The 57,671-nt window shown below is 68.2% G+C and carries 30 protein-coding genes, 1 tRNA gene and 3 pseudogenes; 12 read left to right on the forward strand and 22 right to left on the reverse strand.

The genetic code is table 11. The features are described 5' to 3' along the window. Positions 1 to 144: 144 nt before the first annotated feature. Together ACIRYZ_RS14320 and ACIRYZ_RS14325 are read right to left on the reverse strand one after the other, a co-directional pair. Positions 145 to 2,445 carry a heavy metal translocating P-type ATPase gene (locus ACIRYZ_RS14320; protein WP_402943530.1) on the reverse strand — a complete coding sequence of 767 codons (2,301 nt, stop codon included), beginning with the start codon at positions 2,443 to 2,445 and terminating at the stop codon, positions 145 to 147. A gap of 117 nt (positions 2,446 to 2,562) precedes the next feature. After that, positions 2,563 to 2,778 carry a hypothetical protein gene (locus ACIRYZ_RS14325; protein WP_402943533.1) on the reverse strand — a complete coding sequence of 72 codons (216 nt, stop codon included), beginning with the start codon at positions 2,776 to 2,778 and terminating at the stop codon, positions 2,563 to 2,565. A 177-nt stretch (positions 2,779 to 2,955) separates the two neighbouring features. Between ACIRYZ_RS14325 and ACIRYZ_RS14330 the strand changes: the two are divergent. Next, positions 2,956 to 3,051, forward strand: a pseudogene (locus ACIRYZ_RS14330) (multicopper oxidase domain-containing protein); the annotation flags it as partial. Between the two features lie 194 nt (positions 3,052 to 3,245). Here ACIRYZ_RS14330 and ACIRYZ_RS14335 read toward each other — a convergent pair. After that, a complete protein-coding gene (locus ACIRYZ_RS14335) occupies positions 3,246 to 3,842 on the reverse strand; it encodes a sulfocyanin-like copper-binding protein (RefSeq protein ID WP_402943535.1) in 597 nt (198 codons plus the stop codon). Next, positions 3,839 to 4,120: an SHOCT domain-containing protein gene (locus tag ACIRYZ_RS14340; RefSeq protein ID WP_402943537.1), complete on the reverse strand. Its 282-nt coding sequence runs from the start codon at positions 4,118 to 4,120 to the stop codon at positions 3,839 to 3,841. The genes ACIRYZ_RS14335 and ACIRYZ_RS14340 overlap by 4 nt, the downstream gene beginning before the upstream one ends. 678 nt (positions 4,121 to 4,798) lie before the next feature. Here ACIRYZ_RS14340 and ACIRYZ_RS14345 point away from each other — a divergent pair. From ACIRYZ_RS14345 to ACIRYZ_RS14360, 4 genes and pseudogenes are all read left to right on the forward strand, one after another. Further along, on the forward strand, positions 4,799 to 5,041 hold the full coding sequence (locus tag ACIRYZ_RS14345) for a DUF305 domain-containing protein (RefSeq protein ID WP_402943540.1): 243 nt from the start codon (positions 4,799 to 4,801) through the stop codon (positions 5,039 to 5,041). 311 nt (positions 5,042 to 5,352) lie between these two features. Further along, positions 5,353 to 6,492: a hypothetical protein gene (locus ACIRYZ_RS14350; RefSeq protein WP_402943542.1), complete on the forward strand. Its 1,140-nt coding sequence runs from the start codon at positions 5,353 to 5,355 to the stop codon at positions 6,490 to 6,492. 941 nt (positions 6,493 to 7,433) lie between these two features. Beyond that, a pseudogene (gene xerC / locus ACIRYZ_RS14355) lies at positions 7,434 to 8,057 on the forward strand (tyrosine recombinase XerC); the annotation flags it as partial. Between the two features lie 43 nt (positions 8,058 to 8,100). Then, on the forward strand, positions 8,101 to 8,403 hold the full coding sequence (locus ACIRYZ_RS14360) for a tyrosine-type recombinase/integrase (RefSeq protein WP_402943544.1): 303 nt from the start codon (positions 8,101 to 8,103) through the stop codon (positions 8,401 to 8,403). Between the two features lie 223 nt (positions 8,404 to 8,626). Here the strand turns inward: ACIRYZ_RS14360 and ACIRYZ_RS14365 are convergent, their stop codons facing one another. Together ACIRYZ_RS14365 and ACIRYZ_RS14370 are read right to left on the reverse strand one after the other, a co-directional pair. Continuing rightward, positions 8,627 to 8,944, reverse strand: coding sequence for a hypothetical protein (locus ACIRYZ_RS14365; RefSeq protein WP_402943546.1), 318 nt, complete (start codon positions 8,942 to 8,944; stop codon positions 8,627 to 8,629). A 3-nt stretch (positions 8,945 to 8,947) separates the two neighbouring features. Continuing rightward, positions 8,948 to 16,081 carry a polymorphic toxin-type HINT domain-containing protein gene (locus tag ACIRYZ_RS14370; protein ID WP_402943549.1) on the reverse strand — a complete coding sequence of 2,378 codons (7,134 nt, stop codon included), beginning with the start codon at positions 16,079 to 16,081 and terminating at the stop codon, positions 8,948 to 8,950. A 452-nt stretch (positions 16,082 to 16,533) separates the two neighbouring features. On the opposite strand from ACIRYZ_RS14370, the gene ACIRYZ_RS14375 reads away from it, so the two are divergent. Continuing rightward, positions 16,534 to 20,223 (forward strand): ricin-type beta-trefoil lectin domain protein, encoded by a 3,690-nt coding sequence (locus ACIRYZ_RS14375; protein WP_402943552.1) that lies wholly within the window; start codon positions 16,534 to 16,536, stop codon positions 20,221 to 20,223. Between the two features lie 305 nt (positions 20,224 to 20,528). Next, the gene (locus tag ACIRYZ_RS14380; protein ID WP_402943554.1) at positions 20,529 to 20,849 is read left to right on the forward strand and encodes a hypothetical protein; all 321 of its coding nucleotides are present in this window, start codon (positions 20,529 to 20,531) and stop codon (positions 20,847 to 20,849) included. Positions 20,850 to 21,075: 226 nt separating this feature from the next. Here the strand turns inward: ACIRYZ_RS14380 and ACIRYZ_RS14385 are convergent. Further along, a tRNA-Pro gene (locus ACIRYZ_RS14385) sits at positions 21,076 to 21,185 on the reverse strand. A 556-nt stretch (positions 21,186 to 21,741) separates the two neighbouring features. Between ACIRYZ_RS14385 and ACIRYZ_RS14390 the strand changes: the two genes are divergently transcribed. Continuing rightward, positions 21,742 to 22,893 (forward strand): tyrosine-type recombinase/integrase, encoded by a 1,152-nt coding sequence (locus ACIRYZ_RS14390; RefSeq protein WP_402944038.1) that lies wholly within the window; start codon positions 21,742 to 21,744, stop codon positions 22,891 to 22,893. Between the two features lie 130 nt (positions 22,894 to 23,023). On the opposite strand, the gene ACIRYZ_RS14395 is transcribed toward ACIRYZ_RS14390, so the two are convergent. Continuing rightward, positions 23,024 to 24,478 (reverse strand): hypothetical protein, encoded by a 1,455-nt coding sequence (locus ACIRYZ_RS14395; protein ID WP_402943557.1) that lies wholly within the window; start codon positions 24,476 to 24,478, stop codon positions 23,024 to 23,026. Positions 24,479 to 24,780: 302 nt separating this feature from the next. On the opposite strand from ACIRYZ_RS14395, the gene ACIRYZ_RS14400 reads away from it, so the two are divergent. Next, positions 24,781 to 26,724, forward strand: coding sequence for a hypothetical protein (locus ACIRYZ_RS14400; protein ID WP_402943559.1), 1,944 nt, complete (start codon positions 24,781 to 24,783; stop codon positions 26,722 to 26,724). A gap of 101 nt (positions 26,725 to 26,825) precedes the next feature. Here ACIRYZ_RS14400 and ACIRYZ_RS14405 read toward each other — a convergent pair whose 3' ends face one another. The 10 genes from ACIRYZ_RS14405 to ACIRYZ_RS14450 all read right to left on the reverse strand — a co-directional run bounded on the left by ACIRYZ_RS14405 (position 26,826) and on the right by ACIRYZ_RS14450 (position 50,362). Then, positions 26,826 to 27,152 carry a hypothetical protein gene (locus tag ACIRYZ_RS14405; protein WP_402943563.1) on the reverse strand — a complete coding sequence of 109 codons (327 nt, stop codon included), beginning with the start codon at positions 27,150 to 27,152 and terminating at the stop codon, positions 26,826 to 26,828. Positions 27,153 to 27,357: 205 nt separating this feature from the next. Continuing rightward, positions 27,358 to 29,598 (reverse strand): hypothetical protein, encoded by a 2,241-nt coding sequence (locus ACIRYZ_RS14410; protein ID WP_402943566.1) that lies wholly within the window; start codon positions 29,596 to 29,598, stop codon positions 27,358 to 27,360. Positions 29,599 to 29,897: 299 nt separating this feature from the next. Continuing rightward, the gene (locus tag ACIRYZ_RS14415; protein WP_402943569.1) at positions 29,898 to 30,842 is read right to left on the reverse strand and encodes a GIY-YIG nuclease family protein; all 945 of its coding nucleotides are present in this window, start codon (positions 30,840 to 30,842) and stop codon (positions 29,898 to 29,900) included. Between the two features lie 270 nt (positions 30,843 to 31,112). Further along, on the reverse strand, positions 31,113 to 33,272 hold the full coding sequence (locus tag ACIRYZ_RS14420; RefSeq protein ID WP_402943572.1) for a UvrD-helicase domain-containing protein: 2,160 nt from the start codon (positions 33,270 to 33,272) through the stop codon (positions 31,113 to 31,115). Continuing rightward, complete coding sequence (locus ACIRYZ_RS14425) at positions 33,272 to 39,868, reverse strand: DEAD/DEAH box helicase (RefSeq protein ID WP_402943575.1); 6,597 nt, start codon at positions 39,866 to 39,868, stop codon at positions 33,272 to 33,274. Before ACIRYZ_RS14425 ends, ACIRYZ_RS14420 begins: the two co-directional genes overlap by 1 nt. 21 nt (positions 39,869 to 39,889) lie before the next feature. After that, positions 39,890 to 44,746: a type II restriction endonuclease subunit M gene (locus ACIRYZ_RS14430; RefSeq protein WP_402943578.1), complete on the reverse strand. Its 4,857-nt coding sequence runs from the start codon at positions 44,744 to 44,746 to the stop codon at positions 39,890 to 39,892. A gap of 4 nt (positions 44,747 to 44,750) precedes the next feature. Continuing rightward, positions 44,751 to 47,699: a DEAD/DEAH box helicase gene (locus tag ACIRYZ_RS14435; protein ID WP_402943581.1), complete on the reverse strand. Its 2,949-nt coding sequence runs from the start codon at positions 47,697 to 47,699 to the stop codon at positions 44,751 to 44,753. Between the two features lie 51 nt (positions 47,700 to 47,750). Then, positions 47,751 to 48,887: a protein kinase gene (locus ACIRYZ_RS14440; RefSeq protein ID WP_402943583.1), complete on the reverse strand. Its 1,137-nt coding sequence runs from the start codon at positions 48,885 to 48,887 to the stop codon at positions 47,751 to 47,753. Positions 48,888 to 49,351: 464 nt separating this feature from the next. After that, a complete protein-coding gene (locus tag ACIRYZ_RS14445; RefSeq protein WP_402943586.1) occupies positions 49,352 to 49,717 on the reverse strand; it encodes a hypothetical protein in 366 nt (121 codons plus the stop codon). Between the two features lie 99 nt (positions 49,718 to 49,816). Further along, the gene (locus tag ACIRYZ_RS14450; RefSeq protein ID WP_402943588.1) at positions 49,817 to 50,362 is read right to left on the reverse strand and encodes a hypothetical protein; all 546 of its coding nucleotides are present in this window, start codon (positions 50,360 to 50,362) and stop codon (positions 49,817 to 49,819) included. 139 nt (positions 50,363 to 50,501) lie between these two features. On the opposite strand from ACIRYZ_RS14450, the gene ACIRYZ_RS14455 reads away from it, so the two are divergent. Both ACIRYZ_RS14455 and ACIRYZ_RS14460 read left to right on the forward strand, forming a co-directional pair. Further along, positions 50,502 to 51,059 (forward strand): hypothetical protein, encoded by a 558-nt coding sequence (locus ACIRYZ_RS14455; RefSeq protein ID WP_402943590.1) that lies wholly within the window; start codon positions 50,502 to 50,504, stop codon positions 51,057 to 51,059. Between the two features lie 32 nt (positions 51,060 to 51,091). Next, positions 51,092 to 51,949, forward strand: a complete 858-nt coding sequence (locus ACIRYZ_RS14460) for a hypothetical protein (protein WP_402944041.1) — start codon at positions 51,092 to 51,094, stop codon at positions 51,947 to 51,949. A gap of 16 nt (positions 51,950 to 51,965) precedes the next feature. Here the strand turns inward: ACIRYZ_RS14460 and ACIRYZ_RS14465 are convergent, their stop codons facing one another. The 4 genes and pseudogenes from ACIRYZ_RS14465 to ACIRYZ_RS14480 form a co-directional block, all read right to left on the reverse strand. Beyond that, positions 51,966 to 52,763: a hypothetical protein gene (locus tag ACIRYZ_RS14465; protein WP_402943593.1), complete on the reverse strand. Its 798-nt coding sequence runs from the start codon at positions 52,761 to 52,763 to the stop codon at positions 51,966 to 51,968. Between the two features lie 496 nt (positions 52,764 to 53,259). Next, complete coding sequence (locus ACIRYZ_RS14470) at positions 53,260 to 53,493, reverse strand: hypothetical protein (protein WP_402944068.1); 234 nt, start codon at positions 53,491 to 53,493, stop codon at positions 53,260 to 53,262. 166 nt (positions 53,494 to 53,659) lie between these two features. After that, positions 53,660 to 53,956, reverse strand: a pseudogene (locus tag ACIRYZ_RS14475) (transposase family protein); the annotation flags it as partial. Positions 53,957 to 54,248: 292 nt separating this feature from the next. Beyond that, the gene (locus tag ACIRYZ_RS14480) at positions 54,249 to 55,385 is read right to left on the reverse strand and encodes a Fic family protein (RefSeq protein ID WP_402943596.1); all 1,137 of its coding nucleotides are present in this window, start codon (positions 55,383 to 55,385) and stop codon (positions 54,249 to 54,251) included. A 190-nt stretch (positions 55,386 to 55,575) separates the two neighbouring features. Between ACIRYZ_RS14480 and ACIRYZ_RS14485 the strand changes: the two genes are divergently transcribed. Then, on the forward strand, positions 55,576 to 56,712 hold the full coding sequence (locus ACIRYZ_RS14485) for a tyrosine-type recombinase/integrase (RefSeq protein ID WP_402943599.1): 1,137 nt from the start codon (positions 55,576 to 55,578) through the stop codon (positions 56,710 to 56,712). Positions 56,713 to 57,671: the final 959 nt, after the last annotated feature.

Consider the following 57,671-nt stretch of genomic DNA (forward strand, 5'->3'; position numbering starts at 1 on the left):
CCCCGGCTCCCCCCCCCCCCCCCCCGCGCCCCCGCCCCCCCGCGGCCCCCCCCCGGGGCCCGCCCCCCCCCCCCCCCCCCCCCGGGGGGGGGGGGGTTTTGGGGGGGGGGGGCCCCCCCCCCCCCCCCCCACTTCTCTGTTCGATCAGTGTGCGAGAGAGAAGTAGTTCTCCTCCTCCTGGGCGAAGTGCAGGCGCAGCACGCTGTGGAGGCCGTAGAGACAGGCCCGCAGGTCGTCGAGCTGTTCGTCGCGCAGGTGGCCGTGGTTGGTGTCGGCGAGTTGCAGGTGGGTGGCGATCCGGCGGGCGAGGCGGTGGATCTCGGTGTGGGCGCGGCTCATGGTGGCCGTGGCCTCGCTCCCGCCGAGGGCGGGAGCGAGGGCCGGGTATAGCTGGTACTCCTCGGCGAGTTCGTGGGGCAGGAGCCGGTCGGTGAGAAGCCGGTCGACATGGCGGACGGCGTCCAGGGCGCGCGGGTCGGCTGCGTCGGTCAGGTGGTCGGCGGCTTCACGGACGGCCTCGATGACCTCACGCAGGTCGTCGTGCTCGGCCGCGAAACGTCGCAGGAGCTGCTCGGTGGCCGGTTCGATGGTGGGCAGGGCGGTCCGGTCGAGGCGCAGGGCACGCAGGGCGTTGAGAATGACCGCGACGTCGATGGCCTCCTGGAGCAGGGCGCCGACGGCGGGCGGCAGCAGGCCAAAGGCGGCGGCGGCCATCGCGGCGAGGGACATCAGCATCCCACCGAGCGCGCTCTGCACGGCGATGCGCCGGGCGCGTACCGCGATGGCGGCAGCGTCAGCGAGACGGTCGACCCGGTCGGTGGTGAGGACGATGTCGGCGGCCTCGGAGGAAGCGCTGGAGCCGCGGGCGCCCATGGCCACGCCGACGTCGGCGGCGGCCAGCGCGGGGGCGTCGTTGACGCCGTCGCCGACCATGACGGTGACCGCGCGCCCACGTTCGGCGCGCACCGCGGCGACCTTGTCGGCCGGGGTCTGCTGGGCGTGGACGTCGTCGAGGCCGAGGACGGCGGCGATCTCCCGAGCCGGCTCGGCGCGGTCGCCGGTGAGCATCAGCAGGCGCTCGATGCCGGCGTCGCGCAGGCGGCGCAGGGTGCGTGGGGCGTCGTGGCGCAGTGGATCACGCAGCAGTATCGCGCCGGTGAGCGTGCCGTCGGTGGTGAGCCAGGCGACGGCGGCGCCGTCCAGGGTGGCACGGTTGTCGGCCGCACGCGCCCAGCCGGGCAGCGGTGTGTCGTCGTGCCCGCGTCGGCCGACGCTCAGAACGGTGCCGTCGAGGCGTCCGGTGGCGCCGCGGCCGGGCACCTCCGCGATGTCGCGGACCGGCCGGAGGGTCAGGCTGCGGGCGCGGGCCTCGTCGGTGATGGCCTGGGCAAGGACGTGTGGGGAGAATTGGTCGACGGAGGCGGCCAGGGTGAGGACGTCGGCGGGCGTGTGGCCGGGGGCGGCGGCGATGTCGATGACGCAGGGGCGGCCTGCGGTGAGGGTGCCGGTCTTGTCCAGGACCAGGGTGCGGGCCCGGCCAAGAGTCTCCAGGGCAGCGCCGTCGCGGACCACCACGCCCTGCCGGGCGGCGCGCGACAGACCGGAGACGATCGCGACCGGAGCGGCCAGCAGCAGCGGGCACGGGGTGGCGACCACCAGCACCGCCACAGCCCGCACCGCATCGCCGCTGACCAACCACGCCAGGCCGGCCACCGCCAGCGACAAGGGCAGGAACCACGCGGCGTACCGGTCGGCCAGCCGGACCACCGGGGCGGCCTCGGCACCGGCCTGCTCGGCCAGGCGCACGATCTCCGCGTAGGTGCTGTCCCGCGCACTCGCCTCGCCCCGCAACTCGAAGGCGGTGCCCGCATTGACCCCGCCACTGCGCACCCGCTCGCCCACGGCGCGTTCGACCTGGGCCGACTCCCCGGTCAGGACGGACTCGTCCAGGACCGCGGCATGGCCCTCGATGCGCCCGTCGACCGGGACAACCTCTCCCGGCCCGACCACCAGCAGGTCACCCACCCGGACCTCGGCCAGGTCGATGGTGTGCACCTGGCCTCCGGTGCGGCGGCGGGCCGTGCGTGGAGCGTGTTCCAGCAGGTGGCGCAAGTCGTGGGAGGCGCGGCGTTCGGCCGCGGCGTCCAGCCAGCGGCCGGTAGCGAGCATGAGCGCGATCAGCGCACCGGCCAGATACTCGCCCGTGGCCAGCGTGCCCGCCAGGGCGAGGACCGCGATCAGGTCGACTCCGGCCTTGCCGCGTCGCAGCGCAGCAACCACCCAGGCCACGGACGGCACAATCGCCGCGACCGTGCCCACCGCCCAGCACGCGTCCGCCAGGATCCGTGCGTCGGCCAGCCACGCGCAACCGCCCGCGACCAGGGCGGCGGCGGTGAAGCCGAGCAGTACTGGCGCCAGCCACTGCCGGGCAGGGGCCGGTGCCACTGGCTCCCCTTGCCGTCCTGACTGCCGCCGGTTCACCGTCCGCTCCGCTCGCTCCGCGTGTCCTCCCTCCAGGAGACCGCACCGGCCGGTCTACGGCCAGGGGCCTTCAGGCCTAGATCAACGGGCCGTCCAGGCGCGTGCTGGCAGGGCGTCCCGATCCGCGAGTTGCCCCCCCGGCAGCGTGATGTGCAGGACGACGGGTCGGGGGTTCTGCTCGCGTGCGGCGCGCAGGCCGACAGGTCCGTCGGGTTCCTCGGTGACGGTGAATCCGTCGGCTTCCAGGCAGGCGCGCGCGATGTCGCGGATCTTGGGTTCGTCGTCGACGGCGAGCACATGAGGCTGATCGTGACCTGGTCTCCGGGGTCGCAGGCTGCGAGGGCGTTGGTGAGCAGGTTCATCAGGATCTGGGCGAGCCGGTCCTCGTCGGCGAGTACCTGGAGCGGGCCTTGGGATGTGAGGGTCTGGGTGACGTCGTGCTGACTCGAAGCCTCCCGCCCGGTCACCTGCGAGTTCGACACGGACAATCCCGGCCAGTGGGTCACCCACTGCCACAACGCGTATCACGAAGAGGCCGGGATGATCGGGGTCCTGGCGTACCAGGCCTGACCGGCAAGGCCGACGCCGACACCCTCGACAAGGCCGCTGCCCCGGAAACCCGCTGCGGCACTGTCGCTTGCTGCGCTCCCAGGAGCATGTGAACCGAGAGTCGCCATGGAGACGAGCCGACGAGGACGGCCCCGGCGGCCATGGGCGGGTCCGGTCGTTGCCTCGACAGGCTCCGTTCCCTCCTGAGCCGCCTCCTACGGGCTGGTGACGTCCAGCTCGGTGTACATGCCGGCGGCGTAATGGCCGGGGAAGTTGCAGACCAGCTCGTAGCGGCCGGGTTGCAGGGTCATCGTGGTCCAGGCCACCGCGCCGGAACGGATCCCGTCTCCAGTGCCCGAGCCGCAGGTGCGTAACGCCTCCGCGAGGCTACCGGTCTCGTCGACCCGCCCCTCAGAACCGACGGGGCGGTCGCCCACCCGTTGACCTGCGGACAAGGGCAGCACAATCACCTCGTGCGTGAGCGCGCCCGCGTTGAAGATCCGAAGCGACAACTGGCCCGTCGGGACCGTGTTCGCATCGGAGTGTAGGCGCATCATGCCCACCTGCGAGTGCGGGCCGCCGCCCGTCATGCCCGGCCCCATGTCGCTCGTGGTCACGTCGATGACGCGGCCCGGCAGGGCGGGCGCGTCGCACCGGGCTGCGGGAGCCTGCCAAGGCCCGGGCCCTGTGCCGTGGAAGGGCCCCATGGTGGCGAACAGTGCTGTTGTGGCGATGCCCAGCACGAGCGCGGCGACCGCCCCGACAAGGACCACCAGCCACCCTCCCCTCCGATTTGCGACGTGGATGTTCACCGGTGCTCCCGCAACACCGCGATCCGCCGCCTGTACTCGTCCTCGTCGATCTCCCCACGGGCGAACCGCTCGGCGAGCAGGTCCTCAGCCGCCCTGCTGTCTGAGCCCGGCTCGCCGGAAGGGGGAGTCGGGCCCGGCTGATGACCGTGGCGGGCGCCGGTGAGGTAGTGGACGAGCGCGACGACACCGGCGATCACCAGCGCCCAGAACACCACCATGAACACGGCCATGGCGAGCCACCCACCCCAGCCCCAGCCGCCGTCGTACCAGAACATCATGCGCGTCTCACCTCGTCACCCTGGGCAGCGCGGCACCGGACGACCTCGTTGCCGTGAGTCCAGCGTCCCTCCGAGCCGGTAGGCCGAGCGCGGGCCGAACGATCCCACCGGGAAGGCCGACCGGCCCTGACGGGTGGAGGTGCCGAGGAACCGGCCGCCCCCTCATTGACGGCTGGGGAGGCCGACGAGCCCCGACGGAGGTCAGGGCGCTGAACCGCCGGGTCACGCCACCACTGATGCGTGGTGCCACAGCCCGTGGCGTGCCCGCCGGAGTGCCGTCCGACCTCGGGGAGATCGGACGACGTCGCTGCGAGCCACCGCGTGACCCAGCCCGGGAAACCCTGCGGTCCGACAGCCGATGCCAGCGCCTGGCGCGCTCATATATCGCCTTCCGATATCGGATGCCGTTACACGTGCGGGCGCGCGGGCGAGGAGTCACCTGAATGACCAGCGAGGCGGGACGGGAAGCGCGCCCGTCAACCCTGCCCAGGGCCGGCCGGTACGGCGGCGTGTGTGGTGGCCGGCTGCCCTGGCCGTAGCCGTGGCGCTCGCGCTCGGTGTGCCGGCCCTAGTCGCAGGCGCGCCGAACGCGGCGGGCAGTACGGCCACGGCCCCGGCCAGCGACTCGCCGGAGGCCGGGTTCGCCCGCGACATGGCCACGGCTCCCTGATGCCCGGCATGGCCACCAACACCCAGCTCGACCAGCTGCGCGCCCTCTCCGACAAAGCCGCCGAAGTGCTCTACCTCCGACTGATGATCGAACACCACAAGGGCGGCGTCGCGATGGCCCAGGGCTACGTCGACCTGGCGAAGAACACCCCGGAGAAGCAACTGGCCCGGTCGATGGTGTCCTCCCAGAGCGCCGAGATCCTGATGATGACCCAGATGCTCGCCGCACGCGGAGCCACACCGCTGTCCTGACCCGTTGTGGTCCCGCAGGCCGCGCGTGACTACGGGGCCGGAGCCATCTGCCGCCCCGCGGCAGGCGTTCCCTCTTGGTGACCCCGGAGACCGGAACGCCCCTGTCGGCATCCCGGTCGAGCCCTGCGGCCCGCTTGAGCCAGCGAGCCGACCTATGGCCGACTCACCGTCAACGGCTACCGCGTGCACCGCTTCATCGTCGCAGTCGGCTGCCAACGGTGCCCGCCGGTTCAGCGACCTGCCGCTCCCATGTCTGCCAGAGCGGTTCGACCGTTGGTGATGTGACAGAACCGAGCCTGAGGAGTCCTGCCATGACCCGCTACAGCGTCGATTCCACCCGGCATGAACTGATCACGACCTGGGGCACCGGCGAAGGCGACCTCGCAGCCCGTATCACCGCCCTCCCCGCCGACGCAGACGCTGCCGCGCTCCTGCGCCTGGCCCGCGCCCTCACGCACCTGTCGGAAGCCGCCTGGCACACCTACACCCACCCTGCCAGTGCCACCGACTCCCTGGAGCCCGACAGCGAGGGCTGGCGGCGCGAACAGGAACGCCAAGCCTTCACCGAGGTCACCCAGGCGATCTCCCAGCCCAACCTCCCCCAGACCGGCATGATCGTCTGCTACAGCCCCCTGCTCGAATCCGCCCACCAGGTCGGCCGTGCCCTGCACGCCCTCGACAGCCCGGACCTCACCAAGGCCGTCCTCGCCGAGAGCGCCACCGAACTCGCCGCCGTGGAAAGCGCCGAACTCGGAAACCTCAGCGGACGTGCCCAGCAGGCCGTGTTGCTGAGCCGCGAGGACGCCTCCCCCGTCCAGGTCGCCGCCGCCGACCGGCTCCTCGAACAGGACCCCTTCGGACCGGCGGCCCTGTTCTCCGACGTCGACCCCACTGCCGCCTCGGTCGCCGCCGCCCACTGGCTGGCCGCCGCAGCCGAAGTCGCCGCCGAAGCCTCCGGCCAGAACCCCACCACGGTCCTCCTCGAAGCCGACGACGTCGAGGCCCTCCCCCACGAAACACCGACCCTCGTCCTCGAACTCCTCGACTCCGGGGCCTCCCCCAACGAGGCCGTCACCACCCTCGTCCGCCACGCCATGCACGTCGCCGACGGCCTCCTGCCCGACCCCACCGCCCTGCGCGAGCAACTCGACGACCTCGAGGAGACCCTCGCCAAGTACCCGGGCGGCGACGAGGACATCGAGGACCTCGCCCTGCGCCTGACCCCGCTCGACCCCAAGCACCCAGCCCGCGACCTCCTCGAAGACCTCCTCGCCAGCATCCACGGCTGCTGGCTCCTCCACAGCGAGTACGACGAACTCGACAACGAAGAAGAGGACGACGCCGAGGACGACGAGGAACGGGAGGCCGAAGCGCACCAGCACCACAGCCGCGCACGCTTCGCCCAGCTGGTACGCGCGACCGCCACACGCAACCGCGACCGGCTGATCTGAGGCGCTCGGTACCCGGACGGGCCCTGGTCACAGCCAACACACTCGGGTTCTCCCTCGCCTGCTCAAGGGAGAACCGCAGCTCATCCCGGCTTTCCGAGACTGGCGGTCGCACGGCGGTCGCCCGCGCAGACGCAGACTGGGAAGAGAACACCCCCGCACACGACCCTCCGTGGCAATCACCACACGCCCCCAACCGAGGCCGCAGCTACCAGCGCTGCGCCTGCCGCGCGGCCGACTGCCGACAACTCGGCGTCCGTTGCCCGCGCCTCGCCATCGACCCCCGGCGTAGCACCTGGGCCGTCGCCGTCGAGAGCCCCCAGAAGATCCCGGGGGCACTCTCGGTGATCGTGATCCGAATCGTGGCGTGCCGTATTCGACAACCCCAGTCGCCACTCCAGGCGTCATCCATCCGGCATACGGATGAAAATGAAACAGGGCTCCAGGGCGTCACTGCCCGATCCGTCGCCCTCATTCTTCGTCGCCCCGAAGCCGACTCTGCACACCTCCGATAATCGCCCACCGAATCGGCATTCCCTTCCCCTTGTGCGCTTTCCAAGGGGATCACCGCAGCTCACAGGCCAACGTGATCGCCAGATTCGCTTCCCCGACGCCATGATCCGCCCCCTGCCGCGCCAGGCCAGCCCGCCGTGAAGCTGGGCGCAGCCCGATCACACAAGGAGTCGATTCCCGTGAACTCGACCGATCCCACACGCGGACGCGTCTACCGGCGCTGCGGCTGCCGCGACATCGACGGCCGCCAGTACGGCGCCCGCTGCCCAAAACTGAACACCATTCCCAGTCATGGCAGTTGGGCCTACGCTGTGGACTTGCCCTCCCTGTCCGGCAAGCGTGAAACCCGCCGCCGCGGTGGCTTCCCCAACCAGAGCACAGCCCTCGCCGCACTGCAGAACTTCCTGCTGGCCGAGCGCACCGGCATAGCGGTGGACGAGACCCTGACCGTTGCCGACTACCTGAGGGAGTGGCTGCTCTCCAAGCGCGAGATCCTCAAGGCCACCACCTACGCCGGCTACCACCGCCATGTCCACCACGACCTCATACCGGCCTTCGGGCCGCTCCCCCTGACCGGCCTGCGAGACCGGCACGTCACCACCTGGTCCCGCCGGCAGCTGGCCGCCGGCCGCGGCCGGCCCACCGTCCACCGCTGCTGCGCCATCCTCTCCAGCGCCATGAACGCCGCCGTCAGTGCCGACCTACTGGCCCGTAACCCCGCCCGCAACGCGGCGTTGAAGCGGCCCGCCGCACCCGAGCGGCTCTGCTGGACACCTCAGCAGGCCTCCGCCTTCCTGCACCACAACGCCGAGACCTACAACGACGTCTACGCCGACATCTTCGAGGTCATCCTCGGCACCGGCATGCGCCGCGGCGAGGTCCTGGGCCTGCACTGGCCCGACATCCATCTCCAGCAGCGGGTCCTGTTCGTGCGCTGGACCCTGGCCTCGGTGAACAATGCCCGCCTGCACCTGCAGGCGCCCAAGACCCGCGCCAGCCGCAACTGGGTCAGCCTCTCCCCCCGCGTCACTGCCGCCCTGCGCCGACAAACCGTCCGCCACCGCAGCACCCACCCCGAGCAACCCCGCCTGCAGGGCCATGGTCTTCACCCGCCCCGACGGCAAGCCCATCAACCCCGAGCGTCTCCTGCACACTCTGCGCCGACGCTCAGCCGAGATCGGCCTGCCCCAGATCGGCCTGCACGACCTCAGGCACACCGCCGCCACCATCATGATCAGCTCTCAGGTACCGCTCGCCGTCGTCTCCAAGACCTTGCGGCACTCCACCCTGGCCACCACCGTCAACATCTACGGCCACCTGCTCCCCCAAGCCGCCCGCGAAGCCGTCACCGCCCTCGCCGACGCACTCGACCGGGCAGACCTCCCACGCGAGATCAACTGATGTCACGTCAGGGCTCGCGATCACCTTGGACTCACCCTGGCCACAAAGCACCAGGTCAGAGAGCCGGACGCGACCACCCTGCGACCACACGACCCCCCGGGAACGGCTGAGAGCGGGCACTTGGATTCCCAAGTACCCGCTCTCACAACCGACTTCACAGTCGGGACGACAGGATTTGAACCTGCGACCCCTTGACCCCCAGCGCGGTCAGGACGTCAACATCTCAGCCCAGAAAAGCCTCGATCAGGCCCGCCAGGTCATCGATGAGGAGGATCTCAACGTCAGCTGGAATCTGATCGATACCGATCTTGCCATCTAGAATTCCAGAAACCCGCTCTGAGGCCACAATATATGACCAGTGCACGGGGCAAGAGGAGCCAAGAATCCGATGGGAAGCCCACTCCTGAAATCCGGACAGAGGCTCACCATCGAGCGCCGCATTGAATCCCTCAAGGAACGCCACCACCGTTGAGTAACGGTCATCGAGCAAATACATGCGTCGACGATTCTTCAGGTGGAAACAGAGCTCTCGCAATTCCACGCCTTACTCACCACCCACGGGAGTAAAATTCAGGTATTCCCCGTACTGCCACTGCTTCCGATACTGGTCAAGTGGCATACCATTAGGGCCCGTGAATCCGTCATAGGCGATGCCGTCCTTGATTACCACAAAATGCTCGTCCCACTTCCCAAGCGGATCATGCGTAGATGGGCCGAGCACCGGGGCACCCATGGAATCCTTGACATGATTGATTACACCACCGATCTTTTTCTGAATTATCTCGGCACATTCCTTGCAGTTGCGCATATTGGGAATCGGCCAGCCATTCGCGCCAGCCTTACAGGCCGTCGAGTCGTTGTGCACTAGGACCGGCGTGTTCCCCGCGAGGACATAGTACGTGTGAAGGTCAGCGACAGTGAGGTCATAGGCCGCCTGGGGGACAGACTCGTAGTTCCTCACATCCATGACCGTGAAGGTTTCCCCGCCTGCAGTGCGGACTTCATCGCCGGAGTGCAGTTCCGAGGCATTGGTCCAGCGGCGGGTGGTTTCATCCCAGAACGGATGGTGCTGAGTGCTGGTGAGGTTCTCAACTTGCCTGGATGCGTTGCCAGAGTCGTTGGTTTGCAGGGTCAGGTCGGTGAACTGCTTGTCGTCCGGCGTGCGGATGGTGCGGGTGACGGGCTTGGGCTGGGTGTTCCCGGTCAGCGGGTCCGTTGCCTCGACCTGATCGCCGACCTGGAGGTTCTCAATGGCTTGGGTTGTGCCATCCGCCAGGAGGACTCGCGTGCCAGGAGGGAAGCTGTGTGTCGCATCCGCAAGCAGCTGAGGAAGGGGGCAAGCCGCGGTTGCGGCCGTTTCAGCCGTCTCCTCGACCTTTTCCGCTTCCTTCGTGGACTTTCCAGCTGTCTTTAGGAGCTTTCCGGCCTTCGCGGCAAGCTTCTCGCCGGGTATGAGGCCCGCGAGGTCCTGGGCGGCGTCAGAGTAGTGGCCGTCGACAACGTTCATGCCGGCCGTGACGACGGACGCTGCAGGAACCACCATTGAGAGGCCGTCGAACGTCTCCTTGACCCGCTGCCACGTGGGCTTGTCGTCGTAGACGAGGAAGTAGTGCGGGCTGACGATGTTCGGGTACTTGGCAGTTCCGGAGTCCGGGCTCCAGTACTTCTCCGTCCAGGTGCCGTCGCTTTTGGGCTCGAACGTCTCGGTGATGATGTCGTTATGGGCAGTGGTGCAGGTGCCGAAGCCGCCGCAGACGCCCTCGGGCCGCAGGCCACTGGGGTCGGAGAGGTCGACGGGGTTGTTGTTGCTGTAGGCGTAGCCGTTCCACTGCTGGGGGTCGGCCGCGTCGAGGATCGAGTCAGGGCTGATGAAGCGGCCGTGGACGGGGTCGTATTGGCGGGCGCCGAGGTTGGTGAGGCCGGTGGTGTCGTCCTTGGTGCCGCCGACGAAGCCCTTGGTGCCGGCCCAGGCGGAGGCGGTGGGCTGGGTGCCGCGGGGGTTTCCGAACGGGTCGGTGGGGCGGCGGGTGATGGTCTGGGCGGCGTTGGTGTTGATCTGGACGCCGTTGGTGCCGTGCGGGTCGGCGGCCTGGATCAGGACGGTGCCTCCGCCGACGGGGGCGGTGACGCGGTTGTAGGTCAGGCCGCCGGGGGCGGCGATGGAGCGGACGTTGCTGGTGGAGCCGCTGGCGGTGTCGAGGGTGAGCTCGTCGGTGGGCAGGTTGAGGGTGGTCTTGCCGGGGTTGCGGCGGATGAGCTGGTTGCCGTCGGCGTCGTACAGGTAGGTGGTGGCGCCGGCCTGGCCGGTCTTGGTGAGGGAGTCGAGCTTGTCCTCGCCATTCCAGGTCAGGGTGGTGGTGCCACTGGTGTCGGTGATGGCGGTGCTGTTGCCCTTGGCGTCGTACTGGTAGGTGACGGCCGTGGTGCCAGCCGGTCCGCTGGTGGTGGAGGTGAGCAGGGTGTGGGGCCCGCCGGTTCCGCCGCCGGTGTTGGGGGCGCTGGTGGGGGTGTTGGTGCTCTTGGCGGCTCCGAAAGTCTGGGTGGTGGTGGTGTCGTTGAGGCTGTTGCCGGTGGTGTCGTGCTGGACGAGGCCGGTGCGGTTGCCGGTCGCGTCGTAGGTGTAGGTGTTCCAGTAGGGCGCCGGGCCGCCGACGGTTCGGCCGCCGGGGCTGACGGTGGCCGGGCCGTCCTTGTTAATGCAGGCGCCGATGCCGGGCACCGTCGTGGAGCTGCCAGTGCCGTGCTTGGTGCCGACGGAGTCGGTCCAGTCAGCGGTGGTTGAGGTTCCTGCGGTGTCGGTCCAGGCGCCGGTCAGCCGGCCCAGGTAGTCGTAGGTGAAGCACTGGGAGTCGGTCGCCGAGGCGTCCTGGATGGTGGACGCGGAGGTGATCCGGCCGGACGGCGTGTAGGTGTAGCTCGTCTGGTCGACGGATACGGTGCCAACCTGGCGGTCGATGAAGGAGTTGACGACCCGTCCGGTGGCCCAGTCGTACTGCTGAGTGGAGACGACCTGTCGACCGTATTCTCCGGCAGTCGTGCGCACGGGCCGGGCGAGCGCGTCGTATTCGACCTTGGCGATGACGGCCTTGCCGCGGCTGGCTGCCGAGGTGAGCAGGCCGGTGATGGTGCGGCCGTAGCTGACGGTCTCGGCCGGCAGGCCGCCGGCGGCGGGGATGTCGACCTTCTTCAGCGACCCGATGACGTCGCTGTAGGTGTTGGTGGTGGTGTAGGTGCCTGCCAGCGCGCCCTCTGCGGAGGGGATGGTGACCGAGTTACCGAGCGGCCGGTAGACGGTGTCGTAACCAGTGACGGCCTCGGTGTAGGCCGAGCCGGTGGCTCCGCCGACGTAGCGGGTCGAAGCGGTGGGCTGTCCCTTGAGGATTGTGTCGTAGGTCCAGGACGCCAGTTGGTTCGTCGGTGCGATGCTGCCGCTGTACGTGCCGGTCTTGCGGCCGAGCAGGTCGTAGCTGTAGGCGAGGGTGTTGTTCTTGGCGTCGGTGGTGTGGTCGATGCGGGAGTTGGCGTCGTAGAACGTCTGGGTCACGCCGGTATCCGGGTCGGACGCGGATATCTGGCGTCCTCGCTGGTCGTACGTGTAACTCCAGGTGTTGCCACTGCTGTCGGTGCGCTGAGAGGCGAGGCCGCCCGGCGTGAATCCGTACGTGGTGACATCGGCGTCGGCGGAGTTGCCCGTCGCGGAAGCCGTCCGGTACTGCCACATAGCGGTGGTACGGCCGCGGGCATCGGTCACGGTCGAGGTCGGTGCCGCCCCTGCGGGCGGGGTGACATCGGTGCGGTCCGCGCCGGGGTAGGCCGTGGTGGTGGCCCACTGGAGGTTGCCGTAGGAGCGGAACTCCGAGCGCAGGACCCGTCCGGCGCCGTCGTAGATGTTCCAGGTCTGGCCCGGAATCTGGCCGTCACCCACCGGGATGAAGATCGAATCGATGGGGAAGGAACTGCCCTCGTAGTACGGGTTGGAGGTCTTGATGACCCACCCGTGCGTGTCGTAGACCGTGTCGGTGATCAGCCGTCCGGTCGGGTAGGCGGCGCTGGTGCTCTGGCTCTGGCGCGGACGCCCGAGGCCGTCGAGGAGGTCGATGGTCGCGGAGTAGGTGACTCCGTCGTCGTTGATCGTCTCGGTCTTGATCGTGGCCGGCCCGGCGGTACCGCGGACCTGGTAGGTGAACTTCTTGCTCGGGGCTGCCGTGGTAGGCCTGTCCGGTGTCCACACCGCGGTGACGCGGCCCAGGGCGTCGTACTGGGCGGTGGTGACACGACCGTTGATGTCCTGGTTGGTCAACGGCGAGCCGCGGGCCGGGTCCTGTGTGACGGTCGTCATCCAGTCGGCGCCCATCGGTCCGGTGCTCCGGACCTCGGTGGGCAGGGTGCCGGAGGCGGGCGTGACGGCGGCGGTCGTGACGGCGGGTGTGACCGAGGGGGCGCTCAGTTGAGTGCCGGATCGGTCGTAGGTGGAGCCGTCGGTCGTGGCGGTCGTCAGGGGCCGTCCGTAGACGTCGAACGTCGCGCTGCCGTTGTGGGCGTAGACGGGGTTGCCGCTCTGGTCGAAGTGGTCAAGGACCTGGGTACTGGTCGGGTCTCCGACCGTTCCTGCCTGGCCGAAGGGCTTGCCGTCGTAGACGGTGCGGCTGCCGGTGATCGTGTTCGAGGCGGACGGCGTGGTGCCGCATGTGCCTTGGACAGTGACGACCTCCGACGGCAGCGTCAGGAACTGCGGGTTGTCGCTGTTGGCGTAGCTGGTGGTGGTGCAGGTCTCAGGGGTGGCGGCGGTGCCGTCGCCCTTGTCGTTGACCTGGGTCACCCGGTTCCCGTGGGCCGGGTCGGTGACCCTGGAGACCGTGGTGGTGCGCCAGCTTCCGTCAGCCAGCTTGGCCTTGGCGATATCGGTGGTCTGCGAGTCCGGGTAGCGAGCGTAGATCTTCGGTGCGCCCGCGCTCTGGGCGTGGGTCGCGGTGACCTGCTGGCCGTTGTAGGTGCTTCCGGAGACCGACTGGACGCTGCCGCCCGCCTGGTCGAAGTTCTCGGTGGCGACGACGCGGCCGCTGAGCCAGTCGCTGTCAGTGACGCTGCCGCCGAGGGGGCTGGTCACCTGGATGCTGCGCTGGGTTCCGTTGGCGAGGTAGTCGCCGTCCATGCCACGCAGGTAGGTGACGGTGTGCTGGGTCTTCGGCGCCTCGCTGACCGATCCGCTGCCGGTGGTGGTTGTCACCGACTGGTAGCCGCGGAAGTTGTCCCAGGTGCGGGTCTTGGGATCGGTGAACTCGGCGTCATTGCGATGCCATGCGGCGCCGCCGTTGTAGGTGTACTCGGCGGTCTTGCCGACGGACGGGGTGACAACGAGGTCCTGCTCGGTGACGGTCCTCACGAGCGGCTTGTTGAACCAGTCGTTGACCGGGTCCGGGGACGACTGGCCCGGCAGGTACCACTTGACCGGCATGCACGCCATGGTGTTGGCGTCCTCGGAGGCCGGCATGTGGTTGTTGACCCGGGAGCATTCGGGGTCCGTGTAGATGACGTTGATCCGGCCGCCGGTCTCGGTCGTGATGCCCTGGATGCGCGGACGCACGAACATCGGCGCGGCCGGGACGAGGCCGTCGACGCGGTTGGCCATCATCACGTAGGTGAACGTGACGGCCGGCAGGCTGATCGGCGTCTGGCCGTTGGAGCCGGTGCGCTGGACGGAGTCGAGCTGCAGGGTGCGCTTGGTGCCGTCGCCGGGGTCGGCGAGCGACTGGGACAGCGACCAGGTGTCGACGTCGCGGTAGGCGGAGCCGACGAGGACCCGGGTGGTGATGGCGGTCAGGCGCTTGGTGGTGAAGAACGTCGGCGCATAGTTCGAGCACGTGCCGGACCCGGTGCAGATCTGGTCGATCGGCACGTCTGGCCAGGCGTCGGCGTTGGCGGCTGTGCGCTGGTCCTCCGCGCAGGTGATCGCGCCGGAGGCCTTGCAGCGTTCGTCGGCCTTGAAGACAACCTTTGCGGCGGGGTTGAATGCCCCCTTGGCGGCCTTCTGGTCGTCCAGGCGCTGGCCGTAGCCGATCTCCTGGAGATAGGCGGCCCGCTGGTAGTCGGTGAGGGTGCCGTTGCCGTTGTTCTGGGCACCGCCGCGACTGTACTTGTTGCCTTCGGTGGCGTACTTGTACGTGGTCAGCTTCCCGTGCGCGTCGACGATGTAGTCGAGCTGCCAGCGCCACGCCATCTGGCACCACGAGTTCTTGCCCGTGGCGGAGCTGTAGCAGGGGTCGCCGTTGTTCGGTGAGTAGACCGGGGTGGTGAGGACCGAGTTGGCGGCCGGGTCGCTGCCGTCGCCGTCGGGGAGGTGGTTGCGGCCGAAGTAGTACTGGGTCCCTTCGGAGGTGGTGAGCCGCCAGTACTCCATGTCCCGGTAGTCGACGTCGCCGCCTGTCTTCGGTGCACCGGTGAGCTGCTCGATCTTGGATCCGTCGTCGCCCTCGAGATGCCAGACGCCGGTGGCGTCGTCGCGCACGATGGTGCCGGAATGACCGGCGAGCGAGAGGACGGCGTTCTGTCCGCCCCAGCACTGGTCGCCAGAGCCGGTGATACCGGCCTTGTCGCAGTCGCGGTAGGACCGTTCGATGTAGCCGGGCTCGTAGCCCCAGCCATCACCGACCCACGAGGACTGCGAGTTGGTCGCGGACGTCTTGCCGTCGACGTCGGCCGAGTTGTAGCTGAGCGAGACGACGGGGGTGCCCCCGCCGAGTGAGGGCGGCACCTGGATCGGGTAGCCGTAGGTGAAGTTGCCGGAACTCGATCCGGCCGTCCACGACGAGGACGGCGACAGCGGCGTCGCCTTGTAGCTACCCATGGCGCCCGACGGCGAGGGCGTGGGGGAGATGACCACGGGGCCGCCGCTGGTGCTGCCCGTACCGCCGTCGGTCAGCGACTGGGCGGATGCTTGCCGGGTGGTGTACGACGCCTTCACGGCGCCGCGCTGCGTGCCGCTGGATGCCGGGGCCGGGGCCGGGGCCGGGGGGAGCGTGACGTCCGCAGTGATCGTGCCGGAGCCGTCGGACTTCACCGGGACCGGAGTCTGCGTACGGCACTCGGGACGTTCGGGTGTCGTCAGCGAACAGGCCGGCAGAGCGACCAGGCCCGCCCGGTCCGACCACCCGTGCGCCTGCAGGGCCTTCAGGTCCAGGGTGACGCGCGCCGCACGCCCGTTGCCGGAGGTCTGCGCTTCGGCATCGGTCAGCGCCACCAGCGGACCGGTGACGCCCGCAGCCTTGCCCTTGTCCTGACCGGCGACCTCGACCTTGACCGTGTGTGCGCTCTCGCCCGTGCCGACTCCGGGCGCCACCCGGACAGCCAAGTCTCCGGCCTTGGTTCCCGTCGCGCCACCGGAGGCGGGCGACGCCCCGCCGGTCGCCTTGCGGGCGGCCTCGGCCTCGGCGCCATCGGGCCCGAGTGTGACCGTCACGGTTCCCGTGGCAACCGGTGCCGCGACCTTCGGCTTCCAGTCAGCCGGCTTGTCGGCGGTCTTGGCCGCCGACTGGGCGTCATGTCCCGCCACCGAGACGGTGGCACCGCCCAACGGCGTGTGCGGGGGAGTCCACACCTCCCCCTCAGGCGCCGGGTACGTCCAGGCCGCCGCGGGCGGCACGGCCGCCCCGGTCATGGCCAGGGCGACCATCGTCGCCATCACAGGTGACCGCCATCGACCTCTTGCTGTCTTCGCCCCAGCCCGTTTCCGGGCAGGCCAAACCCCCACCGTATGCCCCCTCGTTTAACGTCGACACAGCGTCATATGGGCACAGCTGTGCTAGTGATGGGGGTGACACTATGTGCCCCCTCCGACACGGCACCAGGTTGTTCGACCACCATGCATGAGATGGTTATTAAGTCTTGACTCGCAGGTTCGGATCTTTTCCGGACATGTCCACGCGGAACTGCAATGCGTTTGACCTACCCGCAGGCCAGGCCGCATCGTTCCGACCCGAACGCAACACCCAGACGGGGATTGCTCATCGGGAGGGGAGCGCAAAACCAGACATGCCCATCACTTCACACACACTTCCACCCACACCGCCGCCACCATCGATACGCAGGCGCGCAGTCCGCTTCGCCGCTCTCGGGGCCAGCTGTGCCCTGAGCATGAGCCTGCTGGCCGCACCCGTCGCATTCGCCGCCAGCACCACGCCTCCGCCCTCGCACGGGCCGACAGGGCCGATCCCGCCGCTGGTGCCCCCGACGCCGGGCCCGGCCCGCACGCCCGTGCAGCAGGCCATGGTCGACGCCGTCACCAAGGCAAAGTCGACGGGCAAGGCGGTCGTCGTGGACGCCATGACCAACGAGGTTTCCAAGACCCTGGCGAACCCCGACGGCACCCTCACCACCACAGATAACGCCCAGCCCGTGCGCGCCAAGCAGAACGGCGCGTGGGCTGACCTCGACTCGACTCTGCGGCCGAACACGGACGGCACCGTCAGCCCCACCGTCGCGAGCACTGCTCTGGCCTTGTCCGGCGGCGGCAGCGGCCCGATGGCCACCGTGTCCACCGCCGACGGCAAGAAGCTCTCCGTCGGCGCACCGTTCTCACTGCCCAAGCCGGCTCTGAACGGCGCGACCGCCACCTACGCGAACGTGCTGCCCGGTGTCGACCTCCAGCTGACCGCGTTGCCCATCGGCGGGTGGCGCGACGTGATCGTGGTCCGCACCCCCGAGGCGGCCGCCAACCCGGCGCTGAAGACCCTGCGGTTCCCGATCACCGCTCAGGGCCTGACGGTGGCCTCCGATGCCCAGGGGCGCATCGATGTCAAGGACGACAAGGGCGCCCTGCGCTTCCGCTCGCCCTCGCCGCTGCAGTGGGACTCCTCGACCCCCGCAGCCCCTGCTGCCGCGCCGAAGGCCGTGAAGGCTGCTTTCGCCGCCGCGCCCGTCGCCGAAGCAGCCCCTGCCGCTGACTCCGCGCCTGCGGGCGGCATACGCTCGTCTACCGAAGAGCCGGGCGACGGGGCGAACGTGGCCGCGATCTCCACCAAGGTCACCTCCTCAGCGATCGAGCTGACGCCGAACCAGGACGCGCTCGGTTCGGGCACCGGCCCGTGGTACCTCGACCCGTCCCTCGTCGCCACAAGCTCAGTCCAGGGCTCGGTCGAGGTCCAGGAGAACCACAAGACGGCGGAGAACTTCAACAAGAAGAACAACGTGGCCACCGGGTACTGCGGCTACCACAGCAGCGACCCGAACCTGGACTGCGGCGACCTCGGCCGCCAGCGCGCCTACTTCCAGTTCGGTATCAACCCGGCGCTCTACACCAAGCCCAGCGGTGCCGAAAGCCCGCCGACCATCTTCAACTCCGTCCTCAACGCCCAGGTCACCAGTGCATCCAGCCCAGGGACTAACACGCCGTTCGTAGTGTACTCGGCTCCCAAACCCATCTACGAGCACACCAGCTGGAACGACCAGCCCTGCGGCACCAACGGCAACGTCGCCATGGAGAACTGCCCGACCGTCAACGGCCAGTGGCTCACTGGCACCGGCCCGCTGGCCATCGACGTGACCGACATGATGAAGCAGGCGATCGCCGGCCAGTGGCCGTGGTGGACCGTCGGCATCGCCCCACAGGGCAACGAGTGGGACAAGACGTACCGCCACTACATCGCCAACAACCCGTACATCACCACCACCTACGACATCGCTCCCACCGTCTGGTACCCGCACACCAGCCCCGCCCCCGGCTTCGCCAGCAACAACAGCACCGCCGAATGCAACACCGGCGGCGCCCACCCCTGGGACAACCCCGGCTGGATCAACAGCAACCAGAACATCTACCTGACCGCGAACAGCTACTCCCCCGCCGGCCAGTCCCTGTACACGAGCTACCGGATTTGGGACGACAACGACGGCAACTTCTCCTTCACCGACGGACGGTGGGGCGGCAGCTACAACAACCCCGCCGAGTCCGTCACACCGGGATCGCTCGCCGACGGCCACCAGTACGGCTGGTACGCCCAGTCCGCCGACGGCACCCTCAGCTCGCCCGGCAGCGCCTGGTGCTACTTTCGCGTCGACCGGACCAACCCCCGCGTCAGCATCAGCTCCACCGACTTCCCGCCGTCCGGCACCCCGAACCCCACCCCGGCCAAGTACATGAACGACTGGGGCAGGTTCACGATCAACGCCGACGATCCGGCCCCCGGCCCGGGCCTACAGGCCTCCGGCGTCGCCTGCGTGCGGGTGAGCACCGACCCGACCCCGGTCGTCGGCTGGAAGTGCGGCCAGAACGGCACGCTCGCACCGGGACAGCCGTACGACTACCAGCCCAAGCAGTGGGGCACCAACACCCTGTACGCGTGGGCCATGGACAACGCCGGCAACTACAGCCAGCCCGCGATCTACAACTTCTACGTGCCGTGGAAGCCCGGCACCCAGCCGCTGTTCGGCGACGTCACCAACGACCAGAAGCCGGACATCGTCATCGCCGACAAGAACGGCGACCTGCGGATCATCGGCGGCAGCACCGACCCGTCGACCTCCCTGGCGGCTCCCGCCGCCGCGGCCCCCGGCAACCGCGAATTCGGCACCACCTGGGCCGACTTCCAGATCAGCCACCACGGCACCTTCGCCGTCGGCCAGCCGGTCGACCAGCTCATCGCCCACTACACCAAGGACAAGACGCCCCAGCTCAAGGACGTCCTGTACCTGATCCCCAACGACGGCACCGGCCGCTTCGGCACGCAGACCCCGGCCCAGCTGAACCGTCCCACCACCTGCACCACCTACGGCACCAACACGCCCTGCCCCGCCTACACGCAGAAGGTCTGGAGCAACGTCTCCCAGGTCGTGGCCATCGGCACCCCCGAGGGCGAGGCCATCGGCGGCGAACCCGGCCACCCGGACCACCAGGTCATGATGACCCAGACCTCCCTCCTGACCGTCGAGAACAACAGCCTCTACCTCTTCAAGCCCAACGGCCTCGCCGACGGCCTCGACACCGCGACACTCATCCCCACGACGAGCGGCAACTGGTCGGACTACGAGATCCTCACCCCTGGTGCCGCCAACGGCGCCACCACGGTCCCGGGGACCACGGACCCGACCTACCAGACCACCATCTGGGCCCGTCACCGCACCAACGGCAACATCTACGCCTACCCGCTGGCCTGGCAGGCCGACGGCACCGTCGACTACTCGGCCCTGACCAAGCCGGACGCCGGCACGCCGATCCTGACCGGCGCCAACTGGACCACCGCGGCCCAGCCGCTGGTCGGCGCCGCCGACCTCAACAGCGACGGCTACCCCGACCTCTGGGCCATCAACAACAGCAACGCCATCACGGTGTTCCCCGGCAAAAGCAGCACCGGCACCAAGAACAAGGTCGACGGCTTCGACAGCTGGCAGTTCCTCGGCTACGCCGACGCCAGCGTCTCCGTGCACCCCAACAGCGTGAGCTGGCAGTGCATGGACGCGGTCGGAGGCCCACGTGACGGCGCCGAAGTGGGCATCTACGGCTGCTGGCAGTCCGCCAATCAGCGGTTCAACTTCGCCACCGACGGCACCATCCGCGCCGGCAGCTGGTGCCTGTCCACCAAGGACAATGCCCTCGCCAACGGCACCCGCGTGGTCCTGGCGACCTGCAACGGCAGTACCGGCCAGAAGTGGTCCGTGCGCCCCGACGGCCGCATCTTCCTCCCCGCGACCGTCGACGCCGACAACCCGAACGGCCGCTGCCTCGAGCTCCCGGGCTGGGCCACCGACCAGGGCACCCGCCTCGGCATCTGGGGCTGCCCGGGCCTGCAGGCCAACCAGCAGTGGACGCTCCAGCCGGAGCGCACGCCGTAACACGCGGTCGAACTGGCAGAGCAACATCAGGGCGAGGAAACCGCCGTCACGGCTTCCTCGCCCTGTCTGTGCCTGCCTGGATTCTGGTGCTCGGTAGTCTGTTGAGACTCGGCTTGGTGTCTCTGTCTGTGGCTGCCTACACAGTCGACTTCCGGAGGCCGCGCCGGTTCACCGCCCAACCATCAGCAGCACGATCGGGTCTCGCAAGACCTCGCAGGCGCTCCAGAGCTGCTCGCTGCTACCAACGAGGTAATGGCTACCACGTAGTTCACCCGCGTAGCGGGGGCATCAGTGTCGCAGAGCCAGTGCTGACCTTCGCCACGTCGGCACGAGTGAACGTCACAGGCACCAATAACGATCGGTTGACTCGGCCGTTTTGCGGCAGCCAGATTCGTGGTTTCGGCGCTTCGATGAAGCGCCGGATTGGATTTCGCCACCACAAGGACCTGACACTGCGCCAGGAGGAACGCCGGCTCAACGTCGTGCCACGCCTTCGACGAAGGCAGCAGCGGGTGCCTCACCATCGCCCGACTCATCCGTCATGTGGGCAGCCGCTGGACCTGTCGGGCACGCACTTGATCGATGGCAAAGGCGTCAAGTGCAAACCCGTGAGCCAAAATCTGTGATCACAGCGAGCAATCATTGATTCCATGCAGCGATCGGCAGATCGGATATACGGGAAGGATGGATATATATCGGCACTGACTCACGACGCCGAGCAGCCTCCAAGCTCGGCGTCGAACCGTGAAACCGTGAGACGAATGTGAGAGGCAGGCCCCGGAGCATGCCAGAGGCCGCTTCCTCGCGAAGGAGAAAACGGCCTCTGACCTGCGACAATGGGGCGAACCCCAGTCGGGACGACAGGATTTGAACCTGCGACCCCTTGACCCCCAGTCAAGGGGTTCAATTATTGTCGACAGCCGAGAGCTCAAAGAATCGGCTTCTTTATTGCTCAACCACCGCGAGGCACACGTGAGTTGGCGGTCCTTGGCGAGCACGACGCAGTGGCGAGCCGACAGTTCGCCAATGTTAACTTTGCACCAAGCGCCCGTTTTCGCTCATCAGCGCTCATGAGCGCTCATCGGGTGTGGTCCCAAAATGGTCCCCAGGTCGACCATCCCGCCACGGCTACTGCCAGTGACCGAGATCTGTCGGCCATTCAGCAAGCACCACCGTGCGATCCCGACAGCCACTTCGCCGACGACGTCGCCCGGCTCGCGAGGTCGGCTCCTGTGAGCGGATCACGGTCGCTTACCCACCGACTACGGATCGTGACCTTCCGGACGGTGTGTCGCCTTGAACGTGTCTTCGCCGTCTGGTTCTGAGTGCTTCGCGCACCGCCCCGCACGCTCTGCGCCCGACACGGCAGCCACTCTTGCCCCAGAGTCACCACCCAGTCCGAGAGAAGGGAAAGCTCATGGGACAGCGTGCGCAGCGTGGCCGGGTGTACCGGCGGTGTGGTGTTCGGACGGATCGGGGAAGCAGTTGGGGCCGTAGTGTCCGCGGCTGGCCGGGGATCTGAAGCACGGGAAGTGGACGTACTGTGTCGACCTGGCCCCGGAGGACGGGAATCGGAAGACCCGCCGGCGTGGCGGATTCGCCACCCGCGCCGAGGCGGCCCAGGAGATGAGGGCGGTCCTGAACGGTGAGCTGCGTGGGGTGTACGAGGACCGCCGCATGACCGTGGCGAGCTTCCTGCGGCAGTGGATGGCGGCGAAGAAGGAGGAGGAGCTCGCACCGAACACCTACGCCGGCTACGAGGCGTCCGTGGAGCGGGACCTCATCCCCGCCTTCGGCCACTACCGTCTCCCGGACCTGCGCCCCAAGCACGTCGAGCGCTGGATCGCCGCCCAGCGCAAGGCCAAGCGCGGCAAGGTCACCGTCTACCGGATCGTCTCCACCCTGCGCAACGCCCTCAACCACGCCGTCCGCTCCTGGGGACTGCGCTACAACCCCGCCAAGCACTCCGTCCCGGCCAGGCCCCGAGCCGCCGAGCGCACCTGCTGGACCCCCGACGAGGCCGCGACGTTCCTGTGCCACGGCGCCGAGCACTACGCCGACCAGCTCACCGACCTCTTCGAGGTCATGCTCGGCACCGGCATGCGCCGCGGCGAGATCCTCGCCCTGCACTGGTCCGACGTCCACCTCATGGACCGCAAGCTCTACGTCCACTGGACCCTCGCCGCCATCGACAACAGCGAGATCCACCTCCGCGAGCCCAAGACCGAAGCCAGCCGCGCCTGGATCAGCCTCTCCCCGAGGGGCATGGCCACCCTCCACCGCCAGGCCACGATCCAGATGAACACCCACCCCGAAAGCTGGCTCGAGGGCCTTGTCGTCGGCCGTCCCGACGGCTCACCGCTGCGCCCCCAGTGGGTCCTCGACCAGCTGCGCAAGCAGACCGTCGAACTCGGGCTCCCGAGGATCGGGCTGCACGACCTGCGCCACACGGCGGCCAGCATCATGATCGCCGCCGACATCCCCATCGCGATCGTCTCCAAGACGCTGCGGCACGCCATCCTGGCAGTCACGATCAAACTCTACGGCCACCTCCTCAAGGACTCCGCTGACCGGGCCGTCAACGCCCTCGCCCGAGCACTCGACCAAGCACAGACAGGCCAACTCCGAACCCTCCCCCGTGGCGACGACGACCTGCCGCTCGCCGCATAGCCGCGTGGTCGGTCACCCGACCTGCCGTGCCGGGCTGAAGGTGCCCGTCTGCCTTACTCCCCGGCTGCCGCGGACGGCGGGAGGAGGCGCCTTGGGCGCCCCACCCCACCGTCCGGCACGGGCCGGGCCGTTAGCGACGGAAGCCGCGGTGGGGGTCGCGGGCCGTGACGTTCCCGAACGGTTCGAACCAGGCCTGCGCGCGCAGGTCGCCCACGCCGAGCTGCCGGTTGGCGTCACCGTCAGGGTCCTCGATGCCGTCGAAGCGGGAGCTGTAGAGCATGAGGACGTCGGTGTCCTGGAAGAACATGTCCGTGCAAGCGCCGAAGTCGTAGTCGTCGCGGTGCGTCGGCAGTGTGCTGTGCGTGCCGTGCCCGGTGCTGTCGGAGTCGTCCCCCAGCTCGTCGACGCTGTCGCCAGCGTCGTCGATGGCGAGGTGCAGGGCGAGTTCCTCGGCGGTACAGGTCGGCCGCGGCCAGTGGCCGCGTTCGAGGTCGTCGGCGAGGTCATCGGCGGCGCGGGCGAAGCGGCGCCGCCACTGGAGGTCGGTGGCGAAGGTCAGCTTCGGCAACCGCGGGAACACCCCCCAATTGCCCTCATGTTTGTCCGGGACGAGGCGCCCGTCACCGAGTTCCTCTGCGTCCTCGTACGCCTCGTCGGCCAGCAGCGACAGCGCGGTGTGGAGGAGATCGGCCGTGCGGGGAGTCAACTGCCACAAGCAGCTCTCTTCCTCACACTCCGGGTCCTCGCAGTGCGGGTCCTCCACGGGGAAGAGCACCGTGAAATCGGGAAGTTCCTCCCCGAGGCTGTGCTCAGGGCACTCCCCGGCCTTGGCGGCACGGGGGCCAGGGCCGAAGTCCGCCACGATGGGCTCCGTGCTCCACTCGGCGAGCTCGTCGCCCTTGTTGCGCCGCAGCATAGAGATATGGCTGCGTTCGGTCAGGACGTCCGCCCCGTCGACGTCGACGGGCGGGTCCGCGAGCCACATCACCGCGCCGACCACGTCATGCGGGTCGTCATCGTCGAGCTGGTCGGTCGGCATCGGCTCCCACCCCTGCTCGCCCGCCGCGTCCAGCAGGGTCTGCCGGTCACGGACGTGGAACTCCCGGAGCGAAGTGATCCGCACGACCTGGCCCGGCAGGTCACGCAGCCGCGCCTCACCCCGTGCGGGGCCACCGGATTCCGGGGCCGCGCCATTGTCGCCGTCCTCGCTGTAAGCGTCGTCGTCCAGACCCAGGGCCTTGTGCTCGGATTCTTCGGGCCAGGTGATGAGCGTTCCGGCGGCGGCCGGCCAGGTCCCGGCAAGCATGTGGGAGACGGCCTGCCGGAGCGAGGACGCCGGAGCGCCCGGCAACTGTCCGCACAGCCCGTCCACGGACAGCGCGGGCAGAACACCGGCCGTTCGGCTCAGGGTCCGGCGCAGCAGTTCGGCTGCGCGGTAGGCGAGTTCGGAGTCGCGGCACGTGAGGACGGCCTGAAGTGAGTCCGGGCCGTCGTCGTGGGAGAGGAGCACGAGGACGCGGCTCTTGCTGGGGGTGTGTTCGCACAGGAAGTCGCGGGGTACGGCGGTGAGCTGGTGCTCGGACATGCAGGGAACTCCGGTGTAGTGGAAGGCGCGGTGTGGGCACACGGCGCAGAAGCAGGTGGAGTTCCGCTGGTGGGCGCGTTGCTGACGCGCCTCCGGACGGTGGTGAAGGTGACCGACTGCGGCTGGTTCCGCCGATGCTGTCGGCGGTCCGGACCTGGTCCTGTGCGACACCGTACCTGAGGCGCCCAGGAGTTGTCCTCCATGGGGCCGATGCGCCGCTCTCGGAGTCGTTCGCCCCCAGGTTGTCCGACCGATGGAGAAGGATGGGCTCTGACGAGTCACCCGGGAGAGGAAAGCAAGGAATGGCCACCGACGAAACCCGGCTGCCTGTGGAGTTCCTGGCCACTGTCGCGGCCGGTGCCGATCCCGGGTCCGCGGCGGCCCGGATGGCAGCCGAACAGGCCCGTGACGTGGCCGACAGCCAACAGGGCGGGCCGCTCCTCGCGGCACTGCTTGCCAGGCCCTACCGGGATTCGGCACCCGCCTGGCTGCTGCAGGCCGCGCTGGCGAACGGGCTGCGGCAGAGCGAGAGCGAGCATGAGTACCTCACCGGGTCGACGTCGCTGGTGGTCCTCGCGCTCATCCACCCCGACTGCGATCCGGCTCTGCGGGCCGACGCGTTGCGCCGCTGCTCTGACCGCCGGCTCGGCTCCCTCGGCACCGCCGACCGGCCGGCCGACCTCTGCGCGGCCGTCGCCGACGAACTTCGCAAGCGGGTACCGCAATCACCGCACATGACGCCCGAACTACTCAAGGAGCCAATGCCCGCACAGGTGGTTCTGCGTACAGGACGCCTCCACGACGCCGTGTTCGAGGCCGCCGTCGCTCTCCTGCCCGACGGCCTCGACCGCACGCGTCTGGAGGACGAGGATTCCGGCGCCTGGTCCGACCGGATTAGGGCAGCGTTCGACTCGTGGGGCCGCATGTGGTCGGCCGTACTCGAACGGCACTCCGACCGGCACTCCCAGCTCATCGACAGGACCGCCGGCACCACGGCGAACCGGGTCATCCGCGATCAACTGCTCGGCAGCGTGCCGTGGACGGTCGAGCCGGAACTCCTTAGGCAGATCGCGCTGGATGACCTCTCCAGGTTCGGCGCCGCCATGCTCACGACCCGGATCTGCGGCTTCCTCCAGGACGGTTCCTCGAAGGAGGAGGCCCGGCAGCACTTCGCCGCCGAGCTCTCCGCCCTGGACGAGACCGATCGAAGGGACATCGAGTTCCTGTACCTACGGGACGACGGCTTCGACACCGACTGGGGCACCGATTCCGCCGTCTCCTGGGTGAGCCACGCGGCCGACGGACGGTGGCGCCTCGTCCTGAACCCCGCCGAGGCCAAGCCCGCCTACGGCGATCCCCACACCTGGCGAAGCCATCCGGACGAACTCGCCGACCTGGGGCGGCACTTCGCCGAAACGGCCGTGCAGGCCCTCCGGACCTGGAAGCCGAAGGACCTCTACGGAATCAGCACGGCGTCCGACCTGCGCTGGGTCCGCGACATGCTGGTCCACCTGCCCAAGCTCTCACCGGCCGTCGAAGCGACCGTTCGACTGGTGATCCGCGACGGCCGCCGCGGCCGGTCCGGTCCCCAATCGTACGACTACAAGTCCCAGGAGGACCGGAGGCAGTTCGACGAACTCCTGGACGCGATCACGCGGATCGTCGCCGACCCCGCCCCGCAGCCGCCCGCGACCCGTCGCACGGCCCTCGGCAACCCCGAAGAAGTGACGGTCCGGAGCTTGTCCGCCGTCACCTCGGAGGTGCTCGACGCGTACCTTGACCGGCACGCCGGCGACGACGCACTCGTGGAGAAGGCACTGCTGTCCTTCGCCTGGCACGCCCACCGCAGCGATCCGTTGTTCGCCTCGGTCCTCGCCCGCCACTCCGATCCGCACCGCACCGTCCATGGGCTCACCCATGAGCTTCGCCGCAGGCTTGGCGGCGGTCCCAGCAACCGCGAAGCGTGGGCCCGGGAGATCCTCGCCCTGCCCGACTGCCCCAGTGAGACCATCCTCGCCCTGCCCGCATGGACAGCTCTCAAAGCACGCGGACACCACTACAACGGCACGCATCCCACCGTGATCGCCTTGGTCGAAGCAGCGCTCGGCGACGACCTCCATGCCTGGCAGCGATTCGCCGACAGCCCGATTAGCAACTCCGGCCCCAACGCCTGGCTCCGCCTCGGAGACATCCTCACGGCCGCCGCAGACGGAACGGCGTGGCCCAAGCCACCCGGTTCCCGGTGACAGCTCCGGGCTGCGCCGAGACACACTGGCAACATGGCAACCGAGTGCCGGTGATGGCGGGCGGTGGGGGGTGTGAAAAAGGCCCGGCTGGTGAGGCAGCTTCACCTCCGCCCTGCCGGGTCACGCGTAGGGGTCGCGCAGCGGGCGAGGCTGACGGACCCCGCGCGTGATGTCCTTGGGGAGGTCTGGGCCGGCGAGGTAGTAGCGCCCTGGGCCTCGCCCCTGTCTGCGAGCCAGCCGGCGCGGACGATTTCGCGGATGTCGCGCTGGGCCTGCTGCTCACTCAGTTCGGCGTCGGCCTGGTACGTGGCGCGACGCAAGCGGTTGCCCATAGCCGCTGGGTAGAGGGCGTAGAGCATGCGGTCGGGCCAGCCGCGCTGCTCGATGGCTTCATCGAGTGCGGTCCAGACCTCGCGGGTGCTGTTCACCTGCCGCTCGACGCTCTGGGTCTACTGGTGGTGGGCCCGCAGGCAGAACCGGACCCACCGGAGGGTGTCGCGCTCGGGGGCCCAGACGGGGCCGCCGACCTCGACCAGGCCGCGTCCGGCTGGGCGAGCCGTGAGCAGCGCAACGGGGGTGTCCTGCGAGCGGCATAGTCACCCGCGGGACACCCCCGTGCAGTCGGGCTCTTCGTCAGGGGGTCTGGCGGCGGGCTGCCTCAAGGCGCCGTCGGAGGTCGCGGATGATCTCGCTCCAGCGCCACGACTCCGGGGCGTCCCAGTACTTCTCGCCGATCGGGTGCCAGTCGGACAGCTCGCTCAGCTGAGCGGCCAGCGCCTCCCAGTCGGTCCCGTGCGTGGTGCCCGGGTCCCGGTCGAGCTTCTGGGTGACGTCGTGAAGGCGGTGGGCCGCCCGGTAGTAGGACAGCTGCGTGTCGGTCAGTCGCCGTACCCCGAAGCCGTCACACTTGCTGCACCAGTCGAAGTCGTCGCGGGCGAGGAGGTCCGCGATGCGCAGCAGGTCGTCGTGCTCGGTGACGCCGCGTTCTCCGGAGTGTGAGCAGAACGGTGAGTGGCCCTTGCGCTGCCAGCCAGGATCGGCATCGGTTGTGTAGACCTGTACATCGGCGAGGACGCCCAGCGGAATTCCGCTGCCGCAGTGCCACCGGTCGGTGCCGGGCTGCTCGAACGGTTGGAGGCGAATGCTGCGGGCGCTGACCAGCAGGCCGTGCCACACCGCGCTGGACACGGTGCGGCGGCGACCGTCGCGGTCGGGGCCGCCGTCGAGAGTGCGCAGGTCCGAGACGCCGCGCGCCATGGCCAGGCATCGCAGCTCCTGTTCAGGGTTCTCCCTTCGATACCTCAGCCGAGCGGTGGTGCGGGCGCCGTCTGCGAGACCGAGGTCCTCTCCGAACCGCGGATCGTGCGGATCGCGGACGGGGGCGGGCCAGATGCTCTCCCCTTCGTCTTCGTCGGGACGAGGCCCGACTTCCTGGATCCACGGTTCGATGACGCTCGCCGGCAAGTCCGAGGCTCCGGCGATGATGGTTCCGCGCCACCCGGCGGCCAGCCGCCTCTCCACGACCGCCAGTGGCAAGACCTCTGATCCTCCGTCCGGAGAGAAGACTAGGTACAGCTGGTCGTCACCCGCCGATACGGCGCGCAGCGCGCGCACGTGGTCAGCGGCGAACGGCTGGCGGTCACGGACGGGGGTGTCATCGAAGATCCCCGGCCTGATGTGGGCCACGGCCGTTTCGGCCCCGGGACTGGTCGTCGTTTCGGTCGTGGTGGTGGTGTGGGGTTCGCAGTCGAGGAGGGAGGAGCGGGAGTCGAGGAGTCGGTCGGCGATGAGGGGCGGGACCTGCAGGGTGAGGGTGCGCCGGCCCCAGTCGGCGATGGCGAGGTAGGTGACGAGAACGCCGGTGGTCCAATTGTCGAGTTCGCTGAGGAATCCCCGCTCGTACCGGTGCGAGGAGTCGTCGGCGACCTCCGACAGGTGCGCGGTCACCAGCAAGGTCGGCGCGGGCTCGGCCCCGGCAGCTGCGGCACGCGCCAGGTCCTCCCAAGACGCGACCAGCTCGTCAGCGGCGGAACATGCCTGTGCGTAGCCCCTGCGGTTGGAGCGCATATCGTGGGTGAGCTTGTAGGAGATGTACGAGCGCTCACTCGGCCGACCCCAGCCAGCTTCGGCCTTGCGCTGCCAGTCCCGCCACAGTGCCTTCAGTCCCCTGTTGATCTCCTCTCGCGTGCCGATCGCCGTCAGCGCCGGATCGTCGGCGGGCAGTTCCGGCTCGTCCAGGAGTGCCGCTGCCGCGCCGGTCAGGAGTCCGTCCGGGTCGACGAACCGTGCTGCCTGCACACGCAGCGTCTCCAGGTACTGCTTCTTCGCGGCCAGCTTCGGCTCCGCCCAGTCGGCGAGCCAGGGGAACATCGCGGCAGCGGTCTGGGCCTGGTGCAGGCTCTTCGCCGCATCCCGCCAGGCGGAGAACACGCTATCCCGCACGTGCTCGGCGTCGTCGCGCGCCTCTTCGTCGTCGCTGTCCGCTTCCTCGCTGTCAGGGTCGACTGCGGGCTCGGTGCGCAACAAGTCGGCGGCGGCCTGGACCTCGTTCTCGTCCCACCAGGTGTCCTCGTCCGGCCCGGTGTGGGATCGCAGCTGGTACAGCAGGCCGATCCCACCGAGTTCCTTGAGGAAGACACCCAGCCCGGTTTCCGGGCGCACCCACGTGCCCGACTGCGCGCAGCGCGAGCACATCCGGCCGATCGTCTCCGCGTTCAACGGGACCTCGGCCGTTGTGATGTCGCGGGCACGCAGTTGGGTGCACGTCGTCGCGGCGTGGAGCTTGGCGTTCTTGCCCTTGGTCGAATGGACGGTGACGGGCGTGCCCTCGAACGGGCCGAGCGGAACATCTGCGGTCAGAGCACAGTCGAGCACGTGACTCCCCTATCGGTCTCGGCTTGCGAGCCTAGATGAGGGCACCGACAAGGCAGCTGAGAGTGTCATCATCCGCACTAGGCCCGCCGACTCGACACCAGCCGGCCTCATCCGACTGGTGATGCGAAGCTTGTCGCGGCAGGATCCCCAACTGCCGCCCGAATGGTGCCGTGGTCATCTCTGTCTTTGCGAGTCGGCCCAGGTGCCCGCCCTCGGGACCGAGCAGGAGCGCGGGAGCCAGGCCCTCAGGGGCAGTGGCGGTGCCATTGGCCTGCCGAGCGCCTTCCAGCCCTGCGGGGTCACCTTCGCGGACGCCGCTTCAGTAGCTGCGGCAACCAGTACTCGGGTGGCTGTGGGAGTGTCGCAGCAACGGCCCAGTCCCCCTCCGGGTCCGGGTTGCGAGGAGCCCAGGTCCGTGGCCTACGTAGATCGAGCACCTTCTTCGCCGCCTCCACCATTGCAGGAGAGGGATCACGAACGAGGTCGTTCAGGAGAAGGGGCATGCCGAAGGGGTTCGACTGTGGATTCCATGTGCGACAGGCAATCTGACAGGCGCTGCCGGCCTCGAACACCACGCAGGCGCAGCGGGCCGGGTCCTCGGTGTCCGCGAGCCAGATCAGTCGATCGCCCGAGACGAGGCGCTCACGTCCGATCAATGTCCCGTTTTGGACTTCACCGGAACGGTCGAGGAACGGCACGGGGTCCTCGTCGCCGCCGGGATCGCCGTCGCTGAGGCCGGCTACGTACCCGGGGTGCTCAGCGCCATCGATCTCAAGCACATCTCCGTCCGAGTGGGCCTGCCAGATGTCGAGAACGTGGGGCTCTGTGCTCAGGAACTGAGGATAGGCGGTGAGGACGAAGACCTGGCCGGATTTCAACGGCAGGACGACACGGTCTCCGCGGTCTACAAGATGACGCTCCGGAGAAGACGCCCAGGATTCGATCCCCGTCACCTGCTCCTGAGCAAACCGAACCGCCCCGACCGCCGCCTCGACGGAGACCCGGAAGAACTCCCGGTTCGATGCGACACGGGCGGAGGCCAGAAGCCTATGGGCCTGCTTCTCGACCTCTCTGTGCCGCAAGGTTTTTGCGCGATAGGCAACCTGAAAGGGGAACGGTACAGCCGTCTTCGACAGCCCCTTGGCCCTGTCCTCGGGAAGGTGCTCGGACCAGCCGATCTTGACGAGATCCGGCATCGCCGGATTCACCATGACATAGACGAAGCCGTACTCGTATACAGCCATTCCTTGTTCCCCCTAGCCACGCATCTCGGCCGCACCAAAGCCGGGTATGCCGGGCAGGCCGCGGGTGTCGGTGACCGTCCCTCCAGGACGTACCGGTCCGCAGCTTTCGCACGATCCCGTTCAGCACCAGCCGGTCGTCCGGCAGCGGACGGCCCGCCCCTAAGCGGGCAGAAACCGCGACAGCACGGCCCACTCGGCATCCGAAAGCTCATGACGACGCACCATAGTCAACATGATCCATCATCACTTGATCAGCTTTAAAGACGATCCCTAGCGACCCTTCATCGCGGCTCCTCCCAGGAACTGGCTGGGCCTACCCGCCCAGCTGATGGCCAGCTGCTCCCGGGCCCGGGTGGCCGCGACGAACAGCAGGGAACGCTCACGTTGCAGGTCGCGCTGATGCTGCAAGCGGTCCTCGGAGGCCGCGATCACAGCGCTGGGCTGTGGGACGTACTCGGCACTCACCCCGATGATCGCGACCGCTCGGTACTCCAACCCCTTGATCCGGTGCATGGTCATCACGTGCACGCCCGAGCCGACCGCTGGTGTCTGTCGTGACTTCACGTGAACAGCCTTGACCCCTGCACCCGTCAGCGCCTCGACCGCCGCCTCGGCGAGCTTGTTCGTCCGGGCGGTGACAACGATCTCCTCCTCCTTGAGTCCCTCGCCCATCCAGCCGTCCACGCGTCCGGCCAAGGCAGCGAGTTCGGCTGCGGTGGACGGGTATTCGAGCAGCTCGGGCTTGGCCCCGCCGAGGACGGACCGGTAGCCGCCGAGGCTCTCGGGCGCGTCGTCGAGGTCGTCGAAGATCGAGTTACCCAGCAGGCCCAACGAGGTGGCGAGGATCTGGCGGGTCGTGCGGTAGTTCAGCGTCAGGCGCTTGGACCGGCTCCCCCGGATGTTGATCCCGTGGGCGCTGAGGGTTGTGCGGTTGTCATAGATGCGCTGGTGAGCGTCGCCGACAATGAACAGGTCGTCCTCACCGGCCGGCACCAGCGCCCGCAGGAGCTTCCAGTGGGCGGCGTGCAAGTCCTGAGCCTCGTCCACGACGATGTGCCGGTACGGACGTTCCTCATCGCTCCACCCTGACGCGATCCGGGCGGCCTGCGCAGCGAGCTGGTTGACGCCGACCTCGCCAGCCGCGTCCAGCCGGTGTTCGAAGGCTTCGATCAGCGCCCACACCTGAGCCCGCTCCGGGCGGTTGAGGCGCCGGCCCCGCCCAGTCCGGATTGCGGCAAAGTACTCGTCACGGCTGCGGATGTCCTGCGCGAGCACCACCTGCTTCCACTCCGCTTCCAGGAAACGAGCATCCCAGCGGTGCGGCTGCTGTTCCTCCGCCAGGTCCTCCCAGCGACGGCGGATCTCGGCGTCGCCCAGCGGGTTGGGCGTCTTCGGCCCGAAGATCTCCTTCGCCACGCCGTAGGAGACCTTGTCGATGTTCCGTACATCCACCTTGGCAACCAACTGAGGACCACCGAGATCCTCCAACAGGGACCGGAGCAGCTCGGCGAGGGTGGTGGTGTAGGTGGTGAGCAGGATCGCCTGACCCGGAGGAAGCCGCTCTGCCAGTGCCTTTACCCGGTGCAGCGCGACGACGGTCTTGCCCGTGCCTGGTCCGCCGGTGACCCGGATCGATCCCTTGTTCGGGGTCTTCCGTTCGGCCAGTGCCCGCTGCGCCGGGTGCAGGAAAATCCGCCACGCCGACAGCGGCTCAGACATGATCCTTCCCAGGGCTGCGACGTCACCGGTGACCACGAAGGACTCCTTGGTCGCCGGACGCTCGTTGGCGGCCTCGTAGTCCTCCGGGTCGACGGTGTCGCTGGTCGCGGCGACCGAGCTGACCTGCTCCCAGACGTCCTCCACACTCATTCCGTCGGCGAGGCAGAGGATGACGTCCCTGGCGAGCTTGGGCAGGTGCTCGACGAAGCCGAGGATCGCGTCGATGCTGCGGATCTCCCGCAAGGCGGGCACGATCGACGGATGCACGCCGAGGCGGTCGAGGTCTGCGTCCGAGACCGCATCGAAGAGCGACGGCTCGTCCGCGCCGGCCGCGGGCCTACTGGCCGCCTGTCCACTGAGCGTCCCGCCGAGGGTGGCGAGGTTGATCAGTTCGACGCCACCCGTGACCTTATTGATGTCGAAGATGATGTTCGAAGCCAGGGTGTACGCGTCGTCGTGCGGGAGCACGGCGACCAGGTAGTAGATCCGGTCCGCGTAGTGCATCAGCACGGCCCGGAAGTTGTCGTTGATCCTGGCCGTCCGGACCCGCTTGTCCTGGGCGCCCTTGGGCGGCTTGAGGTTCAGCCCGTTGGCGTCGGGGTCGCGCTGCATCTTCATGATGAACTGCAGCACCTGTGCCTGGACCTGGCCGTCGAGATCTTCGTAGTACTTACCGAAGACATCCGCCATGACCACCTTGGCCTTGGACATCACATACGCTCCAAACGCTCGGCCAGCTCGGCCACATCGACGGTCTCCACGTGCGCCACGTGCCAGCCGGCCTCGGCGAACGCGGCATCACGCCGCTCGTCCACATCGAAGAACACCGCGGTCCGGGCGTCCGGCCAGGCGAGCTCCGCCTGCGGGACCCGGTCGTCCAGTTCGAACCCCACCTCGGGGGCCCCGAATCCGCGCTGCCGAGCCTCTCGTGCCAGCGCGAACAGCAGCTCCTCCACGCTCTCGGCAGCCCACTCGACGGCCTCCGCCCAAGCTTGCGGCAGCGACTCGCGATCACCCGAGGTGCTCGGCAGCGCCCCCGCGAGCAGGGCGACGGAGTGGGGGTCCAACTCGCCAGCCCCGGACAGTGCGAGCTGGTGGAAGGAGCGCGGCAACCCGATCCCCTGACCGCCTTCCAACAGCTGCAGCAGGTTGGACCAGCGGAGCCAGTCCGCCCAACGGGCCCGATGGCCGGGCTCGGCGACGGCTTCGTCACGGTCGTCTAGCACCGCGAAGGCGGACCAGGCGACCATGCCCGGCTGCCCGGTCGCCGGCTCGGGACGGCGATCAAGCAGACCGATGACGCGCAGGCCGCCTAGACTGCGGGCATCGATCCCGATGGCGTCGGAGCCCGCGGGATCCGTGACGGCCTGCAAGTCCCCGCCGGTCAGGAGAGCAGGGAGTCGCTCCCCCAGCGAGCGCCGGTCCACTGGCAACCGCGGCAGACCGTCACCCACGAACCCGCCGACCAGTGCCGCTGCCCTGCGCGCCCACTTCCCCGTGTCCGGGTCCGCGAGCACCGCCAGCAGCGTCTCTATCGGGTTGCACAGCATCGGGTCCAGGGTGTCGTCCGGCCGGGCGGCGCCGACCAGCCCCTGGTGGATCTGCCGGGCCAGCCTCAGTGCGTCCCCGCCGAGCAGTGGTTCCCGCGGAGTGCTCGCCGGCCGGTCAGCAGGCGTGCCGTCCACCGCGGCCTTCCAGGCCATGACGTCGCGATGGGTGAACTGCCATACCTGCATGCCCTCGGCCCGCAGCGCCGCACGCTTGCGCGCGTCGTCGGCGATCCGGTTGACCGCCGCACTCGCGTGGTACGCGTAGCCGTCGAGGAACACCGCGATCCGGGTCGACGGACCGTCGATCCGGGTCAGCAGATAGTCCGGTTCGCTCGGAGTCGACGTCAACTGCCGTACGTGGTCCTGGAATAGCCAGCGAGTGGTGCCGCCCTCGGCACGGGCGAACCGCAGCTCGTACTCCATGCCGCGCTCCCCCGCTCGGGGGGTCACCGAGCCCGGCTCCGCACCACGGCTGCCCCAGTCGACGAGCGTCCGCACGAACTGCGCCTCCAACTCGCTGTCGGCAAGCTGGTCGATCCGCACACCGGTGAGGGTGTCGACCCGTTCGGTGTCCCAGTCCTTGAGGATCTCGTCGAGGAGCTCTCGCGCGACCCGCAGCGAGGCGTACGGATGGTCACTGCTGCTGACGTGCGGCAGCAGACAGCGGTGACAGGGCGTACGCGTCTCTTCCTTTCCGCAAGGGCAGTCGCGCAGTGCCGACTGGGCGAGGGTCAGGACCCGGTGGAACACGACGGGATCCGCCAGGTGCTCCAGGTAGCCCGTGCCGCCCGGCATCGAGTCGTGCAGGACCAGGAACCGGCGGCGAAGTTCCCGGGAGCCGCCCGGCATGGTCGCAGCAACCACCCGCAAGTGGTCCGGCGCGCCACCGAAGTGCTTGGTGATCCCCAGCAGCAGCGCCGCCTTGAAGGACACCAGGCGGGTCTGGAGCTCCATCATGGAGAACGGCAGCAGGACCCGCAGCGCCTGGGTGGTCAGCTCGTGGGCTAGCAGGAGGCGCTGCACCGGCTCCGCCTCGATCCCGTCGTCCTTGTGGCTGCACCAATACGTGTGCCTCGTCCCGATCCGCTCGGCTTCGCGGTTCCATGCCTGGGGATGGACGCCACGCACGGCACCGCACTCCAGGCAGGTCTCGAACCCGGGCACCTGTACCTCGGCGCCGGCGATCCGGTGCTCGGGCCCGGCCGCAGCGGCCGGGCCGAGGTTGAGCGTGCGGATCGTGGCGACCCGCGCGAACTCGACACCGAACGGCAGCTCGCCGGCCCGCTTCCAGGCGCGCAGGCCCTGCGGCTGGTCCGGGTCGATGTCCACCAGGGTCACATCGGTGAATCGGCGCCGCTCCCGCTCGTCGCGCTCGTCCGTCAGCCGGGCGTCCTCGCGCCGTTCCCGCGCTATGACCCGTTCGGGCACCAGGACGGTGTGCACGGCACCCGGGTCACCGATCTGTGCGGCCTGGCAACGGGGGCAGGCCGTCAGATCGAGCCCAGCCTCCGCGGTGGCGACGTACCCGCACTCCGGACAGAGCCGCCACTTCGCGTAGGCCGTGTCCCCCTCGCCCGCTCCCAGGTCCAGGCCGTTGACGATGTACTTGTAGCCGTCGCTGTGGAAGGTGTTGCCCGGGGCGAGCTCGATGAGACCCAGTCGGGAACCTCGCCCGTACTCGGTCAGCTGCTCGTCGAACTCCCCGTCGGAGTCCTTCCACCAAAGGGTCGCGTCGAGCAGGGTGGCGTCGTCGTGAAGCGTGTAGTTGGGCAACAGGCCGAGGCGGACCAGGGCGTTGATCGAGCTCTCACCGACCAGCGTGTCCTGGCGCCTGCGAACCGACTTGCGCTCCGCGTAGAGCTGGCGGCGCTGCTCGTCGCGATCGCGGTCGCCGGTGGCGGTGGAGAGTTCGTCGAAGGCGCGGCCGATCTGACGGGAGCGCCTGCGGAGCGCCTCCAGTCGCTTGCGCCAGGCCGTGGCCGCCTGGCCAACGGTCTGTTCCAGCTCGACCTCGGCGAACCGCCGCAGCCCCTCCTGGGTTTGCGCCGACATCGCCGGGAACAGCGCAATAAACGCGTCCGAGAGGTCCTCGTGGCAGGCCTGCGCGGCGTCGAGGAAGGCGCGGAACCAACCGCCCTCCGCGAGACCCCGGTTGAAGAGCTCACCGATGCGCGGCGGCATGGCCGCCTCGGGCGCGCCGCCCTCCCGCCACAGCCCGCCGTCGGCGGCGCGGTCGAGCAGGAACGCCAGGTACTGCCGGCGCAGGATCTCGGAGGCGTCCAGGTAGCAGTCCGGCGGGATGATCCGACCGGCCAGCATCTGTTCCGGAGCGTGCAGGTAGTACTGATTGCGCGCGCCGCGCGGCACGAACGTGACGGTGAGCGAGTTACCGGTGCTACGGCCGGCCCGACCGATCCGCTGGGCGTAGTTGGCCGGTGCCGGTGGCAGGGACGCCAGCAGGACGGCCGACAGGTCGCCGATGTCGATGCCGAGCTCCAGTGTCGGCGTACAGGTCAGCACATTGGGGTCGAAGGGGGAGCGGCGGAGCTTGAAGGCCTGCTCGACCTCCTCCCGCCGGGCCCGGCTCAACGCACCCGTGTGCTCGGCGGTCAGCACGTCGCCGGGCCGGTCGACGGTGTAGAGGTGGCGGTAGTAGTCGTCGCGGTAGTCACGGTCGTCGACGGTGAAGTGCCCGGTGCACTGGAACCGCAGGCAGGGCGTGCCGAGCCAGGCCTCCCGACGGCCCGGTGGCACGGTCTGCCGCCAGGTGCAGCTGTCGCAGCGGACGCCGTGGTCGTTGACGCCCTCTCCGTCTACGGCATCTGGACCGTCGGCGAGGCGGTGCACCAGGATCCGGCGCGGCCGGAGCGCGTAGACCGTCGCTCCTCCTTCGGCCGGGTACGTCGCCAGCACCTCGCGCTGCGCCAGGAGCTTCAACGCCTGTTCGGCGAGGGCCCGGGCTTCGCGGCGATCACAGCGGAGCGCCCGGTGGCCCCAGTCGGCAAACCACGTGCTGTCACGGTTGAGCGAGTCGAAGTCGGACTGCCCGGTCCGAGCCGCGATCGGGAAGGTCGGCGCGGCCAGCCCGCGCGGGAACGCGGGCATGCCCGTGGGCCGCCCGCCCCAGATCGGCCAGCGCCGAGCGCCCGCCTGGGAGATGTAGTCCCTGAGCCAGGGGTGGAAGAGCGCACCCCGCAGCCGCATCCGCTCCAGCAGACCGCGCAGGTAGACGAGGTAGTCCGTGTCGTCCGTGGGAAGGGTGATCTGCCCTGGGATCCGCTGGTGCTGCTCGCGCAGCAGCGAGACCACGGTGTCCGGCTCGGGAAGGTCCACTTCGGCGGCCGCCGTACGGGTCAGCTCCAGCGTCCGGCCTAGGCGCGAGCGCAGGCCAAACTCCATCAGCGTCTGGAAGACCATCCGGTCCTGCAGCATGTACGCGCCGGCGTCGCTAAACCCGTCCCCGGTGAGGAGCGTGCGGATCTCGGGATTGTCGCGCAGGTCCGGGGGCACGATCGAGGCCAGCTTGCTCCGGTCGCCGCGCTCGGCTGCCGTCACCACAGCCTCGGCCGCATCGGTGGCAAGGTCATGCACCGCGACCGGCTCACCGGGCTTGAGCTGGTCAGCGAGCAGACCGCGGAAGGTGAAGCCAAAGCTCCGGTTGGCGATGAACGCCGCCCGGTGGGTGGCGTCCTGCACCGAGTCGGTGAACACGAGCAGCTTGCGTTCGCCGTCGGTCAGACCGCGGTCGGAGAACAGCTGAGTGGTGGTGACGGAGGCCAGGGTGGCGGTACCCGCGCCGAGGAAGCGCATCCCGTCAGTGAGATCGCAGGACGGGCACTTGTCCCCGGCCCCGGCCGGAACCGGCCCAGCCTGGGTGATGACGGGCACCGTCTCGTTGCTCGACACCGTCCGAAGCTCGCCCTCCTCGGCGTGCAGAAAGACCGGCGTGACCTCGCCCGGCCTCGCCCGGATCATCCACCGTACGGCGCGGTTGCCCTGGGCGGAGGCGCGGTAGATCTCCAGCGGCTTCGTCTTGAGCTGCTGCCACTCCAGGTCCGTCGAGAGTGCCGCCCAACCGGAGCGGCCACAGTGCCGGCAGTACACGGCCGGCAAATGGCAGCGGTAGGCCGGGCCCACTGGCCGGACAGCCCTCGGCTCGTGGCCGTTGTCGTCGGAGCCTGCCGTACTGTCCACCTCGGCCGACGGATAGACGGCAAGGTTCGCCGGGTTCGGGACGGTGTCGGCGGTCGGGCCGTCGTCGTCGAACCAGCGGAAGTGCGGCTCTGGCGTCGCCGCGCGGATGACCCGGCGCACCTCGCGGACCCAGAGCTGCGCCTCAACCCGGAGGAACGGGCTGATCCGGCCGGTCACCGGGTCGTGGACCCGGGCGGTGGAGACCAGCGCCAGGAGCCGAGCGAGGCCGATCGCCACCAGGTCGAGATCGGTCCGGGCAGCCTCGTCCCAGGCCGCGCCACCGCCGCGCTTGGCGAACTCGCGGGCGATGTCGGGAACGGTGACGGGAGTGTCACCGGCGACGTCGAGCAGGGCTCGGATCAGGTTGTGCTGACGCAACTTCTCGCCGAGGAGGAGAGGGTCGGCGAAGTCCAGGCCCACCACCAACTTGGCGAGTTCGTGCAGAGCGGCCGGATGGTCCAGCGGGTCGCCCACCTGGGCGAGATCGCAAGGGGACGGGACCGGGAGGAGAAAGTCAGGCTCGGCGATGAACTCGCCCGGCGTCTGCCGGTCCTCTCCTATCAGCGCCGCGTCGGGGAAGGGTGTGCCGAAGACCTTCTCGGCGAATTCGAGCAGGAGCTCGCGGTCCGACTTCTGCGGGCCTTCGGCGTCGTCGTCCGCAGCACGGCCACCCCCAAGCGTCGCAGAGGTGGCAACAGGGGTGATCGTCCCGAGCGGACGGCCCACCTCAGCCTTGCCGGTCGCGGCGCCGAGGCGGCGCAGGAGCATCGCGACGTCAGTGCCCTGGGCGCCGTCGTAGGTGTGAAACTCGTCCAGGACGACGTAGGTGAGGCCGCCGTCCTGCCAGAGGTGGACGTCCGGGACGCGCTGGAGGAGCAGGTCCAGCATCTTGTAGTTGGTTAGGAGGATGTCCGGCGGGTTCGAGCGGATCGCCTCACGGTCGGTGATCAGCCGGCTGTGCGGCGCCAGCTGAGCCGGAGTGATACCGCTCGCCCCTGACTCTCGGGCATACGAGCCCGGGTCGTCCTCGTCCTCGTCAGCGGGCAGCCGCTCGCCGGCGGCGCCACCGATGTAGATACCGGCGGTGATGGCAGCGAGGGCCGGATTCTTGGCGAGCAACTCATCGATACGACGGGCCTGGTCGTCGGCCAGCGCGTTCATCGGGTAGAGGAGGAGCGCCTTGACGCCCTTGGCCCCGGCGGCGCGGGCGCGGGCGCAGTGGTCGAGCACCGGAATGAGGAACGACTCCGTCTTGCCGGAGCCGGTACCAGTCGTGACGATTGTCGGCTCGGGCGCATGCCCGCCCTTGCTCGACAGCCGCTTCCAGGCGGTGGCCTGGTGGGTGTACGGCCGGAAGCCACTGGGCCACCAGTCGAGTGCCCGCTCCCAACCACGGACGGCTTCCCGGAAGGGCGTGCGGACGCGGAGGTAGGGCCCCCGGAACAGCCGGCTCTCGGGCCGCTCAAGGAAGGCCTCAAGTTCCTCACGGACATCATCGTCGGCGAGCGCAAAACTTGTCGTCAGGTAGGTAGCGAGGGCCCGACGCAGATCCTCGGCAGCCAAAGAGGGGAGCATGCGGGTGTCTTACCGACCTTCCGTACTAGTAGCAAGCGGATGCTCGGCAAGGTAGGCGGCATAGTCGCCATACTCGCCAGCGTGCAGCCGGGCCGTGAAGTCCGCATGGGCACGGGTCATCTCGGCCTCCCGGTCCGGCTTCATCCACCCCTCGGGGATCGCAGGGGTGGGGTCGCCTGCGCGGGCGGCCTTGGCCCAAGCCTTGACGAAGGCTGTTTCCTCGGGGGTCTGCCGGGTTCCTACGTTGTTCGTCGCCGCGCCGATCTTGTGCCCATCAGAGGAAAAGAACATCTCCCATTCATACTTCCGCATTACCGCAAACTGAGAGCGATAGATAGAACAGAGCTGCCGAGCCGTCAGACCAAGCATGACGGCAACAATCGCGTCAATCTCAACCAGCGCCAATCGGCGATCGAAATCGGCCCTCAGCGGCGTATTCATCGACCATTTCCTGTCGCCCCGGGGAAGCGCGTCCTGTAGAGGTCCATATCCAGTCCATCGATCATCGAGCCAATCAGGGTCGAAAAGCTCTTCCCAGAGCGGCGCATAGTCCCGAGTCAAACAATTGAGACGCAGAGCTCGAAGCAGGAGCGGGGGGATCAGCGGGTGGTCCAGAGGGGCAGGGAACTTACCCGACAGCTCACCCTGGATATCATCCTTGCCCGATACCTTGACAAGATAATCAAGAGGCAGCGAAGCCCATAGACCTGCAATAGTCGCGGTACTCCGATTATTCGCGAAAGCCAGCGTATGCACCGACTGCACGTGCGTAGGGCCCGGTGGAATCAGCGCGGCATGGAGTCCCCTCTCCATGTTCGACGCGGTCCTCCGTCGCCACGCCACGCGGTAGTAGTCGTTCGCAGGCCTGTCCCCCCACGTTCGCTGAACAGACGAAAACTGTTCGGACGAACAGGCACGCTGATAGTTGGTCCGAGGAATAACCCACTCTGTCAGATCGTTGATATCCCAGCTTGAGTAGTCGCCACTACTCCTGCAATTCTCATTCGGCTGCTTGGCAAGCGGAGTCGCCACCGTGAAATGTGGCCCCTGTAGAATCACCTCGGAGATAGACGACGGAACCCTGGTGGCTTTCTCGATGATTCCGGCCCGCTCAGAATCCTTCTCTCGAAGCGCAGAAGTCCACCAGAATTCAAACGATCCGAGCCTCCGCCCGCTCCCCGCGAGGATCCGAAGCGCTTCATTGTCTGCTACTGTCAACGGCCTCAGCATCCGAGCCTCAAGGCACGGTGCACCTGCAACATCCACCAAGGAGGACCAATCGGATAGAACGGAGGCTGTAACCTCCACCACTCGATTGCGATGCGGCCGAGTATCCCATCCGCCAACCTCGTGCTGAATGCCAGGAACATCCCCGAGCCCGGAATGCGTCAATGAGTGATCTGCGGTGTCCGGATGGAACAGCGACACAATGTTGAGAAAAGACACATCCCCAAAGGATCCATAGACATGCATCCCATATTCGCGGGTGTGGTCGATTTCAAAGAGTTGCAGTTCGTTCTTGAACTGAAAATGGCGCCGCAGGCGACCGTACGATTGGAGTCGCAGCGAACCAGCGGCAGGGTCGGAAAAGTGGGTATCGGGATGAATCAGACCCGAGATTCCGTCCACCTTGAGATTGCGCCAGGCCCGTTCCATGAAGTTCATGTAGACATTCGTCTGCAGACCGTCAAAGACAGGGTGGTCAACCGGTGATCCCAGATGAGCAACCACACCCGCCCAGGAGCTGATATCCAACAAATAGCTCTGCACATTGGCTGAACTTGCAAGGATACGCCCGCGCCGCTCGGACTGCTCCCTCTCCGAGGACGTTACAACGAGTCCGAACCACGGATCACGTTCTGCCAGAGTCAGCGCGTCATTCCACTTGGGCTTGTACCACGGAGGGTTCCCCACCTGCAGGTCGAAGCCGCCTCGCTCGAAGAGATGGGCGAGCTCAAGCTCCCAGTGGAAGAACCCCTCCCGGCGGGAGACCGTGTCGACCTCGCTCAGCCAGCCGAAGCGGACCGCCACCGACGGCATGTCCGCGCACTGGCTCATGACCCGGTCGAAGTCGTCATCCACGCCCAACTGATCGAACTCGCCCGTGTCCCCGAACAGGCCGAGTGTGTCCTCCAGCCCCGCACCGCTGCCGCGCTTACTGCTGGCCTTCGCCTTCGCGGCCGGGACTCCGAGTACCGCCTCGCAGAAGGAGAGCCATTCCTCCAAGGTCGGCGGCTCGGGCGTATCCAGCTGACCCACAGGCCAGAACCAAAGGGCGCACCACGCGTCCATCACCAGTTTCAGCCGGCTACGCGGCGAACCGGGCGCGTTCAGCGCGCGCTCGATCTGCTCCCGGGTAACGTTCCCGGACGCATGGGGCAGCGGCTGGTCCTCGTCGACCTTCCAGACCGCGATGTCCCGTCGGATCTCCCGCTCGCTAACGATGAGCCGTCGCCGCGTGAGCTCCCACAGCCGCTCCACCCGCGTCGCGAGCGCCAGCAGGCGCTTTCCTTGGGCCGCTGACGGCGTCGCTGTAACGGCCGTCCGCCACTTGGCGAGCGCGTCGCGCTCTTCCTTCGCCAGCTCCTTCGCCTGCTTGGCGTCCGCGACTGCGCCCCATCCCTTCGCCGGGAGCAAGAAGTGGTGGATCTCCTCCCCTGCCTGGAAGGCGCCCTCCTCAGCACCGGCCCGCAACGGCCGGTCCGTCGGGACGGTGGTCAGCCACGCCTTCTTCTTCAGCGCAGCTGCCCCATACACCGCCCGCCGCGCGCCGATCAGCGAGTTGCCGCGCCGCAGGTGCAGCCCAAACCATGGAGCCTTCAACCCCTCGTGCATCGCGTTGAGCCAGAGTGAGACCTCCGCCAGCTCCACCGCCGTCTGGTTGAGGTCGACCCCGTAGCAGTTGTGCAGCGCCAGGTACGCCTTGACCTTCTGCAGTTCAGCCTCGTACCGGTCCGGCGGCAGCTGCTCGTCGACCTCTGCCATCCTCCGCCGCAGGTACTCGGCCGCGAGCTGGTTGATGGCCTCGTTGAGGAACGCGCCCGACCCCAGCGCCGGCTCGCACACGGTCAGGTCGAGGATCGCCCGCGCCGGAGTCGTCACTCCGTCCTGGTCCAAGAGCTCCGCCAACGCGTGCTTCACCGTGCTCCGCGTGAGCACCTCGGGGGTGTAATACGAGGCCGACCGCTGCCGCTCCCGCCCCGAGAGCCGGTAGACGAACGAGCCCTTCTTGTGCAGGACTCGCCTGGACGCACCCGTCAGCTCGTCCCGGCGGGTGACGAACACCTCGTCGTCGTAGTTGTCGGCGTCCTCGACCGGCACCACCCAGGTGCCGCTGAGGCCGTCCGAGTCCGGCTTCGCGACCTCGTACAGGTCCTTGTCCGCGAAGAAGCCGGTGTAGGACATCAAACCCTCGTAAACCGCGCCGAGCTGGTTGATCCCGAGCTGGGCGTACGAGATGAAGCCCTTGCCGCTCGCACCACCTGCGCGCCCGCGCCCATTGCCACGGCCCTGGGTGAGCATGAGCAGGTTGAGCACCCGCCACAGCACCTTGTTCCGCAGCCGGGTGTCGATCCGCTCGCCCTCGACCGAGACCGTGCCGATCAGCGGCGTCGCATCGGTCTTGAAGAGGTCGCTGCGCAACGCCTCGAACCGCAGGCCGTCCGCGTCCAGCACGGTGGCCTCGGAGGCCGGCTCGTCCCCGAGCGGCCGGTGCCCCTGGTCGACGAGGCGGAACAGCAGGTCCAGCGATTCGGCGAAGTGGAACCCGTCCTGGGCTTCGTCCGGCAGGTCGTACGAGACCAGCTCGCCCAACCGGGCCAGCCCGTAGCCGTCCTGGTAGGCGTCGTCCTTGCCCGGGAGGATGCCCAGCTCCGGCCGGGCCTCCGCGTAGAGCAGGAACAGCACCCGGTACAGGTACCGCAGCGACTCCCGGGTGAGGCGGCTCGCCAGCTCCGTGCCGTCCCCGAGCTCGGACGGGTCGGCGCCGCCCTCCTGCAATCGGTCCAGGATCTCCTGGGCGATCAGCTCGACCGACTGCCGCAGTCCCTCCCGCAGTTCCTTCGAGACGCCCACCGCGTGCTTGCGGCCCTTGTCGACCAGGCCGTCCAGGAATCCCGCGACGCCGCCCTCCGTGAGCAGCGACTCCGCACCGAACAGGGCCGAGACGACTTCCAGTTCGCCACCGTCAGCGCTGAGGTTGCGGTCCAGGGCCTCGTCCACGCTGACCGCGAGGAAGCGGCCCTCGTGCCAGGCAGTGCGGTCGGCGAGCAGGACGGCGCCACCCGCGAGCAGCAGGACGAAGCGCGGGGCGTAACCGTCCTCGCAGCCGAACAGGAACGTCACTGCGTCTGCCGCGGTCGTGATTCGCGCCTTGCCGTCGAGCAGGATCGGGTCGAGTAGTTCGCAGCCGCCGTCCTCGGCATCCGCGACGACGAGCTCACCGTCCACCGCCCAGGTGACGTCGAGCGCGACGAGTTCCACTCCGCCGGGCCCGGTGACGGCGAGCGCGACCGGGACGGAACGTTCCTTGTCGCCCTGCATGACTCCGAAGTCACCGCGACGCACCCGGTTGTGGGTGCCGCTGTCCGGCTCCTCACGGTCACCGACGTACGCGAGGGCCGTCAACAGCCGGTCGTTGAGCTGCCGAACCTCGGGGCCGTCGAAGGCCTCGTTCTCGGTGATCCTGACCTTCGCCTTGAAGTACTCCTTGCGCAGGGCCTTCACTCCCGCCCGGGACGAGGGAACGCCCGCCCGGTCGGCGGCGGTCCAGCGCTTGCGCAGGTCGGTGAGGTCGCGGGCGAAGAGCTCGGCCAGGTAGTGGGCGGAGATGTACTCACCGCGGTTGGTGATCGCTTCGAATGCCACCGTGTCACGCGTCCTTCTGCTGCTGGGTCGTCGGGCCGGCCGGGGCGAGGACCCCGATCACCCGCACCATCGATTCGCCCTGGGTGGCCAGTTGGTCGATCAGCTGCTCGACCTCTATGGCGGTCTTCTGCACCCGATTCTCGGCGTGCTGGCGGCGGACTCCGTCGAAGCTGAGCTGCTCGAAGGTCGACAGGCTGGCCTTGCGCCAGGCCTCAAGCCGCTCCGCATACCGGGCGAGTTGGTCAGTGAGCGGGGCCTCCTGGGCGGTGCGCAGCTCGGCCAGGTGCTCGCGGCCGGCCCGGACCGCGGCGGGTACCAGGGCCTTCAGCGCCAGAACGTCGCCGGTGAAGGGCCGGTTGAGCATCCTCGGCTTGACGCCGGCGCGGTCGAGGACTCCGACCAGGTCGTCGTCGAAGACCGGGGTGCCGTCGGCGAGGCCGGTGACGCAGGTCCAAGCCAGCACGGTCGGGTGGCCCTTGGCATTGGTGTACATGCCCTGGGTGAGGAAGACGGGCTCGTCGACGTCAGCAGTGATAATCGGCGCAGTGTTGCGGGTGAGCCGGACAAGCACCTTATCGGTGAGCCACTCCACCACGGGGTGCTGGTCGGTGAGGTAGCTGACGTCGGGCCAGCCGGACGTCTCGGTCCGCTCCTGCCTGGTGATCGCGCCCCGGCCGCGGTCGCCGCTGCGTTCCCGGGCACGGTCCAGGCGCTCCTGGCCGAACTCCTTGTCGAAGGTGACCCGGAGCTGCTCCAGCACCCGCCGCTCGTCGAGGTAGGACTTGGGTAGGACCAGCAGGCGGCGCTGGAGCTCGCGGTCGGGGGTGAAGACCATCATCTTCGGGTGGTCCTCGTCCCAGCGCTTGCCGATCCGCTGCTCCGGGTTCTCGTACACCTCGTCCAAGGCCTCTTCCACGAAGGCGCGGGTGGAGGCGAAGAGCTGTGGTCCCCGATACCCGGAGGAGTCGCCGTCTGGGCTGTGGTCGGCCATGAACGCCTCGAAGGGGTCCAACGGGACAGCTGGTACGACGGCGTCGAACGGCACGCCGTCCGCCAGGCCGGCCATGATGGCCTCCGTCTCCAGCGCCTCGTCACGCAGGCCGAGGATGGAGGCGGCCTCACCGAGGGTCCGGTGGACCTCGTCCTCCCGTTCCAGCAGGCGTTGGGAGACCGCACGGTCGGCCGAGGGGCGCTCCGGGTCCTCGTCGGCGGTCAGCAGCAGCAGTGCACGGATCTCCGGGGAGTGCTGCTGGCCGTAACGGTCGATGCGGCCGTTGCGCTGCTCGATGGTGATCAGCGACCACGGCAGGTCGTAGTGGATCATCTGGTGGCACTGCCGGTGCAGGTTGACACCCTCGGCGGCGATGTCGCCGGTCAGCAGGACCCGCAGGTCGCTGTCGGCCAAGCCGAAGTCCTTGACGGTGCGCTGCTGCTCGTCGTCGGAGAGCCCGCCGTGGAGCTGGCGGACCGCACCGCCGCCCTTCTCGCCAGCCGGCGCGAACCCGAGCGCCGCGGGCAGGGAGTCCTGCAGGAGCTGAAGCGTCTTGCGGCGTTCGGAGAAGATGACGACGCGGGTGTCCGAACCGGGACGGACGTCCAGGGCACCGAGCTCGGCCACCAGCCGCTGGAACTTGGCCGACTCCTCGGTCCGGACCTCCTCGGCCACGGCGCCAAGGGCAACCAGCGCGTCACGCTCGGCCTGGCGGCCCTGCGGCTTCTCGTCGATCCGGGCAATCCGGTTGCCAATGGTCTCGGCGAGCGCGGCGTGCGAGGAGAGGAAGGACTTCAGCAGGGTGTACGGGAACAGCCGGGCGCCCTTGCCGGAGACGGGTGCCTGCCGCCCGTCGGAGGGGTTGATCCAGACGTCGTACAGCTCCTCGAAGACCCGTTGCTCGGCCGGGCCCGCCGTGCACTCGATGGCGATCGGCGGCTTGCGGGTAGCCCACTTGTGGCCGATCTCGGCGGAGACGTCCGGGGACATCTTGTGCCTGCGGATGTACAAGTGGTCGAGCTGAGTCTCGTCGTAGTCGCTGGTGTCGGGAATGGCCGTCGGGTCGAGCATGCTCAGCAGCTCGCCGAAGGACTCCCGCTGGCCGTTGTGCGGGGTGGCGCTGGCCAGGATCAGCGCGTCCGTCTTGGGAGCGAGCAACTGCGCGAGACGGTTGTTCTTAGTGCCAGTGTTGATCAGTTTATGCGACTCGTCGATCACGACGGCGTCCCAGGTGACCTGCATCAGGTGGCTGCGCCAGCGGTCCGAGCGCAGCGTGTCGATCGAGATGATCGCGCGCTTGTAATAGGAGAACGGGTTCCGGCCGGCCGGGATGTCGTTCTTGATCCGCTCGATACCGGCCGAGTCCAGGCGGACCAGCGGGATCGCGAAGCGTGTCCACAGCTCGTGCTGGAACTGCTCCAGGATGTGCTTGGGCGTCACCACCAGGATCCGCTCACCGCGCCCGCGCCGGATCAACTCGGACAGCAGCAGCCCGACTTCCAGGGTCTTGCCGAGGCCGACCGCGTCCGCGATCAGCAACCGCGGGCGCAGCGCCCGCAGTGCGGCCATGGCCGGCTCGCGCTGATAGGCAAGGTCGTCGACAAGGTGAGTGCCGGCTGTGGCGAGGCGCTGTTCGGACTGTGGCAGTGGCGTCTTACGGATCAGCGCGTCAATGAAGAGCCGGGAGCGCCGGCACTCAGGGGACTCGTCGGGGACGAGGTCGGTGTCCTCGGGGCGCAGCGGGGTGACCTGGTCGAGCCGGGGATGGGCGAAGAAGACCGCCCGCTGGTCACGGACCAGCGGCGAGATTCCCCGGACATCCAGGCGGGTGCCGTCGTTGCTGGTCCTGGTAGCCTCCACGACCAGCCAGTCCTCGTCGCGGGCCCGGACCTGCATCCCCGCGGCGAACGGGGTCTCGCTGCCGGTCGCGTTGCCCGGCGCACTGTCGGCGACGGTGGTCACTGGCGGTCTCCTTCGTTTGCTGCGTATTGCATGCTGCTTCTCGGTAGGCGTTCAGCCACCGTAGTCGCCGCGGCGGTCCTCGATGCGGCTGCGCCAACGCGCGGCCCAACGGGCCGGCTCGGGGTCCGGCTTGTCGGCCGGAGGCCGAACCGGGTCCGGCTCGACGGCGGCACCGTGCCACTCGGGCTCGGCGTCCGGTTCCGGCACCAGCGCGGGCTCCGCAGTGGGTGGGGCGTCCAGCGGGGTGGCCTGGCGCTCCAACATCTCGGCCAGGAACGCCTGCGGCAGCGGCGGGTACACGTGTGCGCTTGTGGACACGCCGAACTGCAGGAGGCGCTCCATGGCCTCCTCCAGGACCATCTGCACCGTCGGCCGGTCCTCCGCTTCGTAGGCCAGCGTGTGGCTGACCAGGTCGAGCAGACCCGGCGGGAGACCGGTGAGGTCGGGCGGGGTGTCCAGGGTCCGCTGCGCCACCAGGTGGGCGTAGAACGGTACGTGCCCGGTGGCCGCGTGGACGATCGTGGCGCCAAGGCTGTAGACATCGGCGGCCTCGCTGGCCTTGCGCGAGTCCGCGGCCTGCTCAGGAGCCATGTAGGAAAGGGTGCCGAGGGCCGCGCTCGCCGTGGTCAGGCCGGTGCGGCCGCTGACGTGCGAGATGCCGAAGTCGATGACGCGCACGCCGTCCACCGCCACCAGGACGTTGGCTGGCTTGAGGTCGCGGTGCAGCAGGTGCACCGAGTGCACATGCATAAGCGCGTCGGCGAGACCGGCGGCCAACCACCACGCTCCGAGCTCACTGACGCTGCCGTGCTGCTCCAGCAGGTCGAACAGCGAGGGCGCGTTGATGTACTGGGTGGCGATCCACGGCACCGCCGCATGAGGGTCGGCATCCACCAGGGCCGCGGTGTGAAACCCACCGACCCGGCGGATCGCCTCCAGCTCCTGGGCGAAGCGCCTACGGAAGTACTCGTCCTCCGCGAGCTGCGGTCGGACGACCTTCACCGCCACCGGCCGGGTCGAGCGGTACCCGAGGTACACCACTCCCATAGCGCCGTGGCCGAGCCGGCCCACCAGCCGGAAGTCGCCGACCGTCGTCGGATCGACCGCTGTGAGCGGCTTCAGCACCTTGGCCCCCATGGTGTCCCGTCCCGGGCAGACGATGGCGAGGCTATCAGTCGAACGGATCATCGCCCCTGTCCTTCCTAGCACTCGTTCTACCCGGCCGAGGGGCTCCCGGGCGTTGGCAGCAGGGCACCGTTCGTGAGCCCGTCGAGCGCCAGCCTGCTGCCCGCTCGCCGATCGCGGCGACCTCGCGCGGAGCCGGTCCGCGAAGTCGGCCAGTCGGCGGAACGCGGCGCCGTACTCGCGCTGGCGCTCGATATCCATCTGCGGGAGCTGCGCGCTGCGGGCGTCCAGCCGGAAGGTGCCGGTGGCCGTGGTGCTGCGGCGGGTGTTGGCCGGACTGTGCAGGAGGCCACGCAGGTAGTCGGTCGAGCTGATCGGTCCGGGAGGTCGCCGACGTGCTGTCGAGCTCGACCAGGCCAGCACGAACGAGGTCGCCGAGCCCGACTGTCACCGCCTCGACCCGGCCGGGTCCGGCCGGGAGCTCCGGGAGCAGGTCGAGCAGCTCCTCGGCGAGCCAGCGAACCTGGTCACGCAGGGCGGCGTACTCGGCCGGGTAGTCTCCGCGGTCGGCGACCACCCAACGCCCGGGGCTGATCGACGTCCTCGTCCAGCACGTCGATCAGCGGGACCTCGGCGACCTGCCCTGCGGCCGCCTCCTCGGCACCGGCGACGATGGACTCCGGCGTCGCGGCGCCGAGGTCGACCATCCGGATCCGGGTCGGGGCGGCGGCGCCCTCGGCCGGCCGGCGCAACTCCCACAGGTGCACGGGCAGCGCGTGGTTGGCGACCAGGCCTGGTGGCAGGGCCACCACGGATGCCGGCAGTCCCTTTCGGATCAGCTCGGCCCGGATCCGGCGACCCGACTTCCGGTAGGCCACCGATGCGGGGAGCACGATCAGTGCACGCCCTCCGCACGCGCCGGGACGCCCAGCTCCCACCGCGGGTCGCGCAGCAGGTTCTCACGGCCCCAGTCGACCACGCCCACCGGGGGCTCACAGACGACCAGGTCGGACGCAGGCCGGGAAACTGGTCGTGGCGCAGCGAGTCTCCACAGGCCACCGTGGCTGCGGTGGCGGCGAGCCGGGCCCCAGTTCCGTCACGCCGACGGCCGCCGGGTCGAGGTCCTGGCCGTAGCGGTGGGCGGGCGGACCGACGGCGAGCAGCCGCGTCCCGGGTCCGCAGGACGGGCCGAAGACGGTGCGGTGGTCGGGGCATCGGCCGCCCTGGCCAGGGCGGCGACGATCCGTGCCAGCGCTGCTGTGGTCGCCCGTTCGCCGCCGCTGCGGGCCGTGGCGGCGAGGCGCTCTTCGGCGGCGGCCGCCCAGTGGCGGGAACTTCCACTCGGAGGCGCCGTCCAGCAGCCGGGCGGCGACCGCCCCGAGGGCCGCGAACAGGTCGTCGCCGTACTGGGCACACGGAAGGGCAGGCAGCTGTCCTCCCCGTACTCCGGCATGCCCGGTGCGACCGGCGTCCCGGAAGTCGGCGAACAGCTCCAGCCGCACCTCCCTCCGCTGCGCGAGCGCCCCGGGATGCAACACCGCAGCAACGGTCGGAGATATTATCTTCTAATTATTCGCGGGCTGCCCCTTTGCGCTTCGAGAGCCTCACTGCCTAAACGGTAGCGAGATCCTGCCGCGCCATGCTTGAATACCACACGAAGCAGCCATGGAGGTTCCGGTGATCGCAGCAATGGTAACGGCCTGCGCCAGCATCATGATTGCCGCCATGGCCTACTGGCTGAACCATCAAGGAGAGACTCGCAGATCGCTGAGGAAAGCGCGAATCGACTGGGTGAGCAGTCAATTGAAAGACCTTTATGGCCCACTTCTCGTTCTCACCGAAACGAACGAGAAGGCGTGGAACGAGTACCACAGACTCTACATTCTGCCCGCTGATTCAGGCCCGGCTGGGATTCCGCTGACGGAACCGGAGGAAGCGCGGTGGCGCACGTGGGTCGAGGCGGTTTTCGCCCCGACTGCTCAGAAGATGCGAGAGATCATCACCGCCCGGGGCGACCTTATCATCGGAGGAGAAATGCCGCCCGTGGTCCTCGACTTTTGCGCACACGCAGCTACCTACGACGCCCTTCTGGCGAACTGGGACAAAGCCGACCCGAGCAAGTCCACCCTGATTCGCCATCCGGGAAACAGATTCCTCTCCTATGTCCGCGAGTCGTACGGATCGCTCAAGGCGGAACAAGCACTCCTACTCAAGGCGGCACGCGAGAGAGTTTAAAGAAGTGAAAGGAAGCCGCCATCAAAGTATTCCTGAGCTGGTCCGGAGAGCGTTCCAAGAAGACTGCCCAATCCCTGTGGTCCTGGCTTCCGGAGGTTCTCCAGTACATCAACCCATGGTTCTCCAGTCTGGACATCTCCGCAGGACGTAGAGGAGTCCGGGAGATCACATCCGAGCTCTCCGAAACAAATTTCGGGATCATCTGCATAACACCGGAAAATCAAACTTCCACTTGGATCAACTTTGAGGCCGGGGCCCTCTCCAAGCAGGTCGACGGCGGATACGTCGTCCCGTTCCTGATCGGCATGAAAGCGACCGAACTCATCAGCCCTCTCAGCCAGTTCCAGGCCATCATCGGGGACAGCAAAGACGACGTGCGGAAGCTTCTTTTCGACATCAACGATGCCTCGGGCGGCCTGGAAATTCCGCGTGCCCGATTGGAACGTGCCTTCGAGAGAACTTGGCCGGAGTTCGAGAACGACTTGAGGAGCATCAGTGCGATCTCGTCGCGCGACAACCTTCCGACCGCGGTGGAGCGATCCGAGGCCGACATGACGGAGGAAATCCTCCTCATCGCCCGGCAGCTCGATCACCGCATGGCGAAAATCGAGAGTCACGCGCTGCCGGCGGACGGGACGCCGAGGCCATCTCGGGAAATTCGCCGGATCAGCGAGGAGAAGTTCATCGCATCCTCGTTCGCCAAGATCGGCTGGGCAGCCACCCACTCATCCTGGGAGGGTGAGAGCGTGGTCATCGTCGCGCAGAGTCCGACTGGCTCCTCGCAGTCAATCTCGCGTGATTTTGTCGATCGGGTCGCCAAGTCCCTGGGACGGGAGGTCGTGGTACTGGGGGAGGCCGGGAACATGATTGTTCGCAGCAATCTCCCCTGAACCCGCAAGTGCTTTCCTAGCGCTCGAACTTCACTTCGACTGGCATCGGCATCTCCTCCCCCTTCCGCAAGCGGCGGAGACGCAATTCTCCGGCCTTCTCCGGCTCGACCCAGGCGTTCCACGCCTTGATATAGATCGACACCTGATCCCGCACATCCATCCTACGCTTGGATCCCCGCCTCTGCGTTTCCCTCGGCACCTCTCGCAGGGCGAGCCGCGCATCGCCAGCATCCAGACTCGCACCCGACTTGAGGCCCGAGATCCACTCATCGATTTCTGCGGCAGGCGCCGCCTCATTGGTCACGAAGAACCCCGCCGCTACCGCCGTCTGACTCGCGAACAGGTGCTTGGAAAGCTCGCGCCCGATGCGCACCGCCTCCTCGAACCTGTCCTTGTCCTCGGTGTACGCGGCCAGGATCCGATCGTTCGGCACATAGGCACGAGAGCCGCTCCAGGGATCATTCGGCATGGTCTTGAAGAGAATCACGTGACGGATGGTTGAGGCAAGCATAGGTCGGCACTTAGCCTCAGTCGACAACAGCGCATCCGCTGCACTCCGGCTCTTTCCGGAATCGAGAACAGGGAAAACATCATTTGCCAACCCGTCTACGACGAACATATCTACGGGAGTCCCGGCCGTGGCAATCGCATGGAGTCGATGCTGACCGTCGACAAGTGCACCGTCCTCGTCGAAGGCAATTCCCTGATGAGTCAGTTTCCATTCGCCGTGGAGAATGGCTACCGCCAGAGCTCTCACCCGCCCCATGTCCAGGCGTCGATTGACCGAAGTCCGGGACAGGAAGGTTTTGGCCATCTCTGGGGTTACCTTGACGATTCGCGAGACGGGTCGCCTCTCCGGTTCCTCTGGACTTGCAGCAGTGACATTCATCCTCTGACCCTATAGTCATCGGCAGCCGACTCCCCCGCCCTTGATTGTAAGCGAAGGATTTTGATCAATAAAGCGCCATCGAACGCCTCTGATGCCCAAGTTCAGCCGGGAAATGTCTGCTTGGTAAGGCGGGGACCGGCCCAGCGAGTGTGCGGACCGGGGGCACAGCGAGTCGCTCGATCGGGTACTCAACGAATTACTGGATGAGCATGCCGAACTGGGTGCCCCGACACCGAGAGCACGCCAGCAGCTGGCCGATCCGGGGATCGGCCGCCCGCCGGGTATACCGGGCCCCGAGCGGGTCACTGGGTGACGGGAGGAACCTCCAGTGGAGCTTGACGGTGGTGGAGGCGGGGCTGCTGAGCACCGTCTCGTCGGACGCCGAACTCTGGTGAGGTTCCAGTCCGTCGGGCTGGTGTGGTTAGTCAGCAGGGCCCCGTTGGAGCCGTCGGGTCGCGCACCACAGGTAGCCATCGTCGTTAGGGCGGAAGCCACCCATGGTGACGAGGTTGCCGGCCAGCGGCTGCCCGGGGTGGGCCGCCGTCGAGTTGGCGTACTGCCCCTGGTTGACCGGGTGGAAGCAGGCGTCCGAGCTGGTCCGGCCCGCGGAGATCGTGCTGAACCGCTGGGTGCCGCGGCGAGTGTTCGGGGACACGGGAAGGGCGCCTGTTCGAGGTCATCGACGGAGAGTGCCACCTCGGTCCCGCCGTCCTGCGTGATGATCTCGTTGGGGGCCTGCGGCCGCGCGGGGGTCCTGGAGGAACCGGTGCTGGGCGGCCGAGCCGTTGTAGTCGCGGCCCGCCAGTGCCTGGCCCCTGTCGACGGCGCGTGCGCCGCTGGTACCGTTCGATCAGGCCGGGAACCTGCTCGCGGAACGTCTGCCTCGGGCATCCGAGGACCGGGCAGATCATGCGCTGGACCCGCACCGATGCCACGACCCGACGCCCTTCCACCGGTACGTCCGCGACCACCCGCCCATGGAAGGCATGCACCTGCCCCGTCGGCTGCCCGCACATCGGGCGCGGCGCCGGATCTTCCCGGGTTCGCGCCAATACCCCGATGACCTCGCCCTCCTCCGCCACGCTCTCGACGACGAAGGCCAACAGTCCCGAAAACACCCTACTCACAAGCTCGTTGACATCGCGCATGCCACACCAGCGACGACCGTCACCCTTCGTTACTGCCGATTACGGTACAGAGCCGTTCACTGGACAGACCCGCCGAAAGCAGGGACCGCACAAATCTTGTGCTGAGCGCTCCGGAAGGGAGAGCAAAACAAATGTTCAAGATGAGCAGAGAAGGTGCGACCTCTGGTCAACAGACTCTCGGAATCGACCGGAGCGATCACCTGCACCGCCTAAACCCGGCGCAGGATTCCTCCTGATCGGCCTTACACCCGCTGAATGTACTTCAGGAGGCATAAGGATCGCGAAGGGGCCGCGGTTCCCGTATGCCTCGAACAATGGCTTCGGGAAGGTCCGAGCCTGCAGTGTAGTAGCGGCCCTGCGCCTCGCCCTGGGCAGCAAGCCAGCCGGCGCGGACCAGTTCGCGGATGTCGCGCTGGGCCTGCTGTTCGCTGAGTTCGGCGTCGGCCTGGTAGGTGGCGCGACGCAGGCGGTTGCCCATGGCCACGGGGTAGAGGGCGTAGAGCATGCGGTCGGGCCAGCCGCGCTGCTCGACGGCTTCGTCGAGGGCGGTCCAGACCTCGCGGGTGGTATTCACCTGACGCTCGACGCTCTGGGCCTGCTGGTGGTGGGCGCGCAGGCAGAACCGGATCCAGGGCAGGGTGTCGCGGTCGGGAGTCCAGACCGGGCCGCCGACCTCGGCGAGGATGTCGTAGTAGCGGTAGGTGTTGCGGGCCCGTCCGAGCCATTCCTCGATGCTGGAGAACTCCGGTGCCATGATCCCTTCGCGGGCCAGGACTAGGGTGTGCAGGGCGCGGGACATCCGCCCGTTGCCGTCCGACCACGGGTGGATCGACACCAGATTCAGATGCGCCATCGATGCACGCACCAGGCCCGGTGCGTCGAGGTTTCCCTCGTTCAGCCACTCCACCAGCTCGCCGGTCAGGCCCGCCAGCTGTTGGGCGTCAGGGGCAGTGTAGGCAGCGATGGTCGGATCCTCGGCGGAAGTGACGTAGACCGGCCCGGTACGCCACCAGCCGGGCCGCTTGAGCAGGTGGTGGCCCTGCATCATGAAGTGCAGCGAGTTGAGCAGGCCCTTGCTGTAGGCGAAGTCATCGCCCGCTTCGGCGAGGCGCTGGATGTATGTCATCGCCTGCCGATAGCCCTCGATCTCGGCCGTGACGGTGTCGTTCGCATCGATCGGCGCCTCGCCCACCATGATGTCCTCGACGTCCGACACGCTCGCGGCATAGCCCTCGATCGTGTTCGATCCGGCGATCGCCCGCGCCGTGAGGTTGCGCCGCAGCTGCCCCTCCCAGCGACGTGAGGTACGCAGATGGATACGCAACCGGTCCCGCATCTCGTCGATCTCCGCGAGGACGGACTGGTCGATGTCCTGCAGCGACGGCACACCATAGAGCATGAAGCAATGACACCATGACGGCATCAAGCAGTCAAGGAGATTTGGCCAACCATGGTGCATGAGTACTTCAATAAACCCTTCGGATTCAGCCGCCCTGGATCCGTTCAGCGAGATCACCACCGCCGGCCTTCCGGCTCCGGCGAGCGCCCGGCGCTCGCAACACCGCACTTCACCGCATACCGGCCGCCGCTTGCCGTCCACCCAGGTCACGCCGACCCAGACGCACGCCTGGGCCAGCTTCCTGGCAGGGGCCGTCCACAATGGGCTCGACCCGACACTAGTCACCCAATGGCTGACCATCCTGGCCAATGCCACCGGCAGCCCCGTCCTCCCGTCCCTGGCCTCCATGCCGCTTGACGACTACGTAAACCTCCGCCTCTCGGCCATCCTGGCCGGCCTGGAAACCACCACACACGTCCCCTACCTCGCCGGTTGGCACCTGCGGATCGAGCCCGAGCTCGGGCGCCTCCCCCTCCGCCTGATCACCACCGCCCTCATCACTGCCGCAGTCTTCGGCTCGATCGCCGACGGCTGCAGCCGCTCCACGATCAAGAACACCCTCGCCATGCTTTCCCGCATCTTCGAGCAGGCCATCGTGGATGGCGTCCTCGACCGCAATCCCGCCCACATCACCGGATGGCAGCACCAGTTCCAGCAGGCCGAGGACGAACTGCGAGACCCCCGCACCCTCGCGCTGCGCGACTGGGACGCCCTTATCGAACTCGCCGACGCCCTGGTCGAAGCCTCGTACAACCGCTACCGCGGCTGGGGCGACGTCGTCGTCCACAGCGCTTGCACCGCCACCCGCATCGGAGAAGTCTCTGGAGTTCGGGCCCGCGACGTCGACACCGACAAGTGGCTCCTGACCTGCCGCCGACAGACCACTCCCGCACCCGGCGGTCTGGTCGACAAGCACACCAAAGGCCGGATCGCCCGCTTCATCCCGATCATCGAGCCGCTGCGCCCGCTCATCGCCCGCCGACTGCAGGCCACCCGCGGCGACCCCGACGCCCGCCTCTACACCGGCCCGCGCGGCGGCCGCATCAGCACCGCCGTCCTACGCGACGCCACGCACTGGGACGAGGTCATTAGCGACCTCGGCTACGAGCACCTACGACGCCACGATCTGCGCCACACCGGGCTCACGTGGATGGCGGACGCTGGATTCCTTCCGCACATCCTCATGGAAATCGCGGGACACCGGCTCATCACCACCACCCAGCGCTACTTCCACCCTGACGTGCTCCGAATCCTGGAAGCCGGCCAAGCCCTCACTCATCACCTCGAGAAGCTCCAATGCGACGGCCAGATCACGCGCCGCTGGTAACACACCGTGACCGCCATTGCCTCGAAATGGCCACTGCCAAGCCGCTTCGAGTCGGCCCGAGTCACTTCACAGCAAGCAGCAGGCATCAGAAAGGCCTTAGAAATACCCCGATATGAACCAGTTTGACCCACTTGACCGACGCCCGGCGCACTTGACCGAAGGTCAAGTGCGCCACCACGCCTCGCTCCAGCAAAACGGCAAGGAGGTCTCGCACTTCACCTTGAGATCGAAGAACAATCCGCATACCAGCCACTGGAGCAACGGGTGGCGACGCACCCATGGCCAAACCTGGGGACCATTTTGGGACCACCCGGGACCAAAAACGGGCCCTGAAAACCAGCAAGAGCGGGCACCTGGTTTCCCAAGTACCCGCTCTCACAACCGACTTCACAGTCGGGACGACAGGATTTGAACCTGCGACCCCTTGACCCCCAGCCAAGGGGTTCACTTATTGTCGACAGCCAGAGCCTCGCAGCTCTGGCTTCTTTGTTGCTCAACTTGACTGGGGTTAACGTGAGTTGGCACATCTCGACAGGATCGACGCCAGGGCGGGCTGACGTTCCGCCAGTGTTCACTTCGTGCACAAGCGCCCGTTTTGATCCATGGGCGCCCATGAGCGCCCATGGGATGTGGTCCCAAAGTGGTCCCAGGGGCGGCCACGCCGCCGCAGCTACTGCCGGTGACCGGAATCTGTCGGACCTTCAGGACGGGCCATGGAGCAGGCCCGACAGCCTCGGTGCAGACGGCGCCGGTCGGCTCGCCGGACCGGCGTCTGCGGGCGGATCATGGTCGCTTACCCACCGGCTGCGGATCGTGATCTTCCGTACGGTGTGTCGTCTGGAGCGTGTCCTTCCTGATGGGTCCCGTCGTGCTTCCCGCCCCTACCCGCACGCTCTGCCGCCACGCCGAACCGACGGCGCAGCCTTGGACCCGTAGTCGTCCAGTCCAGGGAGGAATCA

It is taken from the genome of Kitasatospora sp. NPDC101155 (assembly GCF_044768305.1).
GTDB lineage: Bacteria > Actinomycetota > Actinomycetes > Streptomycetales > Streptomycetaceae > Kitasatospora.

Excerpts from the sequence above, each read along its gene's own strand:
- ACIRYZ_RS14345 (WP_402943540.1), top strand. The coding sequence starts at position 4,799 with ATGGCCACCAACACCCAGCTCGACCAGCTGCGCGCCCTCTCCGACAAA.
- ACIRYZ_RS14340 (WP_402943537.1), bottom strand. The coding sequence starts at position 4,120 with ATGATGTTCTGGTACGACGGCGGCTGGGGCTGGGGTGGGTGGCTCGCC.
- ACIRYZ_RS14350 (WP_402943542.1), top strand. The coding sequence starts at position 5,353 with ATGACCCGCTACAGCGTCGATTCCACCCGGCATGAACTGATCACGACC.
- ACIRYZ_RS14375 (WP_402943552.1), top strand. The coding sequence starts at position 16,534 with ATGAGCCTGCTGGCCGCACCCGTCGCATTCGCCGCCAGCACCACGCCT.
- ACIRYZ_RS14465 (WP_402943593.1), bottom strand. The coding sequence starts at position 52,763 with ATGGCCAAAACCTTCCTGTCCCGGACTTCGGTCAATCGACGCCTGGAC.
- ACIRYZ_RS14415 (WP_402943569.1), bottom strand. The coding sequence starts at position 30,842 with ATGGCTGTATACGAGTACGGCTTCGTCTATGTCATGGTGAATCCGGCG.
- ACIRYZ_RS14420 (WP_402943572.1), bottom strand. The coding sequence starts at position 33,272 with ATGTCCAAGGCCAAGGTGGTCATGGCGGATGTCTTCGGTAAGTACTAC.
- ACIRYZ_RS14440 (WP_402943583.1), bottom strand. The coding sequence starts at position 48,887 with ATGATCCGTTCGACTGATAGCCTCGCCATCGTCTGCCCGGGACGGGAC.
- ACIRYZ_RS14360 (WP_402943544.1), top strand. The coding sequence starts at position 8,101 with ATGGTCTTCACCCGCCCCGACGGCAAGCCCATCAACCCCGAGCGTCTC.
- ACIRYZ_RS14370 (WP_402943549.1), bottom strand. The coding sequence starts at position 16,081 with ATGGCGACGATGGTCGCCCTGGCCATGACCGGGGCGGCCGTGCCGCCC.
- ACIRYZ_RS14395 (WP_402943557.1), bottom strand. The coding sequence starts at position 24,478 with ATGTCCGAGCACCAGCTCACCGCCGTACCCCGCGACTTCCTGTGCGAA.
- ACIRYZ_RS14480 (WP_402943596.1), bottom strand. The coding sequence starts at position 55,385 with ATGCTCTATGGTGTGCCGTCGCTGCAGGACATCGACCAGTCCGTCCTC.
- ACIRYZ_RS14400 (WP_402943559.1), top strand. The coding sequence starts at position 24,781 with ATGGCCACCGACGAAACCCGGCTGCCTGTGGAGTTCCTGGCCACTGTC.